The organism is Vibrio sp. R-1 (genome assembly GCF_035615595.1).
GTDB classification, from domain to species: domain Bacteria; phylum Pseudomonadota; class Gammaproteobacteria; order Enterobacterales; family Vibrionaceae; genus Vibrio; species Vibrio cholerae.
On the sequence record NZ_WPDC01000026.1, the window covers coordinates 1 to 44,733 of the forward strand.

The window sequence follows — 44,733 nt, forward strand, 5'->3', positions numbered from 1 at the left end:
TGAACAGTAAAAAAACAAAAACCGGCCATATTCCAGCCGGTTTAAGAGAGTCATTGACGATGCGATTACATCACCGCAGCAATGCCTTGGCACAAGGGTAGCATGTTTGATTTGGTCATCCCCGCTACGCTGATGCGGCCAGAGCCGACGATATAGATACCCAACTCTGATTTGAGGCGTGCAACTTGCTCTTTGCTTAGGCCAGAGAAAGAGAACATGCCGTTTTGACGCTCGATAAAGCTAAAGTCAGCGTCTACACCCACTTCTTTCAATGTGTTAACGAAAAGTACGCGCATCTCTTGAATACGTTCACGCATTTCCGCGACTTCGGCTTCCCATTCTGCGCGTAATTCTGGGTTGTTCAGAATATAAGTGACAACGGCAGCACCGTGAGCCGGTGGGTTTGAGTAGATAGAGCGGATAATCGCTTTAACTTGTGAGAACGCCGTTTCTGCAACGGTTGTTGAAGGTGCAACCAGCGTGAAGGCACCGACACGTTCGTTGTACAAGCCAAAGTTCTTTGAGAAAGAGCTGGCAACCAGAATCTCAGAGTTGTATTTCGCAAAAATACGTAGGCCAGCCGCGTCTTCTTCCACACCTGAAGCAAAGCCTTGGTAAGCAAAGTCAAACAGAGGCAGTAAGCCTTTGTCAGCCACCAATTTCGCCAGTACTTCCCACTCTTGCTCTGTTGGGTCAATACCCGTTGGATTGTGGCAGCAGCCGTGCAGTAAAACCACATCGCCTTTCTCTGCCTGCTCTAAATCTGCCAGCATAGCGGCAAAATCTTTGTCTTTGGCTTTGGCATCATAATAAGCGTATTGCGTAGTTTCTAAGCCAGCGGCATTGAACACACCGTGATGGTTAGCCCAAGTTGGGTTACTGATCCAGACTTTCACATCGCCCAGTTGACGCTTAATAAATTCACCCGCCACACGCAGCGCACCAGTGCCACCAGGGGCTTGCGCTGTTTTTGCCAGTTTTTGTGTCACTATGTCCGAATTCGCGCCGAACAGCAGTTTTTGTACTGCTAAACCGTACTCAGCTGTCCCTTCAATCGTGAGATAAGATTTGGTTTTCTCTGACTCAAGCAGTGCGGCTTCTGCTTTCTTTACAGTAGCGAGAACCGGGGTTTCACCTGCTTCATTCTTATAAATACCTACACCGAGGTTAATTTTGTCGGTACGAGGGTCTTTTTTGAACTCTTCAGTTAAACCTAGGATAGGGTCAGCGGGAGCGGCAACGACTTTTTCGAACATAAAGCACATCCATGTCAAGTTAGGGTGGGAAGGGATGATTGAACTCATCAAAATTTACCGTATTTATACCTCCCTCGTATTCAGGTGACAACAGCACCTGAAAGAAAATATCGAAAAATTTTTACTTGGCTGAAAAACTGGGAATAGTCGGTCATTTGTGATGTAAAAGCCTTAGGCTTTTCAGCCTAAGGCGAGATGAATTTTTGTCCGGTTATTGAGGTAATACATCAATAAGATAAGATTTGGCGATGTTCAGATCATTACGTATTAAATTTTCATTTCTTTCCATCGTCATGGATTGAGCATTCGCAAAGCAGAGCGTCGCCAACACCGCTGCAGCTTCAAGTAGGAAGGGTATAACTACAACCTTATGCGGCATCTTTAAAGTGTGCTGCAATAGCTACGAACTTTTCCTCAACTGCGAGAAAAGCCTCGACCACGGCAGGATCAAAATGGTGACCACTGCCTTCGACAATAATGGCTTTGGCTTTGTCATGACTAAAAGCCGGTTTATAAACCCGAGCTGAAATCAAGGCATCATACACATCGGCTAACGCCATTAAGCGACCGGAAAGCGGGATGGCTTCTCCTTGTAATTGCGCCGGATAACCCGTGCCATCCCATTTTTCGTGGTGAGTGAGGGCAATTTCTTTGGCAATAGCGAGGAAGGAGCTCGTCCCTAAATGGCGCTCAGCAATCGCAAGTGCTTGAGCCCCGATACGCGGATGCTCTTTCATGACGGTGAACTCCTCATCGGTCAGTTTGCCAGGTTTGAGCAGAACCGAATCTGGAATGCCAACCTTGCCTACATCATGCAATGGCGCGGATTTGTAGAGTAGTTCGATATAAGCCGGGGTTAACAGCGTTGAATATTGGGGAAAAGCAGCGAGATATTCTGCTAACGCTTTGACGTATTCTTGAGTGCGAAGAATATGTGCCCCTGTCTCGTTATCTCGTGATTCCGCAAGAGCCGATAAGCTGACGATAGCCACATCACGTGTGGTTTTGACCTCATTTTGCGTAGCTTCTAAGCTGTCTAACATCTGATTGGTCAACATGGCGACATTGCCTAACTCATCGTTAGAGTAGACGGGAAGGCGCACTTGGAGGTTGCCTTGTGTCACGGCTTGCAATGAGCGCTCCTGATGGTCGAGGATCTCTTTCATCACTCGACTCCAGAGAACGAGAATGGCCGTGATGTAGCCGCCTAACACCAAGGACAAAAAGGCAAACTCTTTCACAATGCTGATCTTGCCACTGCCATCAAGTAGGCGCGCAGGGTTATTTTCCAGCCAGTGAATATCTTTGATTGCGACCATGCTGAGCATCACTGTCAGTGTGCTGATTAAAAGGACGATCAAGCCAATCAGCTGTTTGACTAAGGAACGTCGCTCATCAGAAGAGAGAGCAAGGTTCTGACTTTGAGGCATTTGGCGCAGCGTTCTTAACTTACTGCTTAATTGCAATAACGCTCCGGTGAAGAAACCAAATAAGGTCATTCCAAACAGTACTTTTAAATTACTGTCTAACGTGAACTGGTATTGCAGATTGTAGTAAAGCGCTAAAGGCAGACTCATTGCGAAGAGGAGTGCCGTGTCCAATTGGATAAATTGCTGCTTTCTTGCCCAAATGTGCTGGCGAAGCAGAGTATGCCGAATCAGCCATGCGAGAATGAAGACAGCACCCACCTGAGTGGCGATTTCACGAGTGCTTAATGTCGCGAGAAAAGGACAGACTCGGCTTGTGTAAAGCGCAAAGAGCACTCCAGCAAGCGCATAGAGTCCAAACGTCAGTGGGGCATGGTAAATCGTGTTTTTCATAGCAAGTGATAGAACCCAAATGGTCAATAAGTTACGGCTAGTTAAGTATAAGCAGCATCATTAAAGTGAGTGTGATTTATTATCATTTTGAATAAAGGCGCGGATTCTATAGACATTGCTGGGTGATGACCACTTTAAAACGAACATTTTTTGAGTGGTCGTATCAGAGTGTAACGATTGAGAGGAGCAATAATTGCTTTTTGTATCAAGGAATACTGTTAAGATACGCCCTGTAGTCGGGGAGCCTGAGAGCGTATATACCCTTCTTACTTGAAGCTGCAGCGGTGTTGGCTACGTTCGTTCACCCCAATCACATAGTTTATCTATGCTCATGGGGATGAACTCACTTGCCGCCTACCTGCAACTCCAAGTCGTTTGGGGATAGAATCGATTTGGAGATGTTATGTCATCAAATGCAAAAAAAATCGGCCTGATCGCCTGTACGGGTGTGGTGGCTGGCAACATGATGGGCAGTGGCATTGCACTGCTTCCTTCTACGCTAGCAAGCGTAGGTTCAATTTCCATTTATAGCTGGCTGATCTGCATTGTTGGTGCACTCAGTCTGGCGTTTGTGTTTGCTCGTTTGGCAACCAAAAACCCGCAAGAGGGTGGCCCGATTGCTTATGCAGGGGAAGTGTCACCGGTGTTTGGTTTCCAAACGGGCGTGCTTTACTACCACGCTAACTGGATTGGTAATTTGGCGATTGCGATTACCGGTGTTTCTTACCTTTCGGTGTTCTTCCCGGTGCTGAATAACCCGATCCCTGCTGGTTTAGCGACCATTGCTTCGGTTTGGCTATTTACCTTAGTCAACTTGCTTGGGGGTAGCTGGGTAAGCCGCTTATGTACCATTGGTTTGGTGCTGATTTTGATCCCTGTAGTCGGTACGGCTCTGTTTGGTTGGACGCACTTTGACAGCGCGCTCTACAGCCAAAACTGGAATGTGTCTGCTGGTAGCGATGGCCATGCGGTGATCACTGCAGTGCTGATCTGTCTGTGGTCTTTCGTGGGTGTCGAATCGGCAGCGGTTTCTTCCGGTATGGTCGAAAACCCCAAACGCACGGTACCACTGGCAACCATGTTAGGTACTGGTCTTGCGGGCCTTATCTATGTGCTATCAACTCAAATGATCAGCGGTATGTTCCCTGCCTCTGAAGTGGCGGCATCGGGTGCACCTTTTGCACTGGCGACCACGGCACTGTTTGGTAGCTGGACTGCGCCATTCGTGTCTGCCTTTACTGCACTAGCGTGTTTCACGTCACTTGGCTCTTGGATGATGCTGGTCGGCGAAGCGGGCAAACGTGCCGCTAACGATGGTAACTTCCCGAAAGTGTTCGGTGAAACCGATCGCAACGGTGTGCCGAAAAAAGGTCTGCTGATTGCTTCCAGCATGATGACACTGCTGATGCTGGTACTGATGTTCTTCAGCTCAGAAACTGCGCACGCTTCCGATCTGTTTAACCAACTGACTACCGATGCGGTTCTGCTGACCATGCTGCCTTATTTCTACTCCAGCATTAACCTGATCCGCTTCGAAGGCATGACCACTCGCAATACGTTTGTGATGTTGTTCTCCGGTATTGCCAGCTTGTTCTGTATGGTGGCGCTGGCCGGTGCAGAGGGTTCAACCCTGACTGCAACCTTCATCATGTCGCTGATTATTTTGATGTTCTACAGCAAAAAAGCGGGTCTGGATAAATACCTCGAGACTCATCCACAACAAGCTTCGGCTCAGTTCTGATTGACCTTGCTGGCGTCTGCCACGCCAGCTTTCTGAATTCACTATGGCGCTCGTCTTACTCACTGTGCAGTGCACAGAGAGCGCCTTTTTTCGCCTTGGAGATGTCCAAATGAATATTTTCGCTATCTTGAACCACATGGGTGTGTTCTTTAAAGAAGAGCCTGTTCGCCAACTGCATGCAGCATTAGAAAAAGCCGGTTACGACGTGGTTTATCCGGTGGATGACAAAGATCTGATCAAGATGATTGAGATGAACCCACGCATTTGCGGCGTGCTGTTCGACTGGGATAAATACTCGCTAGAGCTGTGTGAGCGCATCAGTAAAGTCAATGAAAAACTGCCTGTGCACGCCTTTGCTAACGAGCAATCGACGTTAGATATTTCGCTAACCGACCTGCGCCTCAACGTGCATTTCTTCGAATACGCTCTGGGCATGGCCGACGATATCGCCATCAAGATCAATCAAGCGACTCAAGAGTACAAAGACGCGATCATGCCTCCGTTTACTAAGGCGCTGTTCAAATATGTAGAAGAGGGTAAATACACCTTCTGTACTCCGGGCCATATGGGTGGTACTGCGTTCCAGAAAAGCCCTGTTGGCAGCATTTTCTACGATTTCTACGGTCCAAATACCTTCAAAGCGGACGTATCGATTTCGATGCCAGAACTGGGTTCACTGCTCGATCACTCTGGCCCACACAAAGAAGCGGAAGAGTACATCGCACGCACGTTCAATGCCGATGCCTCTTACATCGTGACCAACGGCACATCGACCTCGAACAAGATCGTCGGTATGTTCTCAGCGCCTGCGGGCAGCACAGTGCTGGTGGATCGTAACTGTCATAAGTCATTGACTCACTTAATGATGATGACGGACGTCACCCCCATTTACTTCCGTCCAACCCGTAACGCTTACGGCATTCTCGGTGGTATTCCACAGAGCGAATTCAGCCGTGAAGTGATTGCAGAGAAAGTGGCAAACACTCCGGGTGCGAGCGCGCCAAGCTACGCGGTGATCACCAACTCGACTTACGATGGCCTGCTGTACAACACTCAGTTCATCAAAGAGTCTCTGGATTGCAAACACATCCACTTCGACAGTGCATGGGTGCCTTACACTAACTTCAACCGTATTTATGAAGGCAAATGCGGCATGAGTGGCGAAGCGATGCCGGGCAAAGTGTTCTACGAAACACAGTCCACCCACAAACTGCTGGCGGCGTTCTCACAAGCTTCGATGATTCATGTCAAAGGTGAGTTTGATCGCGAGTCGTTCAACGAAGCGTTCATGATGCACACCTCAACCTCACCGCAGTACGGCATTGTGGCTTCGACGGAAACCGCTGCGGCGATGATGCGTGGCAACACCGGCCGTAAGCTGATGCAGGACTCTATCGATCGTGCGATTCGCTTCCGTAAAGAGATCAAACGCCTGAAAGGCGAGAGCGAAGGCTGGTTCTTCGATGTTTGGCAACCCGAGAACATTGAGACCACCGAGTGCTGGAAACTCGATCCAAACCAAGATTGGCACGGCTTCAAGAATCTTGATGACAACCACATGTACCTTGACCCCATCAAAATCACTCTGCTGACTCCGGGAATGAGCAAAGATGGCGAATTGGAGCAGAGCGGTATTCCGGCATCACTGGTCTCTAAATACCTTGATGAACACGGTATCGTGGTTGAGAAAACTGGCCCTTACAACCTGCTGTTCCTGTTCTCTATCGGTATTGATAAGTCAAAAGCGATGCAGTTGCTGCGCGGCTTGACGGAGTTCAAACGCGGTTATGATTTGAACCTGACCATTCGTACCATGCTGCCTTCACTGTACCGTGAAGACCCAGCTTTCTACGAAGGCATGCGTATTCAAGAGTTGGCGCAAGGCATTCACGATTTAACCCGTAAATACCAACTGCCAGAGCTGATGTACAAAGCGTTCGATGTGCTGCCAGAGATGAAAGTCACGCCACACGTGGCATGGCAACAAGAGCTGCGTGGTCAAACCGAAGAAATTCTGCTGAACGACATGGTTGGCCGAGTAAGTGCCAATATGATCCTGCCTTATCCTCCAGGCGTGCCATTGGTACTGCCTGGTGAAATGGTGACAGACAGCTCTCGTCCAGTGTTGGATTTCTTGGAAATGCTGTGTGAAATCGGCGCGCATTACCCAGGTTTTGAGACCGATATTCACGGTTTGTATCGCCAAAAAGATGGCTCTTATACCGTGAAAGTGCTGAAAGACTAAGCCAGCTTGAATCACCCTATAAAGACAGCGTAATTCCCCAATGGACGCTGATACACAGAGAGAGCCTCACGGCTCTCTCTTTTTTTATGGTGCAATTTAGGTGAAAAGCGTCGTCGCGGGATCAGATTTTAAACACCGCTAAGCTGCGAGCCAGATGCTGGCCATTTTCCATCAACTGTTCACTGGCGGCTGCCACTTGGTTAGCTTGAGCTGAGGCTTGGGTGCTGTGCTCGGCAATCTGGGTGAGGTTACGGGTAATTTCGTCGGTAGCCTCGGATTGCTGGGCGCTCGCGCCTGCGATATGTTGGTTGAAGGACAAAATGGTTTTGATCTGCGCTTCAATCTCATTGAGCATCTGTTGCGCTTGCTCGGCTTGCTGTTGCGTCACCCGTGATTGCTGCTGGGTTTGCGTCATGGATTGGCTGACGCTCTGCGCTTTTTTCTGTAACTGAGCAATGATTTGCTCAATCTCATTGGTGCTGGCTTGGGTGCGAGTGGCGAGGGTGCGCACTTCATCGGCGACCACAGCAAAGCCGCGGCCTTGCTCACCAGCACGCGCCGCTTCAATCGCCGCATTCAGTGCCAGTAAGTTGGTCTGCTCGGCCACACCACGGATCACTTCCAAGACTGCACTGACCGATTGCGTTTCACTGGCCAGCACTTGAGTTTCTTGTTCGGTACGGGTCAGTTGATCGCGCAAGCTCTGCATTTGAGTCGAGGTGAGTGTGATCATTTCGCGCCCTTGGCTGGCCGCTTGATTGGCACTGTGCGCTGCTTGTTCAGCCTGATGGGCAGATTGCGCGACTTCTTGATTGGACGCATGCAACTGATTCATGGCGGAAGCGACGGTATCCACCGCTTGGTGCTGGTCATACGCTTTGCTGGATGCACTTTGCGCTACTTGAGTCAGTTCATCGGCAGAGCCCGTCACGCTTTCGGTGATTGGGGTAATTTCTTGAATAATATGTCGAATTTTATTGGTGAACAGGTTAAAGGCTTGCGCGATTTGTGCCAGTTCATCTTTTCCCGTCACGGTTAATTGGCGAGTAAGATCCCCTTCACCTTGGGCGATATTTTTCAGCGTTGCGAGTGTCTCTTCGCAAGGTTGAGTGATGCTGCGCCCAATCAAGCTGGCAAGCGTAATCAAGACCAGCAGCGTGCCCACAACCCAAACCAGTATTGAGCTCAGGCGCTGCATCACCAGCGCATTCACATCATCGACATAGATGCCCGTGCCGATAATCCAGCCCCAAGGTTTGAACAGTTTGACGTAAGAGACTTTATCGACGGGTTGTTCGGCACCCGGTTTAGGCCACTGATACTCGACCACACCATGCTGATTTCTTTGGGTGACATTGACCATTTCGACGAATAAAGCTTTGCCGTTCGGGTCTTTAAAGCTGCGCAGATCTTTGCCATTCAAATCCGGTTTCATCGGATGCATCACCATGGCAGGCTGCGCATCATTAATCCAGAAGTAGTCGTTCGCGCCATAACGCAGTTGAGCTATCGCTTGTTTTGCCGTGTTTTGTGCTTGTTCGGTCGTGAGTGTGCCTTGGGTAGCTTGCTGAGCATAGTGCTCAAGTAGTGTGTAAGCACTTTCGACTAAATGCTGAGTTTGAACTTGCTTTTCTTGCATCAGGTCGTGTCGATAATCTTTGACCATAATGGCAAACGGTATTGCCAGCAGTACCAGAATCACCACAGTGAGCAGAAATAAGCGATTACGGATTGAGAGGTGGCGCAGGCTAACGGAAGTCATAAACATCACTCCTTGAGATATGACACGCATGATGAATATTTCATGGTACGCAAGACTGTAACAGATTGTTTTCAGAGCGGTAAATGCGACTAAAGAGGCAAAGTGGTGAAGTTGTGCACGATGTCGAATTTCGCTTCAAGTCCGCAGCAGAAATGTGAAAGCGCGCAATCAGTGAGCGCCAGCGTCACCAAAGGTTGCAGCGACGTGGGCTGCAACCTATGTGGTTAGATTGTCGGGTGCGACGAGGTCGCCGTGGGGAGTCAATTAACCAAAAATGGCGAACAGTGTGGTCGCGACACTGCCACCTATCAATAGCCATCCTGCTCGTTTCGGGGAGCCGTGGAGTTTGGTCCACATCAGTAAACTGGTCAGAGCAAGCAGGAGCATGGCAACCGCCGCAAGGTCGGAAAACAGCTGCCAGCCCAGACCCGTTCCCATTCCGCGATGCAAGCGGTTAAGCACAGCGGCCCAGTTGGCTTTTTGATGCTGAGCTTGAATGACTAAGGTGCCGGGTACGTATTGGGCGCTAAAGGTATCGGTCACGCTGGTGGCACGCGCTTCCCAGCGCGCCGGGATCAATAACGGCTGGTGTGGCGTGGGCAACTGCTGAGCGGCGATCTCGCGTATCGTCCACTCATGTTCGCCATATTCGGTATTGAGCTGCGCTTGAAAAGTGCTGACTGAATCGATGGGGTCAGTCAGCGAGAGTTGCCATTCACTTTTGCTGGTGTGTGGCCCAGGCAGTGGCCAGACTGCGCGGTGAGATAACCAAAGGCCAGTGAGGCCATACAACAGCATTAAGAGCAGGGTGAAGAAGCCGCACCACGCATGAAGGCGGCGGATCCATTTATTGTTGTGTAGAGGCAGGCGTCGACGTTGCATAATCAAGCTGGCCGTTAGGCCAGCTCTCCTGTGGTTATCCCCTTTGACTTGCCGCTGCATGCCAAATGGGGATCAATCGTTTAGAACTGGTAAGACGCTGTGAGGTAGAACTCACGCGGTGCACCCGGCTGAATTTGTGTGCTGCTGGTGGCACTCAGGTAGTAATCCTTATCGAGCAGGTTTTCTACGCTCAGTTGAGTGCGCCAAGCTTGCCATTGGTAGCCGAGACGTGCATCGAAACGGGCATAACCGGGCAGTTTAGTGGTGTTAGTACGATCGGCATAGCGATCGCCGACCGCCACAAAACCGGTCTCACCAAACCAACCATCGCTTGCTGATTGATAAGCGACAAACAGCTCACCATTGAGGCGCGATACGTTGGTTGGGCGTTTACCTTGCTCACTGGCATCAGCTTCGACGTATTTTGCATCTTGCAGGCCAATGCCGCCACGCAGAGAAAATTCATCGGTGAGAAGTGCACGGCTGCTCAGCTCAATACCATCAGTACGTTGTAATCCGGTGAGAATAATACGCTCCTGATCATTCGGATCACGCATACGGCGGTTGTACATTTCTAAGCGATAGACGGATAAAGTGGTTGAGATGCGGCCCTCTAGCCAATCGCTTTTGACGCCAGTTTCATACAGGCGTGAGTGCTCAGGATCGAGGTGGTTATGTTTGTCTCCCGGCGTAATGCCAATAACGCCACCACCAACCGGAGAATAGGTTTGTGAGTAGGAAGCGTACAACGCATGCTCTTGCACAGGGGTCCATACCACACCTAAACGTGGGCTTAAGCTGTTGGATGAGATGGTCTCTTCTTTATGGGTATCGTGGCGATGAGTGGTGACGGTGAAATCATCGTGACGCAGACCTGCCAACACAATCCAATCACCCCATTGCAGTTGATCTTGGACATAAATACCGTAGCTCCGCACTTTATGAGTGGCATCACTAGATACTGACATAGGTCCGTTGTAGGTCGGCAGTGACTCAGGTTGGTACAGGTTGCCACTCGGGATGCTATTGGCGTTGCGATACAGTTTCGGCGAGCGCTCTTGCCAGCCCTGCTCTAGACCGATCAGAATTCGGTGGGCAATTGGGCCTGTGTTGAAGGTGCCTTCTGTTTCGGTATTGCTGATCAGGTTGTTGGCTTGCAGATCTTGTTGGAAGCGTTGACGCGTGACTTGGTCGCCACTGACGCGAGCTACGTAAGTGTTATCAAATTGGCTATCGAGCTTGGTGTAGCTCAGTTGTTGGCGCAGTTGCCATTCTGGGTGGAAGGCCCAAGTAATGCGTGAGCGCGTGGTGGCCACATCATCATCAATAAAGTCACGGCTGGTATCGCTGTAAACACTGCTCGCAGGAACCTCAGCAGGAGAGCCGTTCACCGCCGGAATACCACGATCTGGCACGCGATTATGGGAGTGTTGCTCATACTGGATAAGCCAGCTCACATCATCATTGATGTCCCAGTTCAGAGACGGAGCAAGCAAAGTGCGTTTGCCTTCCACGCCATGGCGGAAACTGCCGTAATCTTCTTGAGCAATATTGAGGCGAACTTGTACTTGCTGATTGACCTCACCATTGAGATCCGCGGCAAGGCGTTGGTAATCATGGCTGCCAATGCGTGCAGAAACGCTCGCGGCATCACCTGCGTGTGGCACTTTGCTGACGCGGTTGACGATCCCCCCTGTACTACCACGGCCATACAACACCGCCGCTGGGCCTTTGAGAACTTCGATACGCTCGATGTTGCCGAGATCGCGGGTGTACTGCATATCATCACGAAAACCATCGAGATAAAAATCGTTGCTGGCGGAAAATCCACGAATATTGATGCCGTCAAAACGGGTATCGCCGTTGGCGTTGACCCCCGGTACCCCAGCTAAAGCTTCGCTTAGGCTGGGAGCGCCAAATGCGGTCAACTCTTCCGCTGAAAGTGAATCAATGGTTTGCGGCACCAGTTTAGCCGGTGTGGCGGTGCGGGTTGCGGTGGCGACTTCGGGCAGTTGGCTTTGTTGACTGGTGATGACCAAGGTTTCTTGTTCGGCATGGGCGGGGGCACAAGCGGCGAAAACGGCCAGACTGACCCAGGTTCTTGAGCGAGTAAAATGAGACATGAAGGATTAACTCTATTTATTATTGACGAATAATGTCAGTGGCAAACATTCGCCACAAAAATGAATCGCAAATGATAGTAATTTTCATTATTGATTCAAGTGTTATTTGTGCATTTCATCCTTGTAGGTGATATCTCATTCTGCTCAACGAGTTAACGCGCAATATAAAAAAGACCAAACGGAGCGTTTGGTCTTTGGTGGGGGAACGAGTTGAAAAAGCTTATACGTTGCGTACGAGCTCGGCGAGGGTATCCCAGTCGCCTTTGTCCATCAGGTCAGTTGGTACCATCCAAGTGCCGCCACACGCGACAACCGATTTGAGCGCCAGATACTCTTGCGCATTGTTTGGATTGATACCACCCGTTGGCATAAAGCTCACTGGGTACACCGCGCTCAGCGCTTTCAGCATCGCAATGCCGCCAGATGGCTCGGCCGGGAAGAACTTCAGGGTACGCAGACCCATTTCCATCGCTTGCTCAACCAAACTTGGGTTGTTGACGCCCGGAATGATCGCGATATTGCGCTGCTGACAATATTTCACTGTGGTCGGGTTCAGACCCGGGCTCACGATGAAATCAGCTCCCGCCGCAATCGCTTCATCCACTTGCGCTGTCGTGAGTACAGTGCCTGCGCCAATCAGCAGGTCTGGATACGCCTCACGCATGATGCGAATCGATTCCGCGGCTGCAGCGGTGCGGAAAGTGACTTCTGCACAAGGCAAACCGTTTTCAACCAGCACTTTGGCCAGTGGCAGTGCGTGGGCGACATCATTAATCGCAATAACAGGGACAATTTTGATCGCTCGTAAGCGTTGTTCAATGGTCATGAGTCCATACCTCTACAGAATAAAGCTGAGTGTTGCCACAATCAGGAAGGCGATACCGCCCAACAGGGTTTCCATCACAGTCCACGTTTTTAGAGTGGTTTTCTCATCCATCTCCATCAAACGCGACACTAGCCAGAAACCAGAATCGTTAAAGTGTGAAAGCACAGTAGCACCGCCGGCAATCGAAATCACGATAAAGCACAGGTCAAGCTCAGACAGGCCTGTGGTCGCCGCCACCGTCGGTGCAATCAGGGCTGCCGTCGTGGTTAGAGCGACCGTGGCCGAACCTTGCGCGACACGCAAACAGGTGGAAATCACAAATGCTGCAATCACAATCGGCATACCGGTATCCGACAGCACGCCAGCCAGTGCGCTACCAATGCCGCTTGCGCGCAGTACGCCACCGAACATGCCGCCCGCACCGGTGACTAAAATTACCGCGCAGATGGGGGCAAGCGAATCACCACACAGTTTTTCTAGGCGTGCCATGCCGTAATCTTTGGCGAACGCTGCGATACAGACGAGCAGAGTGATCAGCAGAGCAATCGGCGTTTTACCCAGCATACGCAGGAATTCGACTGCGGGAGCTTTACCATCAATCATGCCCGCGACCGCAAGGGTGTTCAAACCGGTATCCATAAAAATCAGCAGCACTGGCAGTACCAGAATGGTCATGACCGTGGCAAATTTTGGTAGCTTGGCTTCGTCAATGATCGCATCGGTATTGAAGAAGGCTTTCGACAAAGGAATATCGAATTTCTTACCGGCATACAGACCAAATAGGTAAGCGCCCAAGTACCAAGTCGGGATGGCTACGAGTAAGCCAACAATCAGCAGCAAGCCGATGTTTGCGCCGAGCAGTTCTGCCGCGGCAACTGGCCCCGGATGCGGTGGCACAAAGGCGTGCATGACCGCAAACGCACCGGCGGAAGGCAGCGCGTATTTAAGGGGGGAGCCACCAAAGCGTTTCGCGACGCTGAAGATGATCGGCATCATCACAATCAGGCCCGCATCAAAGAAGATGGGGAAGCCAAACAGTAGTGATGCCACACCGAGCGCAAACGGTGCGCGCTGCTCGCCAAAGCGGCCGATCAGCGTGTCTGCCAGCACTTTCGCACCGCCCGTCACTTCCAAGATTTTACCAATCATAGCGCCAAGGCCGACCAGCAGCGCGACCGAAGCCAGCGTGCCACCAAAGCCTGTCATCATGGTCGACACCACTTTGTCAGACGCCACGCCAGTGGCGATCGCAGTGCCTAAACTGACTAAGGTCAGTGAAGCAAAAGCGTGGATTTTAAAACGAATAATCAGCAGCAGTAGCGCAATAATGGCGACCGCCGCCACGGTTAATAGATACGTAGGATCAGAGGTTTGTAGTAAGGGGTCCATGAGTTCACCGTCCAGATTTATAGTTTGTGTTATAGCTCACATTTAGTGAAGTTACCGGTAACATGTTACCCATAACATGAATAAGATAAACCCATATTTCGAAGTGAATTTTAAAAATGCGATCACGCGCAAGTTTGGTTTTAAGGAGTCGTTATGGCCGGTAGTAGCATCATTGTGATGGGGGTTTGTGCTTGCGGTAAAAGCACCATTGGTGAGTTATTGGCAAAGCAGACTGGGCGAAAATTCATTGATGGCGATGATCTTCATCCGCGTGCCAATATTCAGAAAATGGCCTCCGGCCAGCCGCTCAATGATGAAGATCGTAAACCTTGGTTAGAGCGCATCCGCGATGCCGCTTACAGCCTCGAAAGCAAAAACGAACATGGGGTGATTGTCTGCTCGGCACTCAAAAAGCAGTACCGTGACCAGATCCGCGAAGGCAACCAAAACGTGACCTTCTTGTTCTTGGATGGCTCGAAAGAACTGATCATGGAGCGTATGCGTGCTCGCCAAGGCCATTTCATGAAAGAGAACATGGTCAACAGTCAGTTTGAAACCTTAGAGCGCCCTGATGGTGAGCCGCAAACCCTGATTATCCCTATTGATTGTTCAGTGCAGGAAGTGGTGAGCTGTGCCATTCAAGCGCTGCAAGAGCAGGAGGGTCTATGATTCATCCTATTTTAGCCAAGGTCACTCAAAACCTGATTGAGCGTAGCCGTGAAGCACGTGCGGCCTTCATTGCACGCAGTCAAGCACAAGAAAAAGCCGGCAAAGGTCGCACTTCACTCTCTTGCGGTAATTTAGCCCACGCAGTGGCGGCTTCTTGCAGCACAGAGAAAAAAGCGATCCTCGATTTCACGCGCAGTAATGTGGCGATTGTGACTTCCTATAACGATATGCTCAGTGCGCATCAGCCTTATCAGCACTATCCAGACCGCATCAAGATGGTGTTAGCCGAGTACGGCCATACCGCGCAGGTCGCCGGTGGTGTACCCGCCATGTGCGATGGCGTGACGCAAGGTCAGCCGGGGATGGATATGTCGCTGTTTTCCCGTGATTTGATTGCGCAGGCGACTGCACTCTCCCTCAGTCACAATGTGTTTGATGCCACTTTGCTGCTCGGGATCTGTGACAAAATCGCTCCGGGGCAATTGATGGGCGCGCTTTCTTACGCGCATCTGCCGACTGCGTTTATGCCTGCTGGTTTAATGGCAACCGGCATCAGCAATGAAGAGAAAGTGGATATTCGCCAAAAGTATGCGGCGGGTGAAGTGGCTAAAGACGCACTACTGAATATGGAGTGTCAGGCTTACCACGCGCCGGGTACGTGTACTTTCTACGGCACCGCCAACACCAACCAATTGGTGTTTGAAGCCATGGGGCTGATGTTGTCGGGCTCGGCGTTCGTGCATCCTCATTCGGCGCTGCGCCAAGCATTGAACGATGACGCGACGGTAAAAATTGCCAGCATGACCCAAGGTTCAGCGCAGTATCGTCCGCTCTATCAAGTCGTAACCGAGAAAAGTCTGCTCAATGGGATTGTCGCTCTGCTGGCTTCTGGTGGCAGTACGAACCACACAATTCATATGTTGGCGGTGGCACGTGCCGCGGGGATTTTGCTGACCTGGCAGGACATCAGTGATCTGTCGGATGTGGTTCCACTGCTGGCTAAGGTTTACCCGAATGGCCCCGCGGATATGAATGCCTTCCAACAAGCGGGTGGTGTCCCCGCACTGATGAAGCGTTTGCATGAAGCCAAGTTGCTGCACTCGGATGTCACACCGGTATTTGGTGAGTTTAGTGATCAGCTGACTCTGCCTGAGTTGGTGGCAGGGGAGTTGCGTTGGATGGCGTGCGAAGGCACGCGTGATGCACAAGTGATCGCGGCGAGTGGCGAGTGCTTCCAAACCACTGGCGGCACTAAAATGCTGAACGGGAACTTAGGCCGCGCAGTGATCAAAGTCTCGGCAGTGAAAGAAGAGCAACGCATCATTGAAGCGCCAGCGGTAGTTTTCCAGTGTCAGCACGAAGTGGAAGCGGCTTACCAGCGTGGCGAGCTCAATAAAGATTGCATTGTGGTGGTGACCCACAATGGCCCGGCAGCCAATGGTATGCCAGAGCTGCACAAATTGATGCCGATTTTGGGCAACGTGCAAAAAGCCGGATTCAAAGTCGCGCTGGTGACCGATGGCCGTTTGTCGGGCGCGTCAGGTAAAATTCCATCGGCGATTCATGTGTCACCAGAAGCGGTACGCGGTGGTGCGATTGGCCTTGTGCGTGATGGGGATTTGCTGCGCTTGGATTGCACAACAGGCACGCTTAAGAACTTAACCGACATGAGCCATCGCCAAGCTCTCGCTTTAGATACCGAGCGCGATCAGCAAATGTGGGGACGCGAATTGTTTAAAATGATGCGCCAAGCGGTCTCTTCCGCCGAACAAGGGGCGAGCTTTATTGTTTAATCTGAACTGAACGACAAGCAATCTGCTGTTCATTGTAGAAAAATCCCCCTGTAGGATGGTTCCTACGGGGGGTATATATGGCAGTCAATAGCTGGCTATACCTTTCCTACTTGAAGTTGCAGCGGTGTTGGCTACGTTCGTTCACCCCAATCACATAGTTTGTCTATGCTCATGGGGATTCACTCACTTGCCGCCTACCTGCAACTCCAAGTTGTTTGGGTATAATCTTACCGAATACAGCTCATTTTAGTGCTGAGTAACGGCATCGGTTACCGGTGCTTCATCTTCATGCCAGAGTAAATCGGCGCGATTGGCATAACGTTCCTCAAACGACATCTCTGGACTCAAATCGTATTTGAGGGTGACCTTGAGTCGTTCAAACGCTTGTTTTGCCACCTCTGGTGTTGCGGTTGCGTGGGGATTGATCAGCAGTTCAGCGGTACGCTGATTTGGCTCATGCACCAGATCGAAGTAGCCAATATCTTCACCCGTCAATGGGCCTACGGCGAAGATAATATCCTCAGGAGGAATATTCAGGGTTGCAATCTCATGCAGTGTTTTACCGCGCAGGCTGGTGTCGACAGCAACGCCACCTTGATTTAATTCAACGGCATACACGTAGCCTCGCTGATGGCCGAGCGCATAATTGACGGCCACAGATTGTTCCGTACTGGTTGAAATCACCCCACGGATCGCACGAGTATGCTCAGCCAATCGAATATATTCGACAGGACCCACTCGACGATTAAAACCGGAATGGAATAATTCATCCGGTAAACGAGTATCACCCCGGAACACTAAACTTCCTTTTAGCTCGGGCTGATAGGAGCGCAAGAAGGGGATATTGAGGATCTCTTGCTGCGCTTGTTGATTCACTCTGTGTAGTGCTTTGACATCGGTTAAATAGGCTTGTGGATCGACTTGCTGCTCCAATTCCCAGAAATCGCGAGCGGCTTCTAAATCACGCCCACCTGCCATGTCGGCATAGCCAGAACCTCCCAAGCCGGGACGCTTAGGTAAATCTTCGGGCAGTAAAATATCCGGTAAATCACTACGATGACTGTTGGTTGCCGAATCGACTTCGCTCTCCAGATCATCGCCTCCCCCTTGTAATCCGGCATTTTCTAACCACTGTGGTTCGCCCGTTTCCATATCAAGCGCTCGACGAATCGGCTTACTGTTTAGCACTCGGCCACTGGCAGCATCCACTTCGCGGTAATAACCCCAACCATCAGGACGCAGCAGCGCTCCGCGACCACTTTGGGTCAGTTTAACCCCAATCAGTTCTTCACCGGTTTGTGGATGAGTGACGATACGCGGCATAGCCACAAAGTTATGCAGCTCTTCAGCTGGGAAGCCGCGATTGACGACTATGGTATTTTCTAAAGCATGATTGGCGACGTTCACCGATTCACTGAGTGAGCGGCCATATTGGGCGAGAGCTGGCACAAGTGTTGTCGCGCCAAGAATAGCACCATTGATGGCGCTCATTCGCGTACCTTCCAATCGTTCAGCTAACGTATCGCCATGTACTGCTTTATCGAGACTTAAGCCAAATTGAGTACTGCTGAGCCCGATACTGAGGGGAATCCCTACCTCCGGTGCGATAAGATCAACCACGGGGAATAAGGTCATGACACTGTAAGTGAGCGAGAGAAAGTAATCGCGCTGCGCTTCACTGTTGGATTTGATCTGAGTGTCGCCATCGCTTTCTAAACGACTCTTCACCTGCTCGGTGATGCGTGCAAACACATCGCCATATACAGCATGATGCTTGAGCATCAAATAGCTCTCGTCCCATGTCCCCGATGCGAAGCCTTTCAGCGCCGTATCGATGCCTGAGTAAGTCACCCCATCTTGTCTTAGTGCCAGGCTGAAATGTTTGGCTAAGGCTTGTCGGTTACTGGTGTTTTTCAGGCTTTTAAATAGGATTTTTTTGAGTTGGCGCTCATCACTATAAGGTAAGAAGGGCTGAGGTGCGCCGGGGATGTACAGCAGCCCAGCATTATGACCCTCTTGTTCGATCAATAAAATATCGGTCGAATCGTAACCGTAAATGTCAAAACGGTAGACATGAATATCTTGTGGACGCTGATGTCTTAGTAATGAGGTTGCCAGTTGATACTGAGCTTGGTCGAGTAAGCCAAGACGATACTGCTGATGAGCAGAAAAGGCATAGCTGTCGCGCAGTAACTGGGTGTAGCGTTTGCTGTATTGTGTCCAAAACTGATTCAGCGCTTGGCTGTAACTTTTTTGAATATCGAGATTGTAGTAAGCAATATTCCATAATTCAGAAGAGAGCAGGCGGACTTCATTATGTTCGTCGTACTGCTTGGCAGCCGCTCCTTGGGTGTATACCCCAGTTTCGACATCAATCGTATTGGGTGGGGTATCTCGAAACTGATTAAACACATTGAGCATGACCGCTTGCGTCAAGGTGTATGACTCAACAGGCGTTTCATCATGTGCCCAGCCATTGTAGGTGCGAGGGCTGCTCATAGCACCATTGAAGCGATGATAGAACACCTTATCGGGATCAATGTTTGGGTAACCATGCTTGACTAAAGCCGCTTTCAGCTCACGTGAGGCGACGCCGACTGGGTCCGGTATAGCCTGAATCAACTCGGCATAATCTTGGGTGAAATGCAGCTGCCACGCCTTATCAAAAGGCGCTTGCTGAATGGAGGCTTCATTACCATTAGGCAGAGTATTGGTAGCCAAAGAGACATGGGGCAAGGCCAATGCCACAGCGAGAAAAAGGGGAGTTATGATTTTATTGTGCATCATTCATCTCTAAAAGGTTAAGAGTTAGAAGGGATGCTAAGTGATTTAAGAAATTCTAATATAATCAAATTCTTATAAATATATTTACCTAGCCTATGAATGCTAGCACGATTATTCATGCGGATTAAAAGCTTTGTAAAACTCGTTTGGTGTCTGGAATAAATATCACGACGTGAGAATAAAGATGATGTTTTTGGATAGGCGTTTCCTATTTGAAGTTGCAGCAGTGTTGGTTACATTCGTTCTCCCCAATCACATAGTTTATCTATGCTCATGGGGATTAACTCACTTGCCGCCTACCTGCAACTCCAAGTAGTTTGGGTATAGCGAGGGGGCTTCAATATCGGCCTAGCCGATGAAGCTTTGGGGACTTCAAACCCCTCTGGGATTTGGGCGCAGTGCGTCTTCCAACTTTGGGTTCATCGCATCAAGCGAGCGTTACACACTCTCACCGGCAGTAAATCGATAGCCCATATCGACGACTTGCTGCTCGGCACGTTCACCTTTGAGTGCGGCAATCAGTAGCTCAGCGCTTTTTTCACCAATCGCATACCGTGGCGAATCAACGCTAGTCAGCTTTGGCGTGATGGTGCGGCCGATGTCCAGCGCGTTATAGCCAATCACGGAAAGCTGTTCGGGCACCCGAATCCCACGCTGCTGCGCCACCAGTAGAGTACCAATCGCGATGTCATCATTGGTGCAGAACACACCATCCAGATCGGGGTAACGCGCGAAGGCTTCATCAAGCAACTGAGCGGCGAGAGAGAAACTGGAGTGTGAGCCAGTCAGCACGTGCTTGATAGGCAGCCCGGCTTCTTGCATCGCTTGGTCATAGCCCTGCATACGCAGTTTGGTGCGGGTATCAAGCCGTGCGCCGAAATAGGCAATCGAACGTTTACCCGCCGCGATAATTTTTTTCACCGCTTGATATGAGGCTTCAACGTGATCCATACCCACGGCCATATCAATCGGGTTAGCAGGCAGCTCCATGGTTTCGACCACGGGCACGCCAGAGCTGGCAATCATCTGCAAAGTGCGCTGAGTGTGATGACTTTCGGTGAGAATAAGACCATCGACTTGATAGGCGAGCAGCGAAGCAATTTTGCGTTCTTCTTCCTCCTCATCGTAACCAAAGTGGGCGAGTAGGGTTTCATAGCCATTGGCTTTGGTCACCGCTTCAATCCCTTGCACAAAAGAGGCAAAAATTTGGTTCGACAAGGAAGGAAGCAAAATACCAATCGCTTTACTGGATGATTTAGAAAGCATCGCAGGGGCGCGATTTTCAATGTATCCCAAAGCCTCAACGGCGAGCGCTATCTTCTCCCGCGTGGCCGCAGCCACGGAATCCGGGCTTCTCAGATAACGCGACACAGTCATTTTTGTTACGCCAACTTGATCCGCCACATCTTGCAATGTCGCGCGCTGTTTTTTTGTCATAGGTTATTGAGTCTTTTATAAAATGTTATGAGTAACATTATGAAGAAGTGACGGTATGGGTACAACCATTGTGTGTGGTGAATAAAAGGTAATAAAAAAGCCCTGACAAGGTCAGGGCTTAAAAACGTCGATGAAGATTAGTTCATGCCGTATTTTTTCAGTTTCTTACGAAGAGTGCCGCGGTTGATACCCATCATAGTTGCTGCGCGAGTTTGGTTACCGCGAGTGTATTGCATGATGGTGTCCAGAAGTGGTTGTTCAACTTCAGCTAGAACTAATTCATACAGTTCAGTCACTTCTTGGCCATTCAGTTGAGCCAAGTAGTTTTTAAGAGACGCTTTAACAGAGTCACGCAGTGGCTTTTGCGTGATTTGGTCTTGTGAAGTTACGGTAGTAACGGTTAAAGCTTCTGAAGTCAGATTTTGTTCGAACATATTCGGTCTAGCTCTTCTCTTAATTATGATGCAACGTTATCAAAATACCCTTCGAGCGCATCGAGTTGCTGGTCAGCAGTCTCAATGGCGTTGAAGGTACGGCGAAACGCACTCGCTTGTTCATGCTCTTGCAGGTACCAACTCACGTGTTTGCGCGCAATCCGTGGGCCTAAGTACTCTCCATAAAACTGATGGAGTGCGGTTACATGACCAAGCATGATGTCTTTCACTTCCGAAATTGGAAGTTCTGGCATTGTGGTGCCGTGTTCCAAAAAGTGTTGGATTTCCTGAAAAATCCATGGTCGTCCTTGGGCAGGACGGCCAATCATTAAAGCGTCTGCACCAGTGTACTCCAGTACGTAGCGTGCTTTCTCCGGGCTATCGATATCACCGTTAGCGATAACCGGAATGCTCACAGCCGCTTTGACCGCTTTAATGCTGTCGTATTCCGCCTCACCTTTGTACATGCAGGCACGAGTTCGTCCATGGAGAGCCAGTGCTTGTATGCCGCAGTCTTCGGCTAATTGAGCAATCGAGAGACAGTTTTTATTGTCTGTATCCCAACCCGTTCGGGTTTTGAGTGTGACTGGCACATTCACTGCATTCACTACCGCTTTCAAGATGTCTTCAATCACATCCGGATAGCGCAGCAGTGCAGAGCCCGCGAGCTTTTTATTTACTTTTTTGGCTGGGCAGCCCATGTTGATATCGATGATTTGCGCACCGTTTTCAACGCTGAACTGCGCGGCTTCGGCCATCAGCTGTGGATCGCTGCCCGCAATTTGTACTGAGCGAATGCCCGATTCGCCTTCATGTACCATGCGGTTTTGCGATTTGGCCGTTTTCCACAACGCAGGATTGCACGACATCATTTCACTGACCGCCATTCCTGCCCCGTAGCGTAAACACAACTCTCGAAAGGGTCTGTCGGTGACACCCGCCATTGGGGCGACGATCAGATTGTTCTTAAGTTGATAGTTTCCGATTTTCAAAACGTCTTCACAGCTTCGTACCAGCAAGGGCGCGCATTTTACGCATTTTTTTGATGCCTGAAAAGACTAATATTTGAGCATTGGCAAATTGTTTTGCCAAATAGTCGATTTATCAGTCAATTAGGCCGCAAAGTCTTATCTAGCCTAGCTTGCGGCCAGAAATGCGACACCATTCGCTCTTTTCTGCGATGGGGTCAAGCTCCAGATCGTCACGGTAAAATTCCGCCACGCTTTCGGCTTGCGTATCCAGAATGCCAGACATGGCCAGTTGGCCGCCGGGCTTCAGGAGTCCTTTGATGATCGGAGAAAGTTCACGCAGTGGGCCGGCCAGAATGTTCGCGACCACCACATCGGCCACCAAACCTTCGGGTTGATCTTTTGGCAGGTAAACTTCGATTTGATCTTCCACGCCGTTACGCGCAGCGTTGTCTTTGGACGCCAGTAGTGCTTGTGGATCGATATCAATCCCGATCACTTTCGCGGCACCAAGTTTGATGGCGGCAATCGCCAGAATGCCCGAGCCACAACCAAAATCGATCACGGTTTTACCGCTTAGGTCGAGGTTATCCAGCCACTCTAGGCACAGTGCGGTCGTAGGGTGAGTACCAGTACCAAAAGCTAAGCCTGGGTCGAGCATCACGTTCACCGCTTGTGGGTCTGGCACTTCACGCCAGCTTGGGCAGATCCAGAGGCGACGGCCAAATTGCATTGGGTGGAAGTTATCCATCCATTCGCGTTCCCAGTCCTTGTCTTCCACTTGCTCCACTTTGTGAGCAAAACCTTCCGCGAGCATGTTGCTGGCTTTGATTTGCTGAAGGATCAGCGAGGTATCCATATCCGCTTCGTACAGTGCGACCACATCGGTATCGCCCCATAGGCGGGTTTCGCCCGGTAGAGGTTCAAATACAGGGGTATCTTTGGCATCGAGGAAAGTGACTGACACAGCGCCAGTTTCTTCCATCAGCATATCGCCAATTGCTTCTGCATTGTCGTTGGTCGCATTGAGTTTAATTTGAATCCAAGGCATGGCTTAAGATCTCATCGGGTTTAGATTGGCGCAGAGTGTAGCAGATTTGCTACTGATGTTCAGGCCAGAAAGTGGGCGGATTTAAAACAAAAAGCAAAACAAAAAGCCCACCGGAGTGGGCTTTATCGTATTCCTAGTGCAATCAGCCAATCCAAGTAGTTTGGGTATGATTGATTGGGTTATGCGCGATGAGAGTAAAAACGGCGGCTTACTTGATGCCGAGTTTTTTCTCCAGATAGTGGATGTTGGTACCGCCTTTCTGGAAGTTCTCATCTGCCATGATAGCTTGTTGTAGTGGGATATTGGTTTTGATCCCTTCCACAATCATCTCATTGAGTGCGTTACGCATACGAGCAATCGCCACATCGCGGTTCTCACCGTAAGTGATGAGTTTGCCGATCATCGAGTCGTAATGCGCGGGTACGGTGTAGCCAGAGTAAATGTGTGATTCCCAACGCACACCCATGCCGCCAGGTGCATGGAAGCGTTCAATCTTGCCTGGGCAAGGTAGGAAGCGCTCTGGATCTTCCGCGTTAATACGACACTCAACGGCATGGCCGCGAATTTTGATGTCTTCTTGTTTGAAAGACAGCGGTTGACCCGCGGCGATACGCAGCTGCTCTTTGATCAGGTCAACGCCAGTAATCATTTCTGTTACTGGGTGCTCAACCTGAATACGCGTGTTCATCTCAATGAAGTAGAATTCACCGTTTTCGTACAGGAATTCAAAGGTACCAGCGCCGCGGTAGCCGATTTCGATACACGCACGGGTACAACGTTCACCGATGAACTTACGCATTTCTTCAGTGATACCCGGTGCGGGTGCTTCTTCCACCACTTTCTGGTGACGGCGCTGCATTGAACAGTCACGCTCAGCGAGGTGAATCGCATTGCCTTGACCGTCAGCGATCACTTGCACTTCAACGTGACGTGGGTTTTCTAGGAATTTCTCCATGTACACCATGTCGTTGTTGAAGGCGGCTTTCGCTTCCGCACGCGTCATCTGTATAGATTTGGTCAATTCGGCTTCGTTACGTACGACACGCATACCGCGACCACCGCCGCCGCCAGAGGCTTTGATAATAACTGGGTAGCCGATGCGTTTGGCGTGCGCTTTGTTTTTCGCTTCGTCGTTATCCAGTGGGCCGTCTGAACCCGGTACACAAGGTACGCCCGCTTTTTTCATCGCGTTGATGGCGGAGACTTTGTCACCCATCAAGCGGATGGTTTCGGCGCGAGGGCCGACAAAAATGAAGCCGCTGCGCTCCACTTGCTCAGCAAAGTCCGCGTTTTCAGACAAAAAGCCGTAACCCGGGTGGATAGCTACTGCGCCCGTCACTTCCGCCGCAGAGATAATGCGTGGAATGTTCAGGTAACTGTCGATGCTTTTGGCAGGACCGATACAGATAGACTCATCCGCCAGCAGTACGTGTTTTAAGTCGCGGTCAGCCGTGGAGTGCACGGCAACCGTTTTAATGCCTAATTCTTTACAAGCGCGAAGAATACGAAGCGCAATTTCGCCTCGGTTCGCGATGACAACTTTATCTAACATAAAGGTGGCCTCGATTATTCGATAACAACAAGCGGTTGGTCGAATTCAACGGTCTGACCATCTTCAACAAGAATCGCGGTCACAACGCCAGATTTGTCGGCTTCGATCTGGTTCATCATTTTCATCGCTTCAACGATACATAGGGTATCGCCAACAGAAACGCTTTGGCCCACTTCAATAAACGCTTTCGCATCTGGGCTTGGTGAACGGTAGAAAGTGCCTACCATTGGAGAAAGCACTTTATGGCCTGCTGGCACTTTCGCGGCTGCTGGTGCTTCTGCTACCGCGGCTGCTTGAGCTACCGGTGCTGGTGCAGCCACTGGCGCTGGAGCGGCTGCGTAGTGCACTTGAGGTGCTGGAGCTGGTTGGCCATAACGACTGATGCGTACTGACTCTTCACCTTCAGAAATTTCCAGTTCTGCGATGCCAGACTCTTCAACTAACTCGATAAGCTTCTTGATTTTGCGGATATCCATGTTTCTTTCTCTTTTATCTTGTGAATAAGACAGCCCAAATGGGCCGCAGAGTGTCTTTATTGCTTGGCCTGCAATGCTCGGATTGCAGCAGACAAAGCGAATTCGTAACCTTGGGCACCTAAACCGCAAATCACCCCTTGTGCTTTATCAGACAAGTAAGAGTGATGACGGAAGGGCTCGCGTGCATGAACGTTGGACAAATGCACTTCAATAAAAGGAATCGCCACCCCAAGCAGTGCATCGCGTAATGCTACACTGGTATGAGTAAAGGCCGCCGGATTGATAATGATGAAATCCACTTTGCCGAAGGCTTGGTGAATGGCTTCAATCAACTCATATTCGCGGTTAGATTGCAGATGTTCTAACTCAATGTCTGCTTTTTGCGCTTGATCGCGCAATGTTGCTACGATCTGTTCTAAGGTTTGTGAGCCGTAGTGGGTAGGTTCACGCAAACCTAATAAATTGAGGTTTGGTCCGTTAAGAACAAGAATGCGAGATTTTGCAGTCATTGTGTAGTCATCTTCCTTTATTGTGTGGTGAATAAGCAGTTTCCCACAAATTTACTTATTCGACATAAAGTTTTTGTCAAAAGTTCGCGGATTTTATTAAATTGCCCACGATTATAGCCAATTCATAACAAATGGCAGCAATTTACTGGTCTAATCACCTAGTTTCGGGCGTGAAGTGGGTAAGGAAGTGAACAAAATAGGGGGCTAGAGGGATTTGCCATCGTCTAATCGGCTTGAACAGGAAAGTTCAGCGCATGTTCCCAGAAGATAGACGAGAGAAAACAAAAACTCCGGCCATGAGGTGCGCCGGAGTTTGAAATCGCAAGCAAAGGTGTATTCCCTTGTGACTTGAGGCTACAACCTCAAGCCACAGGGTTTGTTATTTAAGTTGGGCTTTTTCGGCAATCAGGCGGTCAACCACGCTTGGATCGGCCAGCGTTGAAGTATCCCCCAAGTTGCTGGTATCGCCGGTGGCAATTTTACGCAAAATACGGCGCATAATTTTACCTGAACGGGTTTTCGGTAGCGCATCGGTCCAGTGCAGGACATCTGGTGTCGCGATAGCGCCAATCTCTTTGCGTACCCAATCTTTCACTTCTTTATGCAGTTCAGCGCTCGGATACACCCCATCATTGAGTGTGATGTAAGCGTAAATCGCTTGGCCTTTGATATCGTGTGGAACACCGACCACGGCGGCTTCTGCAATCTTATTGAATGCCACCAGTGCGGATTCAATTTCTGCCGTTCCCATACGGTGACCCGAAACGTTGAGTACGTCATCGACACGGCCTGTGATCCAGTAGTAACCGTCTTCATCGCGACGTGCACCATCACCGGTAAAGTACATGCCTTTAAAGGTGGAGAAGTAGGTTTGTTCAAAGCGGTCGTGATCGCCATACACAGTACGCATTTGACCCGGCCATGAATCGAGCAGCACCAAGTTACCTTCAGTTGCGCCTTCCACAATTTCGCCCATGTTATCGACTAACGCTGGCTGCACACCAAAGAAGGGGCGTGTGGCCGAACCCGGTTTCAACGCCGTTGCCCCCGGCAGTGGCGTGATCAAGATGCCACCAGTTTCAGTTTGCCACCAAGTATCGACAATCGGTGATTTTTCGTTACCGATCGTGCGGTAGTACCACTCCCATGCTTCTGGGTTAATCGGTTCACCCACAGAGCCCATAATGCGCAAGCTGTCACGGCTAGTGCCTTTAATCGCTTCATCACCTTTGGCCATCAGCGCACGGATCGCCGTTGGCGCAGTGTAAAGAATATTGACCTTATGCTTGTCTACCACCTCGCTCATGCGTGCGGTGGTGGGGTAGTTTGGCACGCCTTCAAACAGAATGGTTTTTGCGCCATTCGCCAATGGGCCATACACCAGATAGGAGTGACCCGTTATCCAACCCACATCAGCGGTACACCAGAACACTTCATTGGGCTGATAGTCGAATACATATTTGAAGGTCATGGTCGCATAAACCAAATAACCGCCAGTGGTGTGCAATACGCCTTTCGGTTTACCGGTTGAGCCAGAGGTGTAGAGGATAAACAGCGGATCTTCGGCTTTCATCTCTTCTGGTGGACAATTATCGGAGGCTTTTGCGGTTGCTTCATGCCACCAAATGTCACGGTGTTCATGCCAAGCGACATTGCCACCAGTACGCTTAAGAACCATCACTTTACTGATGTTTTTGACTTCTGGATTGCACAGTGCTTCATCGACGTTTTTCTTTAGGGGGACGGCGCGACCGCCGCGAACACCTTCGTCGGCAGTGATCACTAATTTGGCGTTCGAGTCAATAATGCGTCCAGCCAGTGCTTCCGGTGAGAAGCCACCAAAGACGATAGTGTGTACCGCGCCGATGCGAGTACAGGCCAGCATAGCAACCGCCGCTTCTGGCACCATAGGCATGTAGATACAGACGACATCACCCTTGCGTACGCCTTGCTCTTTCAGCGCATTGGCAAAACGGCACACTTCTTGGTGCAGTTGCTTATACGTCAGAGTTTTGTCTTGAGTCGGGTCGTCGCCTTCCCAAATGATCGCGACTTGGTCGCCACGGGTCGCCAAATGGCGATCAATACAGTTGGCAGAAACGTTTAACGTGCCATCTTCAAACCAGCGGATATCGATGTGCCCTGGGTCAAAAGAGGTGTGTTTCACCTTGGTGAAAGGTTTAATCCAGTCGACGATTTTGCCGTGTTCGCTCCAAAAGCCTTCCGGATCTTTGATGGACTGTTGATACATCGCCAGATAGGTGTCGTTATCGGCATGCGTATGCGCTTTGATGTTCTGTTTGACCGGATAAATATGGGCTTCACTCATTACGGGTTCTCCTTGTGAATTCGGCAAATTTCCTGAAAGGGCGCGTTTCAAACACGAGAGGAGGAAATTCGTTTCGTTTATAACTCTCAGTCAGAGCAGGGATTTCTACAATTAGACTTTAGGATGAAAGCCTGATGGGATATGTGTGCAAGGCGAATAAGCGGCAAAAAAGCGGGAGAGATCTCGCCGCCAACTTTCGGCGTTACACACCCGGTGCAATAAATTGTGGTAGATCGCCTTTGGTTAAACGCACAAACACCAAAGCGGCGGCAATCGCATCTTGCAGCGCATCATGTTTATCCTGCAGCGGCAGATCCAGATGGCGGCAGATCGCCTCTAAACTGAGATCGAAATAGGCATTGGGCAGATGTTTTTCCAGTTTATCGTGATAGATCTGGCTCACCTCAATCAGTCGGTTGGGGAGTGGAAACCCGAGATGTTTACGACAGGCGATATCCAAAATCGTCTTATCGTAACGAATGTGGTAGCCGACCAAGGGACGATTGCCAATAAACTCAATCAGTTGGATAAGTGCCTCTTTTTCGCTCAAACCATCGTGCAGATCTTGGTGGCGGATACGGTGAATCCGCACTGAACCCGAGTCGAGCGATTGTGGCGCGCACAGGCGCACCTCAAAGGGTTGGCTGGTGATAATGCGGTTATCAACGATCTTGGTTGCGGCGATGGTCACTAACTCAGCGCGTTTAGGATCTAAGCTGGTGGTTTCACAGTCGAGCGAGACGTACTCGTGATGGCGCGCGGTTTCAAATAGCCGTTGATAGGGAGAACCTTTGAGTTTCGCGTGCCAATAACGGCGTAATAACCAGTTCATCAGCCACCTCAATCGCGAATTTGATAGTGATAACCGAGCCACTGCTTAAATTTTTTCACCACATGCAGGCTATGGCGCAATAAATCGCGTTCAGTACGGTCGAGTTGTTTGAAGTCGAGTTGGTTGGTGCTGTGCTGATTGCCAAGCTGCTGGGCAAGGCGCAGTTTTAAAAACAGCTTAAAGGCTTCACTTAAGTTATCGCCAGTCTCTTGTTCTAAAACCCGTTTTTTGACTAAAGCTTCAATCCGATCAAAGGTGTTATTGGCATCAATTGCGTGCTCCAAACTTAAGGCGCGCACGCCGTGTACGATAGGGAAAATCCCCCCTTGCTTGATATCAATCCCTTGCTTGCTGCTTTTTACGTTACCAAACAGGGTCAGTGGTACCGAAAAATTGAGTGCTGGGCGAGTAAATTCCGCCAAGATGAGCTCTTGATCGGCCATCAAGTGCTGCAAATGCGCTTTCACAGGCGCAAGCAGCGCACGATTTCCTGCCACCGCATGCGCGTCAGCAAAAATGGCAATATCCATCACTTGTTCGGGGCGCGCGGCTTTTACCCAATCAGTCAGAGTGCGTTTCCACTCGCTCTGGCTGCGCACCCATTTCGGGTTATTGACCATCACTTTACCGGGACACAGGGGATAGCCGAGCTGCAGCAGGGTATGGGTGAGCGTCTCCATGATGGGCTGGCACTGGTGCCATTCCAAACCATCTTGAATGATGAGCGCGTTGTCTTGATCGGTTTTGAGGATCTGCTCGCCACGACCTTCCGAGCCGAGCACCACTAGGCAGCACTGATCGTGCAACGCCGGAGGAACCACTAACTCAAAGGCTTTCTCGATGATTTGCTCATTGACTGCGGCAATCAGTTCCATCACAAAACGGGTGCGAACCCCTCGTGACATCAGGCTTTCGACCAGTTCGCGCTGTTTGTTGGCGGCGAGTGCCAGTTCATCAATCGAGGCTGCACGCGCAATCGCCAGTGTCAAAACATGAGAGTGAGTAGAGAAGGCGCTCAGTATTTGAATCAGCGACAGCAAACCCACGGCCTGATTACCATTGCAAACCATGACTCGCTTGATACGTTGGCGCGTCATCATCACCATGGCATTGAACAAGAAGTCACCCTCATCCACGTGCAATACCGGAAAAGTGGCAATCTCGCCGACGGGGGTATCCAAAGGGCGGCCTTCAAGCATCACTGCATGCAGCATATTGGTTCGCGTTACAATCGCATAAGGGTGAGCGTGGTTGTGCGCCAATCTTGGGTCGCTGGGATGGAGTGCGACTAAAGCCGCATCAATCCCGCGTTCTTTGAGTTGTTGTGTGACGCTGTGGATCGGCTGCTCCGGCGACAGAATAAAAGGCGGGTGATAAATGGAACGGTCGACTTTGGTCAGAATAAATTCGGCAATGTTTTTCTGCTGAGCCGCGGCTTCAATCAGCTCTTGCCGTTTGGCGAGGTTATTATCGAAATAGGCAGCGAACTCGCCATTTTGCTCGTACAGCTGCAAAAAAATCGATTTGGGCAGCAAGTAGGAGAGGGTGTCTTCGAGCGCCATATATTGATGTTTGCTCAGTTCTTCAAACATGGCGCGCACATCAAACAGATCATCATTGGCGTAGTGTGCAAACACCTCTTTGCCGTCGGGGCTGCGTTCCTCCACCGTGCCTTTGATCAGAATATGCAGATGAGTCACAGGGTGCTGCGCATCAATCAACACGTCGCGCTGGCGGAAATAGGCGACATCCAAAGCACTGCGCAATTGATGTTGCTGCTCAGCCGTCAGTCGATTAAACGGTGGTGACTGCATATTGAATTTATCAGGCATGAGGTGGCACTCATCATCGGGACAGGTTCACTAAGTGTGACAAATTTCCCATGCCCCTCCAGACGACTTTGGTCTAATGCAGGCAACAAAGGCTTTTCTAAGCTGCTATGTTCCGCCGATTGGCATCGGTAACTTGACGGTGAATCTCTTGATATAAGCAATCGGGAAACGATGAGTTGCGTAATCTTCCCTTTTTTAGACGCGAATCCACATGCATAATGTGCGCGCTTTAAACCTCCCCTTTTGATTAGGAACGATCATGTTTACCCCCACTCCCTACGGTTGGATTTCGCAATATTTCATCGGTTTTTTCTTTGCTTACGGCGTGTATTTGCCATTTTGGTCACTCTGGTTTGAAGACCAAGGCGTTTCAGCGACCGACATAGGTGTCTTGGTTGGGATAGGTTTTGCGACGCGCTGTGTAGCGAATTTGGTGCTGACGCCGCGTTTACACCGTGTTGAGCAACTGATGCCCGCGCTGCGTTGGCTCAGTTTCGCGGCAATGCTGTTTGTCGGTTTTCACTTTTTTACGGGCGGCAGTTTTTGGCTGATGGCGTTGGCCACTGTGCTGTTTAACTTATGCTGTGGCCCTGTGGTGCCGATTTCTGATGCTATGGCCAACTACTATGCCAAGCTGAAAATGCTCGACTACGGGCGTACTCGTTTGTGGGGGTCGATCGCGTTTATTGCCGGCTCGACTGTGGTCGGATTTTTGGTCGCCAAGTGGGGCAGCTCGATGATTTTGTACACGGCGCTGGTGGGTGTCGCCGTCTCTTGGCTGTTGAGTTTGCGCCAAATTACACCGATGCCAGTCACCGAGCACGAGGCTCATGCGGTGCGCCCGAAGCTGAAGGCGCTTCTTACCGAGTGGCCTGTGGTGAAATTTCTGCTGCTGGTGGCCTTAATCCAAGGCAGTCATGCGGCGTATTACAGTTTCGGCTCGATTTATTGGAAACAAGCGGGTCACTCAGAAGACATCATCGGTTACTTATGGAGCTTAGGTGTGGTCGCGGAAGTCTTGGTGTTTGCTTTCAGTAAGCGCTGGTTCGCGGGCTGGAGTTTGCGCACACTATTCTTCGTAGCGTCGTTGGGGGTTATTGCACGTTGGGGTTTAACCGCCTCCACGACCACCATTCTGGCCTTAGTGGCGATTCAACTGCTGCATGGGGTCACGTTTGCTATCGCGCACATCGCGGCGATTCAGTACATCCAGCATGCGCCGCAAAATAAAATGGTGGCACTGCAAGCTCTGTATAACGCGATTCCACTCGGCGCGGTGATTGCGGCGGTGACCACTCTCAGTGGTTGGGGCTATGAGCATTGGGGCGCAGCCGTATTCTGGGCGATGGCCGCAATGGGCGGATTGGCATTATTGATCCGCGTTGATACTCCGCCTTCAACGGTACAAGATGGCAATGCACTGAAAGCGGAGCCTGAAGCACAGAATTAAGTCGTGCTGATTGAGTTCAAAAAACAACCTCGTTTTAATAGAAGCCTCTCAATCGAGAGGCTTTTTTCATTTCGCAACAGCAAGGATGTCTGATGCAAGGTTGGTTGGTAATTCCCGTTTCGCTCGCGTATCTCGGCGTGCTGTTTTTGATTGCGTGGTATGGTGACAGGCAAACTCGTTGGCTCGCCAATTGGCGGCCGTGGATCTATAGCTTGTCGATTGCGGTTTACTGTACCTCGTGGACGTTTTACGGCACAGTCGGGCAGGCGAGTGTCAATCCTTGGTCGTTTCTGCCTATCTATATCGCCCCGATCTTGATGTTTGTGTTTGGTTGGCGCGTTTTAGCGCGGCTGATTTTGATTGCTAAACGTGAGCACATTACTTCGCTCGCCGATTTTATTGCCGCCCGTTATGGCAAGTCACAGGGTTTGGCCGTAGCGGTGACGGTGATCGCGGTCTTGGGTATTTTGCCGTATATCGCGCTACAACTGCGCGGCATCACGATGGGATTGAACATTGTCGCTCCCGATTTAATGACAGTGTACGGCTATCAAGAATCGCACGTATCTTGGTTTGTGGTGTTGGCACTGGCCCTGTTTACCATGCTGTTTGGTACTCGGCACATTGATAATACCGAGCATCATCGTGGAATGATGATGGCGATCGCTTTTGAATCGATCGTCAAATTGGTGGCCTTTCTCTGCGTTGGGGTGTTTATCGCCTATCTGGCGTGGCGCACCGATGGGTTGGAGCTTTCCGAGATCGCCTCTCGTACCTACCAAGCCCCAAACTGGCCGACCTTATTGATTCATACCTTGCTGACCATGATTGCGATTGTGTGTCTGCCGCGCCAGTTTCATACCATGGTCGTTGAAAACGAGCGCCCGCAAGATCTGCACACCGCGCGCTGGCTCTTTCCCGTTTATCTTCTCTTAATGAGCCTGTTTGTGTTGCCGATTGCTTGGACGGGACAAGGTTTACTGCCGAACACCTCACCCGATACTTTTGTGATTAGCCTACCTGTGTTTGCTGGGGCTCACGATATAGCACTGCTGGCTTTCTTGGGCGGAACATCGGCAGCTTCGGGGATGGTGATTGTCTCGACCATTGCCCTTGCGATCATGGTATCCAATGATTTGGTGATGCCTTTATTGCTGCGCCGGATGCGCTTGTCGCAGCGCACGCATCGCCATTTTTCCGGTTTGTTGGTGGTGATCCGCCGCACCTTAATCCTACTTTTGCTGTTCGGTGCATGGGGTTTTTATCTGGTACTCGACAGCATTCCTTCGTTATCGGCGATCGGGTTTCTATCGTTTTCGGCGATTACCCAGTTTGCCCCTGCGATTTTTGGCGGTATGTACTGGCGAGAAGGCAATCGTAAAGGGGTTTATGTTGGTTTAGCAGTCGGTTTTACCCTGTGGCTTATCACCTTGATGAGTGCCACCGATATGCTGGCGGGCGATGCCAGCAATAACGTCTTGCTGTGGGTGATCACTCCGCCAGGTTGGTTGGTGGCTCTAGGGTTAAAAAGCGCCGATTGGGGCATGCTACTGAGCGTGACCCTTAATACCTTGTGCTATATCGGTGTGTCTTTGGTGACGCGCGCCAGCTTAAGTGAGCGTTTGCAAGCTGCGGCGTTTGTCGGTACACCGCTGCCTGAAAACGAAAACATGAGCCTTTACCAAAGTCGCGTGACTGTGGGTGAGCTTGAAATGTTGGCCTCACGTTTTGTGGGGCGGACTCGGGTACGCAACGCCTTTGCTCAATACTGGAGTCAGCAGCGTGAAACCTTGCTACCGAATCAGCAAGCTTCTTCCGCTTTGATCCGCCATACCGAACGCGTACTGGCTGGGGTATTTGGTGCTTCGTCCGCTAAGTTGGTGCTCACCTCGGCGCTGCAAGGACGTAAAATGCAGCTTGAGGAAGTGGCGACCATAGTCGATGAGGCGTCCGAGCTTTACGATTTCAGCCGCGGCTTGTTGCAAGGGGCGATTGAACACATCGGCCAAGGTATTGCCGTGGTGGATAAACAGTTACGTTTAGTGGCATGGAACCAGCGCTATCTTGAGCTGTTTGAGTTTCCGCCGGGATTGATTCAAGTGGGACGGCCGATTGCGGATGTGATCCGCCATAACGCGCAGCAAGGTTTGTGTGGGCCGGGCGATCCAGAAGATCACGTACGGCGACGGGTCTACCACTTAGAGCAAGGGACAAGTCACACTTCCTCGCGAGTGCGGGCGGATGGGCGAGTGATTGAGGTGCAGGGGAACCCGATGCCCGGCGGTGGGTTTGTGATGAGCTTTACTGACATTACGGTGTTTAGAGAAGCGGAACAAAGCCTGAAAATGGCCAACGAAACGCTGGAAGAGCGTGTACTGCAGCGTACTTTGGAGCTAGAAAAGCTCAATAAACAGTTAGTCACCGCGACCCAACGTTCGGAGCGCGAATCGCAATCCAAATCGCGCTTTTTGGCGGCGGTCAGCCATGATTTGATGCAGCCATTGAATGCCGCACGCCTGTTTGCCTCATCCTTATCTGAAGTGGCTAAAGAGGCGGAGGTGCAGAAACTTGCCCACCATATTGAAAGTGCTTTGGGCGCGGCGGAGGATTTGATCAGCGATTTGCTGGATATTTCGCGTTTGGAGTCCGGCAAAATCGATCTGCATCCGCACAGTTTTGCGATTATGGATGTATTGTCGAATCTCAATGCCGAGTTCAGTGCCCTCGCCGCTAAACAAGGTGTGCAATTTAGCCTAGTGCCATCATCACTTTGGGTGCATTCAGATCCCAAATTGCTGCGTCGAGTAATCCAAAATTTCCTGACTAATGCGTTTCGTTATAACCCGAACGGCAAAGTGATTCTCGGGGTGCGCCGAGTCGCCACCGGGCAAGTACGTATTGATGTGTGGGATAACGGGATTGGTATTGAGCAAGATAAGCAGCAGGAAATTTTTGAGGAGTTTAACCGCGGTGGGCAGGTACGCTCCGACCAAGGTCTAGGGCTTGGGCTGGCGATTTCGAAAGGGATTGCCCATGTACTGGGTCATCACATTTCGATGCGCTCTTGGCCGGGGCAGGGCAGTGTTTTCTCGATTACTTTAGAGCGCGCTCAACCCATGCCTTCGTCACTCACTCAGACGGTTGCGATGGTCAATGAGAAAGGTTCAGAGCTGCAACATCTGCGTGTGCTGTGTGTCGATAACGAGCCAGATATTTTGGTTGGGATGCGTGATTTGCTGGAGCGTTGGGGGTGTGAAGTCAAAACCGCGACCGATATTCATGGCAGCCTCAAAGCCTTGGAAGGGCAATGGATCCCCGATGTGATTTTGTCTGATTACCGCTTGGATAACGGACGGACAGGGCTTGAAGTGCTGCAGCAGTGCCGCTTGCGTTTGGGGGATTGTTTCGCTGGCGTGATCATCAGTGCCGATCGCAATCCCGATATCTTGGATGGGATTGAATCAAGCGGTTTTCGCTTTATGGCTAAACCGATTAAGCCCCTCAAACTGAGAGCCTTACTGAATAGTCTGTCTTGAGCCGATGGTCTGTTTAAAACAGCTGTCTATACGCTGCCTACTTGCAACTCCAAGTCGTTTGGGAATATTGAAGGTACAGTAAGCATTAAGCCCTCAGATGAGGGCTTAATGCTTATGAGTGCTTAGTGGCATTCAATCAACAGAGGCCAGCCAATATCGGTTTGACGGTTGGCTTCTAACTCTAACTCCGTGCGAGTCAGTGGGTTTTTTGCCAGCCATTCACCGTCAAGCGTGAGCGTCAGCTTGTCCTCTTGTGCGCTCAATTCTACCATCGGCTCTAACGCCGGGCTGCGTCGATGGCTTAAGAGGACAGCAAGGCGCAGCAAACGCAGTACGCGTTTACCACTGGTGCCTGACAGTGCATATTGTTCAGGTAAAGAAGTTAACTGTTCGCGATAGCGACGTACGATTTCACCTAAATAATGTTTTTGGGCGCGGGTATAACCGGGCAGATCAAGATGTTGGAGTAGGTAAGCGCTGTGCTCCCCCCCTTTTTTGAAATCGATGGTGAGACCAATTTCATGCAACTTAGCTGCTGTACGCAGCAACATCTCTGCTTGTGGTTCATTGATCCACGCTTCACCGCCACATTGCGCGAGCAGTTTACTGGCGAGAGTGGCGACTTGATCACCATAAGCGCTATCGAGCTGATAACGGGTTTGTACGCAGCGAATGGTGCGCGCTCGAATATCTTCTTGGCGTAGGTCTTGAACCATCTCATAGACGAGACCTTCACGCAGGGCACCGCCCGCCAGCGTCATCGCTTCGATGTTCAGTGATTCAAAAATCGCAATCAGAATCGATAGGCCACTTGGGAAAACCAGAGCACGTTCCAGCGTTAACCCTTCGATATCCAGCTCTTCGAGATGATCGGCCAGCATGGCTTGCTTTTGTAAACGCTTGAGTTTGGTCAGCGTAATGACTTCATCCATGCCTTGCGCCAGCATGATCTCTTGCAACGCCTGTACCGTACCACTGGCTCCAACACACACATTCCAGCCAAGCTCGGTGTATTGAGTGAGGATCGGATCCAGCATCTGTTTGGCGGCTAAAATGGCGTTATTAAAGTTGGTGGCCGTCAGCTGACGATCTTTGAAATGGCGCTCTAACCAAGTCACACAACCCATTTTCAAGCTGGTGAGGGCTTTGGCTTCAAAACCTTCACCGATAATCAGCTCGGTACTCGCACCACCAATATCCACTACCAAGCGACGCCCTAAACCTCCCGAAGTGTGCGCGACTCCTTTATAGATAGTGGCCGCTTCTTCTTCACCGGAAATAACGTCGATCGGATGGCCTAAAATCTGGTTCGCTTTAGCGATAAATTCACCAGCATTGGTTGCGGTACGCAGGGTTGCGGTCCCTACAATTCGGATATTCTCTGCGGGAATATCTTGCAGTCGCTCGGCAAAAAGGCTGAGACAATCCCACCCTCTTTGCATCGCATCTAAGCTCAAGGCGTTGTGTTCATCTAGACCGGCCGCCAGACGCACCTTACGTTTGATTTTTGCCATTGTCTGCACACTGCCATCGATATGACGCACGACCAACATGTGAAAACTGTTGGAACCTAAATCAATGGCAGCATACAAGGGTGAAGAAACGGCTTGGCTCATAGCGAAATCAGGCTTCCTTTTTCGGGCGTGGTGCGCGTGGGCGGCGTTGCTGAGGTTTGCGATTGCCACCATTATTGCTATTGCGAGAACCTGCGGTATTGGTGCGGCGCTGTTGTGGCGACGAACGTAGGCTCAGAGGCGCAGGTAAGTCCGTCAGCAGAGCTGAAGGATCGTAGTCTGAGGTTGGAATCGCATGCTCAATGTAGCTTTCGATCGCCGGCAAATTAATCGCGTACTCTTCACACGCAAAGCTTATCGAGTGGCCACTTGCGCCCGCACGACCCGTACGGCCAATACGGTGTACATAGTCTTCACAATCGTCAGGCAAATCGTAGTTAAACACGTGGGTCACTTGAGGAATGTGCAAGCCGCGCGCCGCAACGTCGGTCGCAACCAGAATGTCCACATCACCTTGGGTGAACTGCTCTAAAATACGCTCACGTTTTTTCTGCGGTACATCACCAGTCAGTAGGCCAACACGGTGGTTATCGGCCGCCAAATGTGCCCAAATCTGTTCACAGCGGTGCTTAGTGTTAGCAAAAATGATTGCGCGATCTGGCCACTCTTCTTCGATAAGAGTCTGTAGCAGCGCCATCTTGTGTTCGTTCGATGGGTAGAACAGCTCTTCCTGAATGCGATGACCGGTTTTTTGCTCAGGTTCTACCACCACATGTTCAGGATTGTTCATGTGTTCAAAAGCCAGCTCTTGCACGCGGTAAGAGAGGGTGGCAGAGAACAGCATGTTGAGGCGATCTTTGGGCTCAGGCATACGGCGGAACAAGAAACGAATGTCTTTAATAAAGCCGAGATCAAACATGCGATCTGCTTCATCCAGTACCACTGCTTGAATGTGATTGAGGTTGAATACACGCTGTTTGTAGAAATCGATAATGCGGCCGGTGGTCCCGATCAGAATATCGACGCCACTTTGCAATTTTGCGAGTTGCTTATCATAGCTTTCGCCACCATAAGCCAAAGCTGCTTTCAGACCGGTGGAGGCCAACAAAGGCTCGGCATCATTAAAGATCTGAATTGCCAGTTCGCGAGTCGGGGCCATAATAATGGCGCGTGGCTGAGTTTCTGCTCGGCCTTCAGCGGCTGGTGTGGTCAATAAATGGTTGAAGGTAGCAGTAAGAAACGCGAGCGTTTTACCAGTCCCTGTTTGGGCCTGGCCTGCGATGTCTTGGCCGGAGAGCAGTACCGGCAACGCCAATGCTTGGATAGGGGTACAGTAAACAAACCCCTTTTTTTCCAGTCCATCAATAACTTGTGGCTGTAAACCAAAGTCGGCGAACTTATGCTCTGTGATATGCGTCTTTTTCATGGCTATAGAATATCAGCTTACGCTTGCAATACGGAAGTAAATACATTCCAATAGAGCATCTATTTACTGGTTGAGTTATCACCAGTGCAGAAAATCACATTGGAGTGAAAGATGAGTGACAAAATTTTGCAGCTGACCGATGACGGTTTCGAGAACGATGTAATCAAAGCTGCAGGCCCGGTTCTAGTTGACTTTTGGGCGGAGTGGTGTGGTCCTTGTAAGATGATTGCCCCGATCCTAGATGAAGTGGCTGACGAATACGCAGGCAAACTCACTATCGGTAAACTGAATATTGACCATAACGCGGGAACACCACCTAAGTTTGGTATCCGCGGCATCCCAACACTGCTGCTGTTTAAAGATGGCAGTGTGGTAGCGACTAAAGTTGGTGCGCTATCAAAGACTCAGCTGAAAGAGTTCCTAGACGCGAACCTGTAATGAGTCAGACCGCCAAGCCGTACATAGCAATATGTACGGTTTTGTTTTTGGCAAAAAACAATTTCTAGACTAGGCTAATATTTAGTGCTAGTTTATCGCACGTTAATTAAACAGTTGTTCACTTCTTGGTCAATCCTGAGACCATATCCATCTTAACTTAACAACGATCCTTTTTGACTAACTAAGTATCCACCACAATGAATCTAACAGAACTGAAGAACACCCCTGTGTCTGATCTGGTTAAGCTTGGCGAAAGTCTGGGCCTTGAAAACCTGGCACGCCTACGCAAACAAGACATTATTTTCGCAATCCTCAAAGCACACGCAAAAAGTGGTGAAGACATTTTTGGCGATGGGGTTCTGGAAATTCTTCAAGACGGTTTTGGTTTCTTACGTAGTGCAGACAGTTCATACCTTGCTGGCCCTGACGACATCTATGTGTCACCTAGCCAAATTCGTCGCTTTAACCTACGTACAGGCGACTCAATTGCCGGGAAAATTCGTCCGCCGAAAGAGGGTGAACGTTACTTTGCATTGCTCAAAGTGAACACTGTAAACGATGACCGTCCAGACAACGCCCGCAACAAAATCCTTTTCGAGAACTTAACTCCTCTACACGCCAATGAACGTATGGTGATGGAACGTGGCAATGGCTCCACAGAAGACATCACGGCGCGTGTTCTCGATTTGGCAGCACCGATTGGTAAAGGTCAACGTGGTTTGATCGTTGCTCCGCCAAAAGCGGGTAAAACCATGCTGCTACAAAACATCGCTCAAAGCATCGCCAGCAATCACCCTGAGTGTGTGCTGATGGTACTGCTGATTGACGAGCGTCCAGAAGAAGTGACTGAGATGCAGCGCCTAGTAAAAGGTGAAGTGGTTGCTTCAACCTTTGATGAGCCAGCATCGCGCCACGTACAAGTGGCAGAAATGGTGATTGAAAAAGCCAAACGTCTGGTTGAACACAAGAAAGACGTGGTGATCCTACTGGATTCGATTACTCGTCTAGCGCGTGCCTACAACACTGTGGTTCCTGCATCAGGTAAAGTACTGACCGGTGGTGTGGATGCGAACGCATTGCATCGTCCTAAGCGTTTCTTTGGGGCTGCACGTAATGTAGAAGAAGGCGGTAGCTTGACCATTATCGCTACTGCGCTGGTTGATACCGGTTCTAAGATGGATGAAGTGATTTACGAAGAGTTCAAAGGTACAGGTAACATGGAACTGCACTTGAACCGTAAGATTGCTGAAAAACGTGTTTTCCCAGCTATCGACTTCAACCGTTCAGGTACGCGTCGTGAAGAGTTACTGACTAAGACCGATGAGCTACAAAAGATGTGGATTCTACGCAAGATCGTTCACCCAATGGGCGAAACCGATGCGATGGAATTCCTGATTGATAAGTTAGCCATGACCAAAACCAACGATGAGTTCTTTGACGCGATGCGTCGACAGTAATTGAACGTTATCTCAAACACCACCCTTGCGGTGGTGTTTTTGTTTGCGTTCTAGACCAGTGGTGTCCACACTGATGTAGAACGAACAAGGAGGAGTATATGCAACAAGGATGGTTGTACCTCGTTCTTCTCTTTTTGTTAGGTTTGCCGCCTTACGCGCTTGGTGGTGATATCACGGCAACAGAGCGTGAGCTTTGGCTTGCGGAGCCACAGACCCAACAGAAAGCCGAAGAGCTTTATCTGCTCGCACTGCACAATGAAGTAGATCGCTTACAGTTCAATTTGCAGCGTATCAGTTATCCCGCACAAGAAGTCGTGCGTTTTCTTCTATTGCAAAAATTTGAACAAGGCCAGCTGATCTTGACGGAGGAGCTTGCCGTATTCATTGCTGTTCAAAAATCACAGACACCCAATTATTTGATTGCTGAACGGGGCGACGGTTATGAGTTCTCTGTCCCCGCTTTTGATTATGCCGCGATCGCCCATCGACTGTTAAAACAAGCACAGCAGCAAAAAGATATCGTGATGTTTGTGTTACAAGCAGAAAATGGCGAACTCAATCTGCGTGAGTGGCTTTCTGGTTCTTCGGCTCAATCAGTAGATGTTCGTCAGCGTTTATTACTCACAGAGTTGCATCGTTTATCACCGCAAGCCATGGAGCGTTTGATTGCCCAAATCACCACTGAGCAGGTGACGAGTTGGCTGCCCTCTGCAACGGTGATGGTGCAATTTGCGCAGCGTAGTCAAAGCCATGCCTTGTATCAAAGGCTTTGGTTAATGAAGGCTAATGATGAAATTAGGCAAGAGGTTGCTCGTTTAGGGGCGCAAGCCGATGGTTTTGCTAAGCAGCAACTAATGCTTGCTGTCGAAAATCCCAGCCTTAAGCAAGAGGCACTGCAAGCATTGATTGAAATACGCCCTATGTCGATGGAGGTTGAGCAATTCTTAATTGAGAAACTAGGACAAAGTGAAAATGTCTCTCAGGTTGCGAGTATGCTTGCTCAATCGGGTTATCAAGGATGGTTGCATGAGTTAGTCAGCTCGAATCGCGCGGTGAAACAGCAAGCGATTTTAGCGGTACTGAATCCATAACCAACAAATGTAAGAAAATGGCGCAGAACAATCTTGAGGTTTGTTATACTGCCGCTATCGCTGTCAACGAGTAGTAGACCTATGAATTTTAAGGACTTACGGGATTTTCTTGACTATTTAGAGCAACGTGGGGAGCTAAAACGTATTACCCATCCGATTGATCCGCATTATGAAATGACCGAGATCAGCGACCGGACGTTACGTGCTAAAGGCCCAGCGTTGTTGTTTGAAAATCCGCTAGGTTACGACTTTCCAGTGCTAACCAATTTGTTTGGTACGCCAGAACGCGTTGCTATGGGCATGGGGCGACAGCAGGTTCAAGAGCTGCGTGATGTCGGTCAGTGGTTGGCTTATCTTAAAGAGCCAGAGCCACCTCGTGGTTTAAAAGAGCTGATTGAAAAGCTGCCCGTTTTTAAACAAGTGCTCAATATGCCAGTTAAGCGCTTGCGTCGTGCTCCTTGCCAAGAAATCGTGTGGCAGGGTGATGAGGTTGATCTCGATAAAATCCCTGCGATGAGCTGCTGGCCGGACGATGTTGCACCACTTTTAACTTGGGGTCTAACCATTACGCGTGGCCCACATAAAAAGCGCCAAAATCTTGGGATCTATCGTCAGCAAAAAATCGCCCGTAATAAAGTCATCATGCGTTGGTTAGCCCATCGCGGAGGGGCATTAGACTTGCGGGATTGGATGGAGAAACATCCCGGAGAGCCTTTTCCTGTCAGTGTGGCGTTCGGTGCCGATCCGGCGACCATTCTCGGTGCAGTAACGCCCGTCCCAGATACCTTATCTGAATACGCGTTTGCTGGACTGTTGCGTGGCAGTCGTACTGAAGTGGTCAAGTCGATCAGTAACGATCTGGAAGTGCCGGCGAGTGCTGAAATCGTGCTCGAGGGCTATATCGATCCTAACGAATTTGCAGATGAAGGTCCCTATGGTGACCACACGGGTTATTACAACGAGGTTGAGCGCCATCATGTGTTCACTGTCACTCATGTGACCATGCGTAATAAGCCGATTTATCACAGCACCTATACAGGGCGTCCGCCCGATGAACCCGCCGTGCTTGGTGTGGCGCTTAACGAAGTCTTCGTACCTATCTTGCAAAAGCAGTTTCCTGAAATTGCCGATTTTTATCTGCCGCCAGAAGGCTGCTCGTATCGCATGGCGATAGTGACACTTAAGAAACAGTATCCGGGACACGCTAAGCGGGTGATGCTGGGTGTGTGGTCATTCCTACGTCAATTTATGTACACCAAGTTTGTGATTGTGTGTGATGAACAAGTGAATGCGCGCGATTGGCCACAAGTGATTGCCGCTATGGTCAATCACATGTCGCCTCTGCGCGATACTCTATTTATTGAGCATACGCCGATTGACTCGCTGGATTTTGCTTCACCAGTGGTGGGTTTAGGCTCAAAAATCGGTTTGGATGCCACCGTCAAATGGCCTGCAGAGCTGGTGCTTTCTAACTATGACCAGAGTGACAAGACAACGGAACTTTCACTGGAAGTGCTAAAAGCCTGCTTGAGTGATGAAGCGGATGTGTTGGATGTTGCATTACCGGAGGCGGCGAATGGTAAGTTGGTTCTTCTACTTATTAATAAGCAGGAAGCTGGGCAGGCACAGCAACTGTTACAGCGTGTAGTCGATAAACTCAATGGTGACTCGCCGCTTAAGTTTGTGATCTTGTGCGATGATGACGTGAATATCCATGACTGGAATGATGTGATCTGGGCAATGACCACACGCATGGATCCGGCACGTGATAGCTTACGAATCGTTGGCCAAGATTTGATCTGCTTTGATGCAACCAATAAACTGCCTGACGAAGTCGAACGTGAATGGGGTACTCCGATCCGAAAAGATCCTAAGTTAGTCGCGAAAATCGATTCGTTATGGGATGAGTTAGGTATTGTATGACCTATACCGTCCGCATCGTGCCTAATGATAGACACTTTATAATTCACTCAGGTGAAACGGTGCTTGATGCTGCGCTCAACCAGCAAATTGCCTTTCCCCACCGCTGCCGAATTGGCGCCTGTGCCGCTTGCTTATGTAAGTTGGTTGAAGGTGAGGTGGAGTATGAACTCGAACCGTTATTGACCGAACAAGAAAAAGCGACAGGGTGGATATTTGCCTGCCAAGCCTGCGCAATTACTGATTTAGTGCTGACTTTTGAAGAGTAAGCCAGAGGAAGTTCAATGATAATTCAATGCCAAGTTAAGTCTGTGCAGCCGCTCGCGACGCATACTTACCAAATCCTATTACAACCCGAGCACGCGGTGGCTTACCAAGCCGGGCAATATTTAATGGTGGTGATGGGCGAAAAAGATAAGCGACCATTCTCACTTGCTAGTAGTCCTTGCCGTAGCAATGGCGAGCTCGAACTGCATATTGGTGCGGCGGATCACAGCGCCTTTGCCCACCAAGTCGTGGAAAAATTTCAGCAAGCCCATCTTAATCAGACATGGGTTGAAGTGGATGTGCCACATGGCAATGCCGCATTACAAGAGAGTGAGCGACCTCTACTCTTAATCGCTGGCGGGACCGGCTTTAGCTATGTGCGTTCCATCTTAGATCATTGCCTCTCGCAAGGTAAAACTCAGCCTATCTACCTGTATTGGGGCGCGCGTGATGCAGCTCAGCTGTACGCACTGAATGAGTTGCAAGAGCTTGCCAAGCAACATGCTCATTTGCAGGTTGTTCCAGTGGTCGAGCAAGCACAAGATGGCTGGACTGGAAAAGTTGGCAATGTACTGCAAGCGATTAACAACGACTTTGCAAGTTTAGAAGCATTTGACATCTATATAGCAGGTCGCTTTGAGATGGCTGGAGCCGCACGTGAGCAATTTACTCAAAACAAACAAGCTCGACGCGATCGAATGTTTGCCGATGCTTACGCCTTTATTTAACGCGCAGCTATAAACAAGACACAAGACAAAGCCCAACGCTAAATCGTTGGGCTTTTTTATGACTTTCTCTTTATAGATAGACTAGAACAAAAGCTTAAAAAGAATAACTCTGTGGATAAGTTGTCATCAAGGTCTGAGTAAAGTGGGATAAATAAGCCCTTGTGCGCAAATGCAGCGATTAAGCGCTATTTCTATC

33 protein-coding genes are annotated in these 44,733 nt (G+C 50.1%); 12 read left to right on the forward strand and 21 right to left on the reverse strand.

Features of this window, described 5'->3' with window-relative positions:
- Positions 1-65: 65 nt before the first annotated feature.
- The gene (locus GOU96_RS07890) at positions 66-1,256 is read right to left on the reverse strand and encodes an amino acid aminotransferase (protein ID WP_000462147.1); all 1,191 of its coding nucleotides are present in this window, start codon (positions 1,254-1,256) and stop codon (positions 66-68) included.
- Between the two features lie 368 nt (positions 1,257-1,624).
- A complete protein-coding gene (locus GOU96_RS07895; RefSeq protein WP_000799133.1) occupies positions 1,625-3,076 on the reverse strand; it encodes an HD-GYP domain-containing protein in 1,452 nt (483 codons plus the stop codon).
- Positions 3,077-3,479: 403 nt separating this feature from the next.
- On the opposite strand from GOU96_RS07895, the gene cadB reads away from it, so the two are divergent.
- The gene (cadB, locus tag GOU96_RS07900; protein WP_000097429.1) at positions 3,480-4,817 is read left to right on the forward strand and encodes a cadaverine/lysine antiporter; all 1,338 of its coding nucleotides are present in this window, start codon (positions 3,480-3,482) and stop codon (positions 4,815-4,817) included.
- A 109-nt stretch (positions 4,818-4,926) separates the two neighbouring features.
- Positions 4,927-7,062, forward strand: coding sequence for a lysine decarboxylase CadA (locus GOU96_RS07905; protein ID WP_001960716.1), 2,136 nt, complete (start codon positions 4,927-4,929; stop codon positions 7,060-7,062).
- Positions 7,063-7,183: 121 nt separating this feature from the next.
- Here GOU96_RS07905 and GOU96_RS07910 read toward each other — a convergent pair whose 3' ends face one another.
- The 6 genes from GOU96_RS07910 to GOU96_RS07935 all read right to left on the reverse strand — a co-directional run bounded on the left by GOU96_RS07910 (position 7,184) and on the right by GOU96_RS07935 (position 14,044).
- Complete coding sequence (locus tag GOU96_RS07910) at positions 7,184-8,824, reverse strand: methyl-accepting chemotaxis protein (protein ID WP_267781984.1); 1,641 nt, start codon at positions 8,822-8,824, stop codon at positions 7,184-7,186.
- Between the two features lie 89 nt (positions 8,825-8,913).
- Positions 8,914-9,039: a hypothetical protein gene (locus tag GOU96_RS07915; protein ID WP_001905272.1), complete on the reverse strand. Its 126-nt coding sequence runs from the start codon at positions 9,037-9,039 to the stop codon at positions 8,914-8,916.
- 49 nt (positions 9,040-9,088) lie between these two features.
- Positions 9,089-9,766, reverse strand: a complete 678-nt coding sequence (locus GOU96_RS07920; protein WP_267781987.1) for a PepSY-associated TM helix domain-containing protein — start codon at positions 9,764-9,766, stop codon at positions 9,089-9,091.
- 20 nt (positions 9,767-9,786) lie between these two features.
- Positions 9,787-11,829, reverse strand: coding sequence for a TonB-dependent receptor (locus GOU96_RS07925; RefSeq protein ID WP_000017907.1), 2,043 nt, complete (start codon positions 11,827-11,829; stop codon positions 9,787-9,789).
- Positions 11,830-12,049: 220 nt separating this feature from the next.
- Positions 12,050-12,655 carry a bifunctional 4-hydroxy-2-oxoglutarate aldolase/2-dehydro-3-deoxy-phosphogluconate aldolase gene (locus GOU96_RS07930; protein ID WP_000151466.1) on the reverse strand — a complete coding sequence of 202 codons (606 nt, stop codon included), beginning with the start codon at positions 12,653-12,655 and terminating at the stop codon, positions 12,050-12,052.
- 12 nt (positions 12,656-12,667) lie between these two features.
- Positions 12,668-14,044, reverse strand: a complete 1,377-nt coding sequence (locus tag GOU96_RS07935) for a GntP family permease (protein ID WP_088128945.1) — start codon at positions 14,042-14,044, stop codon at positions 12,668-12,670.
- A 153-nt stretch (positions 14,045-14,197) separates the two neighbouring features.
- Here GOU96_RS07935 and GOU96_RS07940 point away from each other — a divergent pair, with 153 nt between their 5' ends.
- Positions 14,198-14,713 carry a gluconokinase gene (locus GOU96_RS07940; protein ID WP_000919108.1) on the forward strand — a complete coding sequence of 172 codons (516 nt, stop codon included), beginning with the start codon at positions 14,198-14,200 and terminating at the stop codon, positions 14,711-14,713.
- On the forward strand, positions 14,710-16,506 hold the full coding sequence (gene edd, locus GOU96_RS07945; RefSeq protein ID WP_267781991.1) for a phosphogluconate dehydratase: 1,797 nt from the start codon (positions 14,710-14,712) through the stop codon (positions 16,504-16,506). Before GOU96_RS07940 ends, edd begins: the two co-directional genes overlap by 4 nt.
- 246 nt (positions 16,507-16,752) lie before the next feature.
- Here edd and GOU96_RS07950 read toward each other — a convergent pair whose 3' ends face one another.
- From GOU96_RS07950 to GOU96_RS08000, 11 genes are all read right to left on the reverse strand, one after another.
- Positions 16,753-19,293, reverse strand: a complete 2,541-nt coding sequence (locus tag GOU96_RS07950) for a dermonecrotic toxin domain-containing protein (protein WP_001934618.1) — start codon at positions 19,291-19,293, stop codon at positions 16,753-16,755.
- A gap of 435 nt (positions 19,294-19,728) precedes the next feature.
- Positions 19,729-20,727 carry a LacI family DNA-binding transcriptional regulator gene (locus GOU96_RS07955; RefSeq protein ID WP_000163081.1) on the reverse strand — a complete coding sequence of 333 codons (999 nt, stop codon included), beginning with the start codon at positions 20,725-20,727 and terminating at the stop codon, positions 19,729-19,731.
- Between the two features lie 137 nt (positions 20,728-20,864).
- Positions 20,865-21,161, reverse strand: coding sequence for a DNA-binding transcriptional regulator Fis (fis, locus tag GOU96_RS07960; protein ID WP_000462885.1), 297 nt, complete (start codon positions 21,159-21,161; stop codon positions 20,865-20,867).
- 23 nt (positions 21,162-21,184) lie between these two features.
- On the reverse strand, positions 21,185-22,153 hold the full coding sequence (gene dusB, locus GOU96_RS07965; protein ID WP_001905559.1) for a tRNA dihydrouridine synthase DusB: 969 nt from the start codon (positions 22,151-22,153) through the stop codon (positions 21,185-21,187).
- A 139-nt stretch (positions 22,154-22,292) separates the two neighbouring features.
- Positions 22,293-23,180, reverse strand: a complete 888-nt coding sequence (prmA, locus tag GOU96_RS07970) for a 50S ribosomal protein L11 methyltransferase (protein WP_001145803.1) — start codon at positions 23,178-23,180, stop codon at positions 22,293-22,295.
- Between the two features lie 208 nt (positions 23,181-23,388).
- On the reverse strand, positions 23,389-24,732 hold the full coding sequence (gene accC / locus GOU96_RS07975; protein ID WP_000884888.1) for an acetyl-CoA carboxylase biotin carboxylase subunit: 1,344 nt from the start codon (positions 24,730-24,732) through the stop codon (positions 23,389-23,391).
- 14 nt (positions 24,733-24,746) lie between these two features.
- Positions 24,747-25,208 carry an acetyl-CoA carboxylase biotin carboxyl carrier protein gene (gene accB / locus GOU96_RS07980; protein ID WP_000354613.1) on the reverse strand — a complete coding sequence of 154 codons (462 nt, stop codon included), beginning with the start codon at positions 25,206-25,208 and terminating at the stop codon, positions 24,747-24,749.
- A 56-nt stretch (positions 25,209-25,264) separates the two neighbouring features.
- Positions 25,265-25,717, reverse strand: coding sequence for a type II 3-dehydroquinate dehydratase (aroQ, locus tag GOU96_RS07985; RefSeq protein WP_000125574.1), 453 nt, complete (start codon positions 25,715-25,717; stop codon positions 25,265-25,267).
- Positions 25,718-26,096: 379 nt separating this feature from the next.
- A complete protein-coding gene (gene acs, locus GOU96_RS07990; RefSeq protein WP_001287249.1) occupies positions 26,097-28,046 on the reverse strand; it encodes an acetate--CoA ligase in 1,950 nt (649 codons plus the stop codon).
- A 202-nt stretch (positions 28,047-28,248) separates the two neighbouring features.
- Positions 28,249-28,878 carry a 3'-5' exonuclease gene (locus tag GOU96_RS07995; RefSeq protein ID WP_001104318.1) on the reverse strand — a complete coding sequence of 210 codons (630 nt, stop codon included), beginning with the start codon at positions 28,876-28,878 and terminating at the stop codon, positions 28,249-28,251.
- An 8-nt stretch (positions 28,879-28,886) separates the two neighbouring features.
- Positions 28,887-30,710, reverse strand: coding sequence for a cyclic nucleotide-binding/CBS domain-containing protein (locus GOU96_RS08000; protein ID WP_057555971.1), 1,824 nt, complete (start codon positions 30,708-30,710; stop codon positions 28,887-28,889).
- 259 nt (positions 30,711-30,969) lie between these two features.
- Between GOU96_RS08000 and GOU96_RS08005 the strand changes: the two genes are divergently transcribed.
- Both GOU96_RS08005 and GOU96_RS08010 read left to right on the forward strand, forming a co-directional pair.
- On the forward strand, positions 30,970-32,160 hold the full coding sequence (locus GOU96_RS08005) for a 3-phenylpropionate MFS transporter (protein ID WP_000494989.1): 1,191 nt from the start codon (positions 30,970-30,972) through the stop codon (positions 32,158-32,160).
- A 92-nt stretch (positions 32,161-32,252) separates the two neighbouring features.
- Positions 32,253-35,696 carry a hybrid sensor histidine kinase/response regulator gene (locus tag GOU96_RS08010; RefSeq protein WP_175230887.1) on the forward strand — a complete coding sequence of 1,148 codons (3,444 nt, stop codon included), beginning with the start codon at positions 32,253-32,255 and terminating at the stop codon, positions 35,694-35,696.
- Positions 35,697-35,818: 122 nt separating this feature from the next.
- On the opposite strand, the gene gppA is transcribed toward GOU96_RS08010, so the two are convergent.
- Positions 35,819-37,312, reverse strand: a complete 1,494-nt coding sequence (gppA, locus tag GOU96_RS08015) for a guanosine-5'-triphosphate,3'-diphosphate diphosphatase (protein ID WP_175230884.1) — start codon at positions 37,310-37,312, stop codon at positions 35,819-35,821.
- A gap of 7 nt (positions 37,313-37,319) precedes the next feature.
- Entirely contained in the window at positions 37,320-38,636 is a 1,317-nt protein-coding gene (gene rhlB / locus GOU96_RS08020; RefSeq protein ID WP_000750771.1) for an ATP-dependent RNA helicase RhlB, read from the reverse strand.
- Positions 38,637-38,747: 111 nt separating this feature from the next.
- On the opposite strand from rhlB, the gene trxA reads away from it, so the two are divergent.
- The 6 genes from trxA (at position 38,748) to fre (ending at position 44,537) form a co-directional block, all read left to right on the forward strand.
- Positions 38,748-39,074: a thioredoxin TrxA gene (gene trxA, locus GOU96_RS08025; RefSeq protein WP_001280783.1), complete on the forward strand. Its 327-nt coding sequence runs from the start codon at positions 38,748-38,750 to the stop codon at positions 39,072-39,074.
- Positions 39,075-39,271: 197 nt separating this feature from the next.
- Positions 39,272-40,531: a transcription termination factor Rho gene (gene rho / locus GOU96_RS08030; protein WP_001054524.1), complete on the forward strand. Its 1,260-nt coding sequence runs from the start codon at positions 39,272-39,274 to the stop codon at positions 40,529-40,531.
- A gap of 98 nt (positions 40,532-40,629) precedes the next feature.
- Positions 40,630-41,622 carry a hypothetical protein gene (locus tag GOU96_RS08035; RefSeq protein ID WP_057555962.1) on the forward strand — a complete coding sequence of 331 codons (993 nt, stop codon included), beginning with the start codon at positions 40,630-40,632 and terminating at the stop codon, positions 41,620-41,622.
- 81 nt (positions 41,623-41,703) lie between these two features.
- Entirely contained in the window at positions 41,704-43,545 is a 1,842-nt protein-coding gene (gene ubiD / locus GOU96_RS08040; RefSeq protein ID WP_267782001.1) for a 4-hydroxy-3-polyprenylbenzoate decarboxylase, read from the forward strand.
- Complete coding sequence (locus tag GOU96_RS08045; protein WP_000222787.1) at positions 43,542-43,811, forward strand: 2Fe-2S iron-sulfur cluster-binding protein; 270 nt, start codon at positions 43,542-43,544, stop codon at positions 43,809-43,811. The genes ubiD and GOU96_RS08045 overlap by 4 nt, the downstream gene beginning before the upstream one ends.
- A gap of 15 nt (positions 43,812-43,826) precedes the next feature.
- A complete protein-coding gene (gene fre, locus GOU96_RS08050; RefSeq protein WP_000586598.1) occupies positions 43,827-44,537 on the forward strand; it encodes an NAD(P)H-flavin reductase in 711 nt (236 codons plus the stop codon).
- Positions 44,538-44,733: the final 196 nt, after the last annotated feature.

Excerpts from the sequence above, each read along its gene's own strand:
- GOU96_RS07920 (WP_267781987.1), bottom strand. The coding sequence starts at position 9,766 with ATGCAGCGGCAAGTCAAAGGGGATAACCACAGGAGAGCTGGCCTAACG.
- GOU96_RS07905 (WP_001960716.1), top strand. The coding sequence starts at position 4,927 with ATGAATATTTTCGCTATCTTGAACCACATGGGTGTGTTCTTTAAAGAA.
- GOU96_RS08035 (WP_057555962.1), top strand. The coding sequence starts at position 40,630 with ATGCAACAAGGATGGTTGTACCTCGTTCTTCTCTTTTTGTTAGGTTTG.
- acs (WP_001287249.1), bottom strand. The coding sequence starts at position 28,046 with ATGAGTGAAGCCCATATTTATCCGGTCAAACAGAACATCAAAGCGCAT.
- GOU96_RS08000 (WP_057555971.1), bottom strand. The coding sequence starts at position 30,710 with ATGCCTGATAAATTCAATATGCAGTCACCACCGTTTAATCGACTGACG.
- accB (WP_000354613.1), bottom strand. The coding sequence starts at position 25,208 with ATGGATATCCGCAAAATCAAGAAGCTTATCGAGTTAGTTGAAGAGTCT.
- GOU96_RS07925 (WP_000017907.1), bottom strand. The coding sequence starts at position 11,829 with ATGTCTCATTTTACTCGCTCAAGAACCTGGGTCAGTCTGGCCGTTTTC.
- GOU96_RS08045 (WP_000222787.1), top strand. The coding sequence starts at position 43,542 with ATGACCTATACCGTCCGCATCGTGCCTAATGATAGACACTTTATAATT.
- rhlB (WP_000750771.1), bottom strand. The coding sequence starts at position 38,636 with ATGAAAAAGACGCATATCACAGAGCATAAGTTCGCCGACTTTGGTTTA.
- trxA (WP_001280783.1), top strand. The coding sequence starts at position 38,748 with ATGAGTGACAAAATTTTGCAGCTGACCGATGACGGTTTCGAGAACGAT.
- GOU96_RS07910 (WP_267781984.1), bottom strand. The coding sequence starts at position 8,824 with ATGACTTCCGTTAGCCTGCGCCACCTCTCAATCCGTAATCGCTTATTT.
- edd (WP_267781991.1), top strand. The coding sequence starts at position 14,710 with ATGATTCATCCTATTTTAGCCAAGGTCACTCAAAACCTGATTGAGCGT.
- GOU96_RS07935 (WP_088128945.1), bottom strand. The coding sequence starts at position 14,044 with ATGGACCCCTTACTACAAACCTCTGATCCTACGTATCTATTAACCGTG.
- GOU96_RS08005 (WP_000494989.1), top strand. The coding sequence starts at position 30,970 with ATGTTTACCCCCACTCCCTACGGTTGGATTTCGCAATATTTCATCGGT.
- aroQ (WP_000125574.1), bottom strand. The coding sequence starts at position 25,717 with ATGACTGCAAAATCTCGCATTCTTGTTCTTAACGGACCAAACCTCAAT.
- GOU96_RS07995 (WP_001104318.1), bottom strand. The coding sequence starts at position 28,878 with ATGAACTGGTTATTACGCCGTTATTGGCACGCGAAACTCAAAGGTTCT.
- GOU96_RS07955 (WP_000163081.1), bottom strand. The coding sequence starts at position 20,727 with ATGACAAAAAAACAGCGCGCGACATTGCAAGATGTGGCGGATCAAGTT.
- fis (WP_000462885.1), bottom strand. The coding sequence starts at position 21,161 with ATGTTCGAACAAAATCTGACTTCAGAAGCTTTAACCGTTACTACCGTA.
- rho (WP_001054524.1), top strand. The coding sequence starts at position 39,272 with ATGAATCTAACAGAACTGAAGAACACCCCTGTGTCTGATCTGGTTAAG.
- GOU96_RS07950 (WP_001934618.1), bottom strand. The coding sequence starts at position 19,293 with ATGATGCACAATAAAATCATAACTCCCCTTTTTCTCGCTGTGGCATTG.
- GOU96_RS07890 (WP_000462147.1), bottom strand. The coding sequence starts at position 1,256 with ATGTTCGAAAAAGTCGTTGCCGCTCCCGCTGACCCTATCCTAGGTTTA.
- prmA (WP_001145803.1), bottom strand. The coding sequence starts at position 23,180 with ATGCCTTGGATTCAAATTAAACTCAATGCGACCAACGACAATGCAGAA.
- ubiD (WP_267782001.1), top strand. The coding sequence starts at position 41,704 with ATGAATTTTAAGGACTTACGGGATTTTCTTGACTATTTAGAGCAACGT.
- cadB (WP_000097429.1), top strand. The coding sequence starts at position 3,480 with ATGTCATCAAATGCAAAAAAAATCGGCCTGATCGCCTGTACGGGTGTG.
- GOU96_RS08010 (WP_175230887.1), top strand. The coding sequence starts at position 32,253 with ATGCAAGGTTGGTTGGTAATTCCCGTTTCGCTCGCGTATCTCGGCGTG.
- fre (WP_000586598.1), top strand. The coding sequence starts at position 43,827 with ATGATAATTCAATGCCAAGTTAAGTCTGTGCAGCCGCTCGCGACGCAT.
- gppA (WP_175230884.1), bottom strand. The coding sequence starts at position 37,312 with ATGAGCCAAGCCGTTTCTTCACCCTTGTATGCTGCCATTGATTTAGGT.
- GOU96_RS07940 (WP_000919108.1), top strand. The coding sequence starts at position 14,198 with ATGGCCGGTAGTAGCATCATTGTGATGGGGGTTTGTGCTTGCGGTAAA.
- GOU96_RS07930 (WP_000151466.1), bottom strand. The coding sequence starts at position 12,655 with ATGACCATTGAACAACGCTTACGAGCGATCAAAATTGTCCCTGTTATT.
- accC (WP_000884888.1), bottom strand. The coding sequence starts at position 24,732 with ATGTTAGATAAAGTTGTCATCGCGAACCGAGGCGAAATTGCGCTTCGT.
- GOU96_RS07895 (WP_000799133.1), bottom strand. The coding sequence starts at position 3,076 with ATGAAAAACACGATTTACCATGCCCCACTGACGTTTGGACTCTATGCG.